Raw genomic sequence first — 56314 nt, forward strand, 5'->3', positions numbered from 1 at the left:
ACCGTGCGGCGCTGGCATCCCTCCGAGCCACCTGGCGCGAGGACGGCCGCACCGTCGAGAAGGTCGACGACGGCATCACCACCATCCTCGACGACGGCATCCGGGTGACCCTCCGCCTCGGCTACTACGACGACGAGCCCGAACTGCTCGCCGAGGGCACATGCATGCGCTACCGGCACAACTACGGCGATGCATACGACTACTCGTACGACGACAACGGAGACGGGACGATCGACGCATACGAGCGGCCGAACGACGAGTACTAGCGGCCGAACTTCTCATGAGCGTCGGCGTCGGGCCGCACCCTGCGTGCGCCGCGAGGGTGCGGCCCGCCTCAGGAACTGTTCACTTGCGCCAGGAAGGTGTCAGCGATGCGCGACGAGCGTCGGCCAGGTGATGAAGATGAGCCGACATGGGGTTCCTTCCAACATGGGGAAAAGGTCTTTGCCTCGGCCGGGTTCACCGGGCTGGGGCTGGTGCCTGCTGCTCTTGCGGCTCAGCGAGTTCGCGGAGGGGACCAAGCGGGCGGCAGAGGAGGTCACTTCGTGCCTGACGACGTTCCTGGCCGCCCTGTTCGTCCTTGAGTTCACTTCACTCTGGGGCTGCACGCCACCAACTCCTGGCTTCCGGCGGCAGCGGCAACCGTGCTCGGGGTCGTGGCGAACCTGATCGTCGCCTAGGTCTTTTTGCCCTTCTTGATCCTCCGCTCACGCCAGATCCCGCCCAGTCCGGCGATGAGGATGATGGCGACCAGGATGATTGCGCCCGTGGGCCAGAACGGTGTCGGCTTGTCCGCGGCAAAGTGCAGGAACTCCACAGCCCCACCTCTTCCGCGAGTCACAGGACTGGCATCGCCGCCGATCCCTTCTGCCACCCACTACCCCGTTCCGGTCGCGGCAGTGCGCCTGTCAGGTGGCTTCCCGGCCGCCCTCGACGCGTGGTGGCGCGCGCCCGGCCCCGCCGCAACCCGCGCTCTGCCTGCGGCAGAACATTGGCCGGACCGGGCTCGACGATCACTACAGTCCGGGCTCATGACGACGATTTCGACGCGTACGGTCGCGTACCCGGCCGACGGTTTGACGATGATCGGGCACCTCGCGCTCCCGGCCGGTGCCGGCCGGCGGCCCGCGGTGCTGGTCGGACCGGAGGGCATGGGGCTCAGCGACGTGGAGCGGCGCCGGGCCGATGCTCTCGCCGAACTGGGATATGTGGCGCTGGCGTTCGATCTGCACGGCGGGCGTTATCTGGGTGAGCCCGAGGAGATGCTGGCCCGTTGCATGCCGCTGCTCGCCGACCCCGACCGGATGCGGGACATCGGCCACGCGGCGCTCGACGTGTTGCGTGCCGATCCCCGGGCCGACCCCGACCGGATCGCCGCCGTCGGCTACGGCACCGGAGGCGCCATCGCGCTGGAACTCGGCCGCGACGGCGTCGACCTGCGCGCGATCGGGACGGTCAACGCGACCACCACGGGCCGGCCGGGCGAGGCGGCACGCATTCGCTGCCCGGTGTGGGCCGGGGTCGGGTCGGAGGATCCGATCATGGCGCCCGCGCAACGGAACGCGTTCACCGCCGAGATGCAGGCCGCGGGCGTCGACTGGCGCCTCACGATCTACGGCGGCGCCCTGCACGCCTTCCACCACCCGCCGGTCGACCATCCCGCGGTGCCCGGCGTCGGCTACCACCCACGGCACGCGCAGCGAGCCTGGCGCGACGTCGTCGACCTGCTCGCCGAGTGCCTGCCCGTGACGGAGGAGTGAGGGTCCACGGGGGAGGGATCCGGCTCGCTGCTCCTCGACCTCGACCTCAACCTCGACCTCGACCTCGACCCCGACCGCTTGACGTATGCCCATATCGGCATATGATTTTGTCCATGGCAAGAGCAGCGACGACGTCGGACGTCTTCAACGCGATCGCCGAGCCTCAGCGCCGGGACATCCTGGTGCTGCTGCGGGCGGGCGAGCGGTCGGTGACCGAGGTGGCCGAGGGGTTGGGGATGACCCAGCCGGGGGCGTCCAAACACCTACGGGTACTCCGGGAGGTCGGGCTGGTGCGCGACCGCAAGGCAGGCAAGCAGCGCCTGTACGGGCTCGACGCCGGCGGGCTGCGGCCCGTCCACGAGTGGACCGGCGGTTTCGAACAGTTCTGGAACGAGAGCTTCGACCGACTGGACACCTACGTACAGGACCTGAAGCAGACGAGGAAAGCGGAGTAGCTGATGAGCACGGCAGAACGAGGGGCGCCGGCGCAGTCGCCACAAGGGGCGCCGCCGCAGTTGTCACAAGGAAAGCCGGCGCATCCGTCACAAAGAACTACGGCGCAGTCGTCGCCAGCCGACCGGGAGCTCGTCATCTCCCGCATCATCGACGCCCCACGGGAGCTGGTGTACGAGACGTTCACCGACGTCCGGCACCTGTCGCGATGGTGGGGGCCGGCAGGGTTCACCACCACCACGCGGGCGTTCGAGTTCCGCGTCGGCGGAGTGTGGGACTTCGTGATGCACGCGCCGGACGGGACGGACTACCAGGAGTGGATCACCTGGACCGAGCTCACCCCGCCGGAACGGATCGCGATGCTCCACGGTGAGACCCGCGACGACCCGAACGCCTTCGAGTCGGTCCTGACGTTCGAGACGCTCGAGACGTTCGAGCCCGACGGCACGGCGACCCGGATCGGGATGCACACGGTGTTTCCCACCAAGGAGCAGCGCGACGAGGCGGTCGAGAAGTACCACGCGATCGAGGCCGGCCGGCAGACCCTGGGCAACCTGGCCGCCTACGTCACCGAGATCGCCCGGAAGGGAGCGGAGGGCTGATGGTCGGCAAGGTGTTCTTCAGCGTGTCGATGTCGCTGGACGGGTTCATCGCGCCCGAGTCCTCCGAGGAGTTGATGGGGCAGCAGTGGATGGAGCTGCAACGGTGGGTCTTCCCGCAGCGGTTCTTCCGGGAGAACCTGAAGCTGGGCGGGGGCGGTGAGGAGGGGCGCGACAACGACATCGTGCGTGAGACGTTCGAGCGCACCGGCGCGAGCGTGATGGGCAAGCGCATGTTCGACGCCGGCGAGCGGATGTGGCCGGAGGAGGCGCCGTTCCACACGCCGGTCTTCGTCGTGACGCACGAGAAGCGTGACCCCTGGGAGCGGCCGGGCGGTACCACGTTCCACTTCGTCGACGACGGCATCGAATCCGCCCTCGCCCAGGCCCGCGAGGCCGCCGGCGACCGGGACGTCCGCGTCGCGGGTGGCGGCGCGACGATCCTGGAGTACGTGAACGCCGGCCTGATCGACGAGTTCTCGATCGCCCTCTCCCCCGTGCTGTTCGGCTCCGGAATCCGCCTGTTCGAGGGCGTGGACGCGGGCCGCGTCGCCCTGGAACAGGTCCACGCGGAGCCCTCTTCGCGGGTGACGCATGTGACTTACGCGGTCAGGGAGCGGTGACTGTTCCGAACTCGGGTCTTTCCCCGGGCAGTTAGCCGCCCGCGGATAGCCCCCGGTCCGGCCCGGTCCGGCCCGGCCATCGTCGAGCCAGGCCACCTCTCGTGGGCGCAGTCACTCCGTCGGGGGCACGTACGCATTCGTCGCAGGCGGCTCCGCGGCAGGAGTTGCCTCGTCCATCTCGGCTACATCCATGTCGACCGCGCAGCCTTCCGGGATCTTCTCGCCGGAAGTCGCGCAGGCCGAGGGGTCGACATCGGGGGCAACCCTGTGCGCCTGGCGCCGGCTCTTCCCCTGTTCGCCCGAGGTCGAGGTACCCGTAGGCGAGTTGCCGTCCGAGGAAGACGAGCAGGCCACTGAGCCCATCACGGTGCACAGGATGAAAACTGCCGAAGCTGCGGCAGTACGAGTACGCATGCGAGTTCCCCCAACGCGGACGCGGAGTGTCCGGCCCCCCGGTCGATCGGCCATGTCACCTTACGTCGTACAGCCGGCGGCGATGGTGCACTTCGCGGCGGAGCAGCACGTGGACCTCGTCCGAGGTGTCGCCCATGGCCCGGACGAGCGGGAGGGAGGGAGCCTCACGCCTTGTGGGGGGCCGGGACTTCGACCGGGAGCGTCGTGTCGGTCGTGGGCTGTGGGGTCTTCGCTCTCGCTCCGTGGGCGGCTTCCGCGCGGCGGGCCAGCGGGACGGCGCCCGCTGCCGCCACCGCGTAGATCAGGCCGATGATGAGCCAGCCCGTGGCGTTGAGCGTCGAGAGGGCCAGGGTGACCAGGACGGGGCCGCAGGAGCGGATGAGGTGGGTTCCGACGCTCCAGGCACCCTGGTACTCGCCGAGGCGTGCGGCGTCGGCGAGGTCGTACGACAGGCCCCAGGAGCCCGCCGATTGCAGGAGTTCGGTGAGGGTGAGCAGCACGACGGCGGTGAACAGGGCCGTCAGGCAGAGCAGCGGGCCGAGGGTTTCGGCGAGGGCGAAAAGGGCTGCGGCGGTCAGCAGAAAGTAGCCGCCGCGGCGCAGGACGCGAGCCGCCGACGACACGGTGGTGACGGTGCGGCCGACGCGCATCTGGAAGCCGATGGCCACCAGGACGTTGGTGAACAGCAGGGCGGAGGTGGCCCAGGCGGGCGCCCGGGTGTGGTGGGTGACCCAGAGCGGCATGCCGATCTCCAGCAGCTCCATGTGCATGATCAGGACGCCGTTGAGGAGGGAGAGGGTCAGGTAGGGCCGGTCGCGCAGGACCCCCGACCGCTTGGCCCCCTTCGGGCTGGTCCCCTTCGGACCGGTCCTCTTCGGGTTCATCCTCTTCGCGCGTGCCGTGCCGTCGGGCCCGGGCCCGGCGGTGGTGGTGGCGGTGGTGGTGGCGGCGGTGGTGGTTTCCGGCAGCCGGGTGGCGACCAGCGCGACGGTCAGGACGCTGACCGCTCCCACGCCGATCAGGGCACGGAAGGCCACAGGGGTGTCCAGCGCGAGGGCGACCCCGAGGGCGGGCGTGCTCAGGGTGGCGCCGACGTTGCGCACGACGCGGTTGAACGCAAGCGTCCGCACACGGTTCTCCGGCGTGGTGATGGCGCCGAGGTACGCCTGCCGTACGGGCGCCACGGCGCTTTCCGCGAAGCCCGCCAGGCACGCCACCGCCAAGAACACCGGGTAGGAGTCGACGAGTTGGTATCCGGCGAGGATCAGGCCGCGCAGCACGCTGAGGCCGATGAGCAGGCGTCGGTGTCCGACGCGGTCTCCCAGCCGGCCAGCCGGAACGGCCACGACCAGTCCGGCGAGCGCGGCCAGGGACAGGCCGCTGCCGACCTGCACCGCGCCCAGGTGGGCAACCTTGGTGAAGAACAGGACGCCGCCGGCGAGCATGATGCCGGGCACCAGCGAGTCGAAGAAGGTCAGGGTGGCATAGACCCGCAAAGGGCCGCGCGGAGGCAGGATCATGCCGCTCACTGAAACCGTCGCACCCGGGCGGGTGACAGAGATTTAGGGTGGAGCTAAATCCATACGGTTCGACATCCAGAGGGGGCGGGCGGCGGCGTGATCGAGATCGAACTCGGAGTGGAGGACCTGGCGCGCGTGCGCTTCGCCATCTCCCCGCTGCAGGAGACGTGTCACAGCCTGTGGGCGCTGCGCGACCCCGGTGATTTCCCGCTGCACACGCGGTGGATGCGCCTGGTGCGCGCGCAGTTGGCGGGGCTGGACGGCGCACTGCTGCTCGCCCTGGTGAGCGATCGCCGCTGGCTGCCGGACTTCATCACCCCGCGCCCCCTGTCGCGAGTGCCGGAGATGAGCGAGGAGTTGGCCACCGTCCGGGCCACCGCGCCGGCCGTCGTACGCGAGGACATCGCGACCGCCTACCAGGACCAGCGCATGCCAGCGGTGCTGCGCGGCGACCCCGTCGTCCTGCGAGACCGGATCGCCGACGCTCTGGAGGCGTACTGGTACGTGGCGTTGGAACCGCACTGGCGCCGGATGCGGGCGGTGTAGGAGGCCGACATCCTCCACCGGGCCCAACAGCTCACGGACGGCGGCGCGGAGGCCCTCTTCGCCGATCTGCACCCCAACGTGCGCTGGGAGGCCGGGATCCTGCGGCTGCATCCCATGGGGGCCCACAGCCGGGTGCCGGCCGGTGGCGGGCTGACCCTGTGCCCGACGCTGTTCGGACGCAAGGCGACGGCGCCCATCGGCGAAGTGCCGCGCGTGGACTACCCCGCGCGCGGGGTCGCGACCCTGTGGGAAACCGTCGCGCCGCCGCCCGCCGACGCACTCGCCGCACTGGTCGGACGCCCGAAAGCCGCCCTGCTCGCGGCCCTGGACACCCCGGCGACGACCGGCACCCTCGCCCGGACACTCTGCGTCACCCCCAGCGCGGTCTCCCAGCACCTGGCCGTCCTCGCCGCGTGCGGCCTCGTCAGCCGGGCACGGGCCGGCCGCAGTGTCCTCTACGCCCGCAGCGAGCTGGGCGACCGACTCGGGGGCGCGGGTGACTCAGGTGGTTCGGAGGGGGCGTAGCAGCGGGCCCCGTGGCCGTCGTGGTCAGCCGGCCGCTGGCCGGTGCCGCCTCAAAGGCTCCGAAGCAGTGATCGCACCAGTCATGCGGTGATCTTCACGGTGTCGGCCCGGGCCACGAAGTTCACATCGCCTCTCCGCCTGCCGTGAGACGGCGACGCCACCAGAGGTAGGCACGCCACTGCCGACGAGCGGCGAAGGGATCAGGCAGGGTGCGGTCGAGGTACATGACGTCCAGGGAGGCGATCCGGTGCTTCAGCTCGGCGCGGGAGCGGAAGGGCAGCTTCGGCAGCACTTCTTCGAGCACGTCACGGGCATGACGAACATCGTCGAAGGAGCAGCCGCGGCATGAGCAGCGGGCGTCCTGGGGATACAAGGGCCGCCGCCCCGGCGGCTGCAGGAACGCTTGATATCGCCGCAGTGCACGGGCCGTGGCACCAGGGAAGAGGTAGTAGTCACCCGAGAGGCGCTCCGCTCGGTGTATCGCCAGGCTGGTACGGGCGGAAAGCCCGTGGATCCGAGTCGGCGGCGGATCCTCCCGGACACGAGGACCATGGTGCTGGGCGCGCAAGTCGCCGGGCCGTCTACGCGGCATCGGCCTTTCGGATTGCAGTCATGGCTGCCATCGTGCCAGCTCAACGCCCACGCGGCCAGGGATTAATGGGACACCCGCCGAGGCGGGCCCCTTCTTCACGAAGCCGGTCTCGTCCACGACCAGGACAGCACCGTCGGTGCCGAGGTGTTCGGCGGCGTAGGCGCGCAGATCGTCGCGGACGGCAGCGGCGTCCCAGCGGGCGTACCGCAGCAGGCGCCGCATCGGGCCGGGCAGATCGTGACGTCGGACTGGAGTCCTAACCCTGAGCGACCTCAGCGGTGTGTGCGGAGGTGTAGCGCTCTCCCCTCACCTGGTCGCTCAGCGGGTCCAGCGCGGCCAGTGCCTCGGCGTCCAGGGCGAGTTCCAGCGCGGCCGCGTTCTGCTCCAGCCGGGCCGGGCTGCGGGTGCCCGGAATGGTGGCCACCGCCACCCCGAGCCGCTCGGCCTGGGCGTACACCCAGGCCAGCGCCACCTGGGCCGGGGTGGCGCCCAGCCGGTCGGCCACCTCGCGCACGGTCTGCGCGATCTTCTCGTTGGCCTCGCCCGCCTCGCCGGCGAAGCGGGGGTTGGTGCGCCGGAAGTCCTTCTCGCCCAGCGTGGAGCGGTCCAGGGTGCCGGTCAGGAACCCCCGCCCCAGCGGCGAGTACGGCACGAGTCCGACCCCCAGCTCGGCCATCACCGGGGTGACCGCCTCGACGTCGCGGGTCCACAGCGAGAACTCGCTCTGCACCGCGGTGATCGGGTGCACCGCGTGCGCGCGGCGCAGCAGTTCGCCGTCGACCTCGGACAGGCCCAGATGGCGGACCTTGCCCGCCTCGACCAGCTCGGCCATCGCCCCGACGGTCTCCTCGATCTCGACGTCCTGGGGCGGACGGTGGGCGTAGTACAGGTCGATCACCTCGACGCCAAGGCGCAGCAGCGAGGCATCGCAGGAGCGGAGCACGAAGTCCCGGGCACCGCGGATGCGGCGTGCCCGGTCGCCGGCACTGCGGTCGATGCCGAACTTGGTGGCCAGCTGCACCTGGTCCCGGCGGCCGTGGACGGCCCGGCCCACCAGCACCTCGTTGTGCCCGGTGCCGTAGGCGTCGGCGGTGTCCAGGAACGTGATGCCCAGCTCCAGGGCCCGGTCGATGGTGGCCAGGCCGCCGTCCCAGTCGGCGGCGCCGTAGCTCTTGCTCATCCCCATGCACCCCAGGCCCATCGCGCTGACGGTGAGACCGGGTGAGCCGAGCGTGGTTCGAGTGATCATGCGCGGACACTCCTCCTGCCCGGCGGACCGGGCGGACCTCAAGGGCTGACGAATCCCTCGGACGCTAGGACTTGGAGCGCGCTCGAAGTCAAGCCGGAGGGCCGGGCCCCGTCGGCGGGTCGGGCGCGGCGGGAGCGGCGGGAGTTGCCGGAGCGGCGGGAGCGGCGGGAGTTGCCGGAGCGGTAGGAGCGGCGGCAGGGGCGGGAGCGGCAGAGTGATCGCGGCTGTGGTGCGCTCAGCTGACCGCCGGGAGTTGGCGCGCGAAGCGGCGGACCGCGTCGGTGAAGGCAGTTGGGTCATCGAAGTTCGCGAGATGGCGTGCCCGCGGGACCAATTCGACGCGGGCGTGCGGATGCGCGCGGGCGAAGTCCGCCTCCCCGGCGCGGAAAACGGCGTCCTTTTCGCCGTTCAGGATGAGGACCGGCACCTTCACCTGGCGCATCACATCCGCGTCGTAGCGTCCGAGTATCTCGTGCCAGGCTGCCGGCGAGGTATGGAAGGCGTAGCCGGAACGGATGGTCGCCTCCACCACTTCCGGCGGGTAGAGCCGTCGCAGCAACCGGTCGTTCCACCGGGTCAGCCGGTCCGCCGGCATACGGGGAACCAGCCCGGCGAGCCACCGGTAGGGCATCGCCCGGAACCCGCGCGTGGAAGCACTGGCGCCCGCCAGGACCATCCCCCGCAGTTGTTCCGGATAGCGCCGCGCGAACTCCAGTGAGACGTATCCACCGAGCGAGTGCCCGACGACCAGGGCCGGTCCGCGGTCGAGCGAGTCCACCGCGGAAGCGATGATCTCCGTCGCGGCACTCAGGCTCCATGGCTGGGCCGAACGCTCCCCATGGCCGGGCAGGTCTATGGCCGCTACCGGGAACTCCTCCCGGAGTGCGGCGAGTTGCATGCTCCACTGTCCCGCGCTGAAGCGCGTCCCGTGAACGAAGACTATGGGCACCGCGTCCGCTGCTGCTGTCATCAGGCCCCCCGGGTGACACCGTCCTCAACGCGACTCTACCGGCGGGCCTTTCGGCGCGATCAAGCGAGATACCGGAAGACGCTCACCGGAAGCCGCTCAAGCGCACTCCGTGCGGCAACAGACGAGGCAAGGAGCGTCCGGTTTCGGCGCCCCGGTCCGGGTGTTGGAGGTCGTCGGAGAACGCCCCACGCCTCGTCCCGCATGTCATCTTGTGCCATTTCACGCACGCTCTGTCGTTGTAAGGACTACCGTCCGTTGATGTCCGCACCCGAAATGGCTCCACGAGCCCCTCCCCCGCCTCGTTGAGAACCCCTCCGCCTCGTTCCGCACCTCCTCACTCTTCAGGAGCCCGACGTGAGTGGCCACCCTCCCTTCCCCGCGCCCAGGCCCCGCCCGGCCGAGGCCATGACGGCGCCTGAGGTCGACGCGGCACTGTCCACCCTGGCCCGGTGTTCAACCGCCCTCCTCGAGGAATCACAAGCGGAGCAGCAGCGCATGGAGGAGTTGAACGAGCTCAGCGAAGCCGGGATCGAGCAGCGCGCCGGCGACCGGAGAAAGTGGTACGACGCCGAGTGCGTGCTGCTCTCCGTACGCCTGAGGTTGGCCATCCGGTGTGCGAACGCGCACCGTGACGCGGCGCATCAATTCGTCTGCTGGTGGGTGGACGCGGCCATGGCGGCGTGGAAGTCCGCGGTCCACGGGACGCCCGTGCAGTACGCACGCCTGGGCGCGGCCGCGCCGGACACCTTGATGCTCCCTGACGACATGGCGCTACTGCCCGACGTGGACGAGCACACGCGCAAGATGGTGGAGCTGGGAGCCTTCCTCGGCACACCCCCGCCGGGGGCAGCCCCCGACAGCGACGACGGGTTCGCCGCCATGACCACCGACCTGGCAGCCCGGTCCGGCCTGTCGATTCGGCGGAACGAAATGGGCGGCATCGATGTGGTGAACGACGTCGACCCGGAGGCTCGGCGCCGCCGCCTCTGGGGGGACTACTGGCTCGATTTCGGCATCCCGGCGCTTCCCGCCCCCGACGAACTCGACGTACTCCTCGGCAACATCCCCGGTGAATCCGCGAGTCGCCTCCTCAACGCATCCCGGGCCGTCGTCAGTGCCGCCATGACCAAGCTGCGCATTTCGGAGTTGGAGGACACGGAGGCGCCGTGGACAGCGGCAGAGGTGGACGAGTACGAGCAACTGTCCGCCCAGCCAACTGGCCTGCACCGCCGCCCACTCCGAGGTACCCGGCGACGATCCGCCCACCGCCGTCGACATCCGCTTCCACGAGAACCTCGGCCGCTCCCCCGCCCCGTGGACGGTACGGTGCGACGCCGGCGGCAACGCCCACCCGCTCACGGAGGACGCACCGAGGTGACGTACCCGGGGGGCGCATCGGACCGCGAGAGGGGCGGCGTCCGTTGCGGACGCCGCCCCTTGCGTGACTGACCGGGAGTTACTTGACGTTGACGCCGGCCCAGGCGGCGGCCACGCGCTTGTACTCGGTGGAGTTCGCGCCGTACAGGCCCTTCGCGGCGCTCAGCGTGCCCTTACGGGCCGCCTTGTAGTTCGTGGTCGACGTGAAGTACGTCGACAGAGCCTTGTACCAGATCTTCTCGGCCTTGGCGCGTCCGATGCCCAGGACCTTGGTGCCGTCGGCGGTGGGCGAGTTGTAGTCGACGCCGTTGATCCGCTTCTTGCCGCTGCCCTCGGAGAGCAGGTAGAAGAAGTGGTTGGCGATGCCCGAGGAGTAGTGGACGTCGACGTTGCCGGCGTTGGCGCTCCACTTGTCCAGGGAGGCGCCGTCCTTGCTCGGCTTGTCCATGTAGCGCAGCGGGGTGCCGTCGCCGTTGATGTCGATCTTCTCGCCGATGAGGTAGTCGCCGACGTCCTTGGAGTTCTTGGCCTTGAACTCCACGGCGGTGGCGAAGATGTCCGAGGTGGCCTCGTTGAGGCCGCCGGACTCACCGCTGTACTCCATGTTGCCGGTGGCCGAGGTGACGCCGTGCGACATCTCGTGGGCGGCCACGTCGATCGAGGTGAGGGGCTTCTTGTTGCCCTCGCCGTCGCCGTACGTCATGCAGAAGCAGCTGTCGTCCCAGAAGGCGTTGACGTAGTTGTTGCTGAAGTGGACGCGCGAGGTCGCGCCCTTGCCGTCGCCGTTGATGCCCTTGCGGCCGTGGACGGACTTGTAGTAGTCCCAGGTGACCTGGGCGCCGTAGGCGGCGTCGACGGCGGCGGTCTGCGTACTGGTCGGCTTGCCGTTGCCCCAGACGTCGTTGGCGTCCTTGTACAGCTTGCCGGTGCCGCTCTCCGCGTGCTTCAGGTCGTAGGTGCGGTGGCTGCCCCGCGCCTTGTCGGTCAGCTCGTACCCGCTCGACACCTTCTTGGAGCCGACGGTGACCTTGCCGCTGTACTGGCTGTTGCCCGTGCCGTTCTCGATGGCCTGGTACTGGTACAGCTTCTTGCCGGTCGCGGCGTCCGTGATGACGTGGAGCTTGCTGGGCGTGCCGTCCTTCTGCACACCGGTCACGACGGTCTCGTAGGCGAGGACGGGCTTGCCGGTGGCGGCCCAGATCACCTTGCGCGGCGACTGCGCGTCGGCCTTGGCGGTCTTCGCCTTCGCGGCGGTGGACTCGGCCGACTTGGCGACGGAGGACGCGCCGAGCTTGGCGTCGGTGGAGGCGACCTTCACCGTGGCCTCGGTCGCCTTGGTGACGCCCTTCAGCGCGCCGCTCCTGGCGGTGTGCACGACGAGGTCGCCGCCGAGGACGGGCAGGCCGTCGTAGGTGCGCTCGTAGCGGGTGTGGGTGGTGCCGTCGACGTCCTTGACGACGTCACGGACGACGAGCTTCTCCTTGGCACCGAGACCGATCCGTTCGGCGGTCGCCGATCTCTCGGCGCCCGCGTCCCGGAGGAGATCCGCACGGGCCGACGCCGAGAGGGCGACGGGAGAGCCGGACGGCCCGTTGTCCTGGTCCGGCTGGGCGGAGGCGCCGGTGGTCAGTCCGGCGGTGAGCAGCGCTCCGGCGGCGACGGCGGTGGCGATCGCGAGCGTCGAACGCTTGCTGAATATGTCAGAGGTCACGCGGGCTCCATCTGTGGGGGCCCGGGAGGCCTGGAGGGCCCCCCGGAGCAGAGAAAGACGCGATGCGGGCGTGCAGCGTGGTGCCGCACGTGCAGCGTGTTGCGGGGAAGAGTGTCATTCCAACCAGGTACATGTCAGCATTTTGGTCAGATGTTGGCCGGATAAGATCCGTTGAACGATGGTCGACATACGCAATGCGAACAGGTCATGGACGGGGGCGTCTCCACCAACGGCCGTATCAGGCCAAGGAGTTGATCGGTCGGGGTGACGCTGCGCCTCGGTGGGACGGAGCGAGGTGCGCCCCGCCCTCAGGCCGGAAGGTGGGCGGCGACCTACGGGGCCGGGCCGCTACGGGGCCAGGCCCGCGAGCGCGGTCACCAGTGGTGCGGGGTCCAGCGGGCCGAGGTGCGATGCGGTCGGGAAGTCGTGGACGCGGAAGGGGTTTCGGGGCGTGCGCGCGTCCGCCTCCGCGATCATCCGGTCCTGGAGCCGCGTGGCGATCGTGCGGTCCTTGCCGAAGCGGAGGTACGTGCGCGGCAGGCGCCCCCAGGTGTGCGTGCGGCCCACGGCCCGCCCCGCGTACGCCGTGGTCGACTCGTCCGTCTGCATGCCGCCGAGGCGTTGCCGGAACACGTCCTCCGGATAGTCGGCGCACATCATCTTCCACAGCGCCGCGAGGTCGTCAGGGTCGCCCGTACGCGGATTGAGCCGCAGCACGCCGAGCCGCTCCGGGTCGCCGACGACCTGGCCGAGCGGGATGAGCGCGTCGGCGTTCTCCGGGGCCGCCGTGCACGCGTCGGGGGACGGCAGTACGGGGCTGGGGCAGAACGCCGCCATGTAGCAGATGTGGTGGAGGAGTTCCGGTACCGCGTCGGCCACCCGGGTGACCGTGGCGCCGCCCAGGCTGTGGCCGACGAGGACGACGGGACCGTGCGCCGCGGCCCGCCGCACGATGCGCGTGACGTGCCGTTCGTAGTCGTCGAGGCTCAGCGCCGCGACGGGCGAGGGCTCGGTGGCCAGGGCCGCCAGGTCCTGCCGCTGATACGACTCCGGCACGAAGGCCCGTGCGCCGTGCAGGGGGAGGTCCACGGCGACGACGCGGTGCCCGAGCAGGGTCAACTCCTGGGCGATCGGCATCCAGTACGCCCCCGCGCTGTGTGTGCCGTGCACGAGTACGTACGTACACACTCCGCGCGGGGAGCGGGACCGGGACGGCGCGGACGCCGCTGCCGGGGTGGCGGCGAGGGCCGCGCCCGCCGCCGCCGTTCCGAGGCCCAGGAGGACGCCCCTGCGTGACGCGGCACCCTTACGTGACGCTGTCTTTCTGTCCGAGTTCTCGTCCGACGTCGTGTCGTCGCGCCGGGCCTGGTCTTCGCTGCGTTCTTCGCTCTGTGTCATGACAAGGACGGTAGAAACACCGGCCGCCGCGCGGAATGGGGCGGGACACCCGGTCGATGGTGTGCCCGGCACCCCTACGGGAAGGGGGGCCGAACCCCGCAGGGGGCCCCGCACGAGGGCGCGACGTACGACACCCCTCCCGTCCGCACGGCGAAACGTTGCTGCCTCGCCCGGTGCGCGTCCTACCCGGTGCGCGTCCTACACCGGGTGCGCGGTCACGGTGCGCGGGTCACCGCTGCCCGTGAAGATCTCCACCATCATGAGCAGTTGCTCGACGATCGGCTCGGGCACCGCAGCGGCGGCGCCGGAACCGGAGAAGTAGCACCAGACCGCCTTGCCGTACAGGCCCGGCGCCGTCCAGCCCCACACGTCGCCGGCCGCCTCCACGATGCGCAGCCCGACACCCCTGGCCGAGAGGCGCGGTGTCGCCGTGCCGGGGTCGAAGACGGCGCAGGCGAGGTCGCGGCCGTCGCGGATCAGGCTCACCATGCCGACGCTCGGGGCGGGCCCGGCGCATATCTCCTGTTGGCCGTGGGTCAGGGCGTTGCCGACCAGTTCGTCGACGGTCGCGCGGACGCGCGGGAGCTGGTCGAGCAGCTCCCACTTCTCCAGCGTCGACGTGACGAAGTCCAGTGAGCCTTCACGGGACTTGATGTCGTCCACCAGTAAGCAGCAGGCGGAGTAGGCCAGAACGTCGTACTCAAGAGCCGGCGCGCCGGCCCAACCCACGGTTTCCGTCATCTGAACTCCCACACCTGTGCCGGAACTTGGAGGAATGGGCCCCCACGCCCCATGGTGATGTGGCGCACTTACATCTGCAAGCACATCCGCAAGTACAATCGTAAGTACGCCTGCACGTGCAGATGTACTTGCATCCGGAATGGCCTTCCCCCGCCAGGTGCGGGCTCGGGGCGAGGTCAGGGAGCCCTCATGCCACCTGAGAATGACCACGACACGGAATATGACAACGGCATTCCTGCTGTGAACATTCTCGGAGCCGGCTGGCGGAAAAGCGGCCGCAGCAATCCCAACGGCGAGTGCGTGGAACTCGCCGAACTGGCCGGTGAACAGGTCGCGATGCGCAACTCCCGCTTCCCGGCGGGACCGGCACTCATCTATACCCGGGCGGAAATCGCGGCCTTCATCCAGGGCGCCAAGGACGGCGATTTCGACGACCTGCAGCCGCCCGCGAGCTGATCGGATCGCTGTACAGGCGGACCGGGCCGATGCCACACTGACGCGACGAACGAGCGGGTGACCAGGGGAGGGCGGACGGCGCGATGTCCTCTGCGGCAGAAGGCGTTACGCCGAGCGGCGAGTCCCTGGCGAACCGGCGGGGCGGCCCGACCGTGCTGCGCATCGTGCTCGGCACCCAGCTGCGCAAACTGCGCGAGAGCCGCGGCATCAGCAGGGAGGCCGCGGGCGAGGCCATCCGCGCCTCGCACGCGAAGATCAGCCGCCTGGAACTGGGCCGGGTGGCGCAGAAGGAACGGGACGTCGCCGACCTCCTGACGCTGTACGGCGTCACCGATCCCGAGGAGCGCGCCGGCTACATAGGCCTCGCGAAACGCGCCGGAACGCCCGGCTGGTGGCAGCAGTACAACGATGTGATGCCCAGCTGGCTGGAGACCATCCTCGGCCTGGAGGAAGCCGCGTCCGTCATACGCAGCTACCAGGTGCAGTTCGTCCCGGGCCTGCTGCAGACCGCCGAGTACGCGACCGCGGTGGCGAGCCTCGGCGAGGCGTCGGGCTCCCTGCGCGAGATCACCCGCAAGGTGGAACTGCGCCTGCGCCGCCAGGAGTTGATCACCCGCCCCGGGGGCCCGAAGCTGTGGTTCGTGGTGGACGAGGCGGCGCTGCTGCGCCCGATGGGTGGCCGCGCGGCGATGCGGGCGCAGATACAGCACCTCATCGACATGTCCCAGGTGCCCGACATCACCCTTCAGGTGGCCCCCCTGGAGGCGGGCGCCGCCACCGCCGTCGGCGGCCCGGTGACCATACTGCGCTTCCTGGAGCCCGACCTGCCCGACATCGTCTACCTCGAACAGCTCACCAGCGCCCTGTACCTGGACAAGCGCTCGGACGTCGAGCACTACATGCTGGTGATGGACCGGGTCTGCACCGCCGCACCGAACGCGGAGGACAGCCTCGCCATCCTGGAGCGGCTGCGCGACTCGTACTAGCACTTGCGCGGCTCGTACCAGCGGTTGCGCGGCTCGTACTGCCCCGGTACCGAGCCCTCCGGACAAGGAACCGCATGAGCACAACGGCCCCCTCCCCCGCCGCCCCGCCCCACCTCGACGCCGGCACGCTGGCCCGGCTCGTCCCGATGTCCGCCGCCGTGGACGCCCTGGAGGCGGTCCTGGCCGCCGGGCTCGACCCCGCGGCGGAGGCGCCCCGCTCCGTCGTCGACGTGCCCGGGGGCCAGTTGCTTCTGATGCCGTCGGCCACGGCGTCGTACACCGGCGTGAAGGTCGCCACGGTCACGCCGGGCAACGCGGAGCGCGGCCTGCCCCGCGTGCAGGGCCTCTACCTGCTCCTGGACGGCGTGACGCACGCACCACTGGCCCTCCTGGACGGGATCGCGCTGACCTCCCTGCGCACCCCCGCGGTGTCCGGAGTGGCGATCCGTCACCTGGCGGTGCCCGACGCCGAACGGCTGGTCGTCTTCGGGACGGGGCCGCAGGCGTGGGGACACGTCGAGGCGGTACGGGCGGTGCGTCCCGCCCTGCGCCACGTCGACGTGGTCGCGCGGAACGCCCGGCGGGTCGCGGCCTTCGCCGAACGCTGCCGCGCCGCCGGACTCTCGGCCGCCGCGGCCGACGCGGACGCGGTGGCGCGGGCCGACGTGATCTGCTGCTGCACCACATCCCGCGAACCGCTGTTCGACGGTTCCCTGCCGCCCGACCACGCGACGATCGCCGCGGTCGGCTCGCACGAGCCGGACGCCCGCGAGGTGGACGCCCAATTCGTGGGCCGCGCCACGGTCGTGGCGGAGTCCCGCGCGGTGGCGGAACAGGAGTGCGGCGACCTGCTCCTGGCGTCCGCCGAAGGCCCCTTCACGATGGACGCACTGCACACCCTGGACGCCTTGGTACGCGGCGAGGCAAGCCCACCGGAGGGACGGCCCCGCCTGTTCAAGTCGGCCGGAATGGCCTGGGAGGACCTGGCGGTGGCGGCTGCGGGGTACGAGCGGTGGGTGGCCGGCGGGTCGTGAGCACCGTCGGCCGCCGCGGGTCCCGTCCCCGCGGTGCCTCGCTCAAGCCACCACGGTCACCGCGTGCCGTACCACCGCGTCGAAGAGGTAGCCCTGTGTGTTGGGGACCGTCGTCTTTGGCTGGGTTCGGGACGTGGAGTCCGTGGCGCGGGAGAGGAGTTCCGCGGGGCCCGGCTTGGTGGGGGTCCATGGGGTCGACCAGCGGGTCCAGGCTCCGCGGTGTGCGGGGTCGTGGAGGCGGGCCCGTCGCCAGGAGGCGCCGCCGTCCGTGCTGACCTCGACGCGGGTGATGCCGCCGTGGGCGGACCAGGCGCGGCCGGTGAGGTGGTGCCGGGTGCGCGCGGACAGGGTCGCGTTCCAGGGGAGTTCGAAGGCCGACTTGAGGGTCTGGCGGGTGAGCGGGGCGCTGCCCTCGGGCGGGTAGGCGTCGCCGTACAGCCGGTAGAAGTCCGTGTTCCAGGGCGAGTAGAGCGGCGTGGTCGACACCTCGATGTCGCCTAGCCACTTGATCGAGGAGATGCCGACCCAGGACGGGGCGAGGAGGCGGACCGGGTGTCCGTGGTCGGGAGGCAGAGGTGCGCCGTTCATCTCATACGCGAGGATGACGTCGTCGAGGGCCTTGGAGAGCGGCATGGGGCGGCGTACGCGGCCGTAGTTCGTGCCGTCGGGCGTGACGTACTCGTCGTCGAGGCCGCGCGGCATCACGTCGACCGCCTTGTGGGAGAGGCCGGCCGCGCGCAGGACGTCGGCGAGGCGGACGCCGCGCCACCGGGCCGTGCCGATCGCGCCCGTCGTCCAGGGGGTGCCCGAAGCCGGCTGGTTCTGCTGGGTCTTGAAGAAGTTGCGCGCGTTGCCCGCGCACTCGACGAACGCCGTGCGGGTCACCGAGGGCAGGCGCTTCAGCTCCGCGAGCCCGAACTGCCGTTCCCCGCGCGTCAGTCCGTCGCCCCAGACGTGCAGCCGCCAGGTCGCGGCGTCCAGGCGCGGGGTCGTCGTGTGGTTGCGGACGAAGAAGTGCGAGACAGGGGTGAGGTATCCGGTGCCGGCGAGCGCCTCGAAGCGGGTCTCGGCGTTGGTGCCGTGCACGATGAACCGCTCCGGGGGCAGCGGTTTGACGATGCCCTCCCCCGCCGACACGGTCGTCCGCGACGGCTCCGTCGGCCCCGCCGGCCTCGCGCTCCCCGCCGCCGCGCTCGCCGTCGCGGCCGGCAGGGACACCGGCACCGCCGTGACGAGGCCCGCGGCGGTCAGGAGCCGCAGCATGTCGCGACGCCCGACCCCCTCGGCGCGGGCCTCCCCGGCCAGCCACTGGTTCCGTCTGCGCCGGTCGTAGGCCGTCTCTGCTTCCGGGATCCTGGTCATGGCCACACGCTAGGAGGCGGCACGGCGGCCCGCGGCGGAACGCCCGCATTCTTCACACGGACGCAAACTTCCGGACATGAGCGGATCGCGGCGCCTTCGGGCCGTCAGGGCGCCTTTGGGCCTCAGGGCGCCTTCGGGCCGTCAGGGCGTCGTCGTCGACACCACGTAGACCATCGGATGCCGGGGGTTCGAGCGGTCCACGACCACGTCCTGCGTGGGCGTGGGGTTCTTCCGCGCGTGGGTGAGGCCCGACCAGGGGCCGGGGCCCGTGAACTCCCAGCCGACGACGTTGCGGTCGCGTGCGCTGATGGTGATGTCGTGCGGCTTGAGCTTGTCCTCGGTGGTGCCGATCTGCTTGAGGAACCGCTTCAGGCCCGCGTTGCTGGTGAGGAACTGCACGTAGAGACGGCTGGTGCGCCAGTTGTTCGTCTCGTAGTAGGCGACCTCTTCGGAGTACGGCTGCACCGGCACGTCGTACAGCCGGCGCTGCACCTTGGAGGGCCAGCCGGCGGTGAGGCCGGTCGCGGAGTACTTGTCCTCCTTGTCGCGGCCGCTGTTGCGGCTCTGGTCCGCGGAGATCACCAGATAGCCGGCGGGGACGCCGATGAGCAGCACGATGATGATCGCCGTCAGCCAACGGCGGCGGATCATGTGGCTGTGGTCCTCCGTCGTGCCGGCCCTGCCGCCGTCGCGGTCCGACGGTTCGTGGGCGCCGGGGCGGTCCGGGGGCGAGGGCTGGCGGGGCACGGTCATCTACTGGGTTCCCTGGGACGTGCGGTCATTGGTGCGGCGCGCCTCTGCGTAGCGCTCGTAACGTTCGTAGCGCTCCACGCGGCGCCGGTTGGCGCGGCGGAAGCGGCGGGCGACCAGACGGGCCAGGTCGGCGGCGCCCACCATGCCGGCCTCGGGGCCGAGCTGGGCGCGGGCGATGCGGGCCTCGGGGCGGTAGCCGCGGCCGGTGAGGTGGCGGCGGAAGGCGTCGCGGGCCGGGCCGATCAGGAGGTCGTCGGCGGCGCTGACGCCGCCGCCGATGACGAAGCAGGAGGGGTCGAGGGCGGCGGCGAGGTTGGCGATGCCGACGCCGAGCCACTGGCCGATGTCCTGGAGGAGCTCGACGCACATCGCGTCGCCCTCGCGGGCGAGCTCGGTGATCAGCGGTCCCGTGATGTCGGGGACGTTGCCCTTGACGCGGTCGATGATGCCGTACGCGACCGGGGAGTCGGCGGCGGCGAGCTCGCGGGCCTCGCGGACCAGGGCGTTGCCGGAGCTGTACTGCTCCCAGCAGCCGCGGTTGCCGCAGGGGCAGCGGTGGCCGCCGGGGACGACCTGCATGTGGCCGAACTCGCCGGCGACGCCGAACTTGCCGCGCTTGACCGCGCCGTCCTCCAGGATCGCGCCGCCGATGCCGGTGCCGAGGGTGATCATGACGAGGTGGTCCTCGCCCCGGCCCGCGCCGAAGCGCCACTCCGCCCAGGCGGCGGTGTTGGCGTCGTTGTCGACCATGACGGGCACGGCGAGGCGGCCCGAGATGCGGTCTCGCAGGGGCTCGTTGCGCCAGGACAGGTGGGGGGCGAAGAGCACGCGGTTGCGGTCCGCGTCGACCCAGCCCGCGGCGCCGATGCCGACGGCATGCACGTCGTGCCGGTCGGACAGGTCGAGGACGAGCTCGATGATGGTGTCCTCGACGACGCGCGGGCTCTTGGACTTGTCCGGGGTCTCCGTGCGGAGGGTCTCCAGGATGTTGCCGTCCGGGTCGACGACACCCGCCATCACCTTGGTGCCGCCGATGTCGATGCCGACGGTGTTGACGCGGGGCGCCGTCAGATGGGATCGGCGTTCGCGGGTGCCCACGGTCCGCAGGACGGTGGCTCGTGCGGAGCCGCGGTGCGCGAGGTCGCGGTAGGTGCTCATTGCGGCGATTCTGCCTCACGCTCGCGGGGGCGCGCACAACGGGACCCCGGGGCCGGGGTCGTCTCCCGGTGGCCCGGGACGGGGTGGCCGCGCAGTTCCCCGCGCCCCTGAAGCCACCCGATGCCGAGCCCCGACCGGGCGGCGCCCCGTAAGGGGCGCGGGGAACTGCGCGAGCAACCCGCGACAAGTCGCGGACGCGACTGCCTGGGCACCACCCGGGTGCGGCTGCGGGTTGTACGTGGCTGGCCGCGCAGTTCCCCGCGCCCCTTAAAGGGCACCCCTGAGCGGGGCTTCACGCCGGGTGACCCCAGGGGCGCGGGGAACTGCGCGCTCAGCCACGTACAAGCCGCAGACGCGTCTGCCGGGACACCACGCAAACGCGACTGCGGACCGTACGGGGTGCGGTACCCCCACCCCGCTAACGGGGCCCGCGGCCTTCCAGCTCATGGCGGAGGTCGTCCAGTTCCGTGCCGCCTGCCATTTGGCGGGTCAGTTCGTCCAGGGTGATCTCGTCGCGTGCGTACGAGCCGGACATCACGCCTCGCTTCAGGAGGACGAAGCGGTTGCCGACCAGGTACGCGTGGTGCGGGTTGTGGGTGATCAGGACCACACCCAGGCCCTGGTCCCGCGCAGCGGCCACGTACTTCAGGACCACGCCCGACTGCTTCACGCCGAGCGCGGCGGTCGGCTCGTCGAGGACCAGGACCTTCGCGCCGAAGTGGACCGCGCGAGCGATCGCCACGCACTGGCGCTCGCCGCCCGACAACGTGCCGATCGGCTGGTCCACGTCGCGCAGGTCGATGCCCATGCGCAGCAGCTCCGCGCGGGTCGTCCTGCGCATGAGGTCGACGTCCATGCGGCGGAACGGGCCCGTGCCCTTCGTCGGCTCGGAGCCGAGGAAGAAGTTCCGCCAGACCGGCATCAGGGGGACCACGGCGAGGTCCTGGTAGACCGTGGCGATGCCCAGGTCCAGGGCCTCGCGCGGCGAGCCGAGCCGCGTCTCGTTCCCCTCGATGCGGAAGCCGCCCGCGTCATGCCGGTGCAGACCGGCGATGATCTTGATGAGGGTCGACTTGCCCGCGCCGTTGTCGCCGAGCACGCAGGAGATCTCCCCCGCGTGCACCTCCAGGGAGACGCCTTCAAGGGCGCGGATGTTGCCGTAGTACTTGCTGACGTCGTCGAGCTCGACGAGCGGCGTGCGCTCCTCGCTCTCCGGCGCCGCCTGCGGCTTCGTCATGTCCGTGGTCACTTCGTCGCCTCCGCGCGCTTGCGGACCCAGTGGTTGAGCAGCGTCGCAAGGAGCAGCATCACGCCGAGGAAGAACTTGAACCAGTCGGAGTTCCACTCGGCGAAGACGATGCCCTTGCTGACCATGCCGAAGATCAGCGCGCCGACGGCCGCGCCGACCGCGGAGCCGTAGCCGCCGGTGATGAGGCAGCCGCCGATGACGGCGGCGACGATGTAGATGAGCTCGTTGCCGACGCCCTCGCCGGACTGCACGGTGTCGTAGCTGAAGAGCAGGTGCTGGCCGGAGATCCAGGCGCCGAACGCGACGCCCATGTAGAGGCCGATCTTCGTCGCGGCGACCGGGACGCCGACCGCGCGGGCCGCGTCCTCGCCGCCGCCCACCGCGAAGATCCAGTTGCCGACCCGGGTGCGCAGCAGCACCCAGGTGGCGACCACGATCAGGGCGAGCCACCAGAGGATGGTGATCTTGAAGTCGACGTCGCCGATGGTGATGGTGGAGGCGAAGACGTCCTTGGCGGACTCGAAGCCCTCCATGTCGGCGATCGACTTCGTGGAGACCGTGCCGCTGATCAGCTTGGTGAAGCCGAGGTTCATGCCGGTCAGCATCAGGAACGTGCCGAGCGTGATGATGAAGCTCGGCGGGTCCGTACGGGTCAGCATGACGCCGTTGAAGACGCCGACGGCGAGCGTGACGAGGAGCGAGACGCCGACGCCCACCCAGACGTTCGCCGTCATCTGGTAGCTGAACATCGACGACACGAGCGCGGACGTCGTCACGAGCACGCCCGCCGACAGGTCGAACTCGCCGCCGATCATGAGCAGGGCGACCGGCACCGCCATGATGCCGAGCGTCGACGCCGCGTACAGGACCGTGGCGAGGCTGGTGGCCTGCAGGAAGCTGTCGGCGACGATCGCGAAGAAGATGAAGACGGCGATGGCGCCGACGACCGAGCCGAGCTCGGGGCGGCCCATCAGTTTCTTCAGCGGCGAGGTCTTGACCAGGCGCTCGTCCGCCTTGGCGTCGGGGGCCGGCGCGGGTGCTGTGGCGGTCATCGAGTCCCTCGCTTCGCGTAGTCCTCCAGCTCGGAAGCCTGGTCCTTGGTGATGATCTGCGGTCCCGTGAGGACGGGGCGGCCGCCGCCGAGGACGTCGGCGTTGTACTTGTACAGCCAGAGCAGGTCGACGGCCTCGTACCCCTGGAGGTAGGGCTGCTGGTCGACGGCGAACCCGAGGGAGCCGGACTTCAGCCCGGCGGCGACCTTCTCGTTGAGGTCGAAGGTGTCGACCTCGGCCTTGCTGCCCGCGCTGTCCGCGGCCTTCACGGCGGTGTCCGCGAAGGGCGCGCCGAGCGTGACGACCGCGTCGACCGACTTGTCGGACTGCAGCTTGGCCTCGATGGAGGACTGCACGTCGGGCATGTTGGTGCCGGTCACGTACAGGTTCTGCATCGTGCCCTTGAACGTCTTCTTGGCGCCCGCGCAGCGCTGCTCGTGGCCGACGTTGCCCTGCTCGTGCAGGATGCAGAGCGCCTTCTTCTTGCCGCGCTTGTTGAGCTGGTCGCCGACGGCCTCGCCCGCGATCGTCTCGTCCTGGCCGATGTGCGTGAGGGCGCCGAACTTCTTGGACTCCGCGGATCCGGAGTTCACCGTGATCACCGGGATGCCGGCCTTCTCGGCGCGGGCCAGGGCGCCCTTCATCGCGTCCGGCTTGGCCAGCGTGACGATGATCCCGTCGACCTTCTTGTCGATGTAGGAGTCGACGAGCTGGGCCTGCTGCTGGGCCTCGTCGTCATGGGAGTACAGGAACTTGATGTTGTCCTTGACGGCGGCCTGCTTGGCGCCGCTCTGCACGATGTCCCAGAAGGTGTCGCCGTCACCCGAGTGGGTGACCATGCCGAAGGTCCAGCGCGGTGTGTCGACCGCCGCCCTGCCCCCGGCGGCAGCGGCCTTGCGGGCGTCCTCCGCGCGCTTGCCGCCGGTGCTGCTGCATCCGGTCAGTCCCGCGGTGACGCCGAGCACCGCCACCAGCACGGCGCCCACCGTACGTACCCCTGTCTTCACCCTTGCCACGACGCCGTGCCCTTCTTGCTCTGCTGCTCTGTGCGGCCGGTCCGGATCCCCGGCCCCAGCCGCCCAAGTATCGACCACGCGGATCACGCATGTGTTCATCGGGTACCGCGAGCGGTGTACTTCTCCAGCTTCGGCACGTCCTTCCCGGTGACGATCGCGGGCCCCGTGAGGACGGGCTTGCCCCCGCCGAGCACGTCGGCGTTGGTCCGGTACAGCCACAGCTCGTCGACCGAGAGGTATCCCTGCAGGTAGGGCTGCTGGTCGACGGCGAAGCCGACCTCCTTGGCCTTCAGCCGCCTGACCACCTCGGCGTTCAGGTCGAACGTGTCGACCTCGGCCTTGCTGCCCGCCTCGTCCTTCGCCTTCACCGAGTACGCGGCGATCGGCGCGCCGAGCGTGACGACGGCGTCGATGTCTTTGGTCGCCTGGAGTTTCGCGCTGATGGAGGACTGCGCGCCGGGCGCGTTGGTGCCCTCGACGTTCAGGTTCTCGACCGACCCGTCGAAGGTCTTCTCGACGCCCGCGCAGCGCTGTTCGAGGGAGACGTTGCCCTGTTCGTGGATCACGCAGAGGGCCTTCTTCTTCCCGCGCGTGTTCAGCTCATCGCCGACCGCCTCGCCGGCCACGGACTCGTCCTGGCCGATGTGGCTGAGCGCCCCGAAGCGCGGGGAGAACTCTCCGCCGGAGTTGATCGTGACGACCGGGATGCCCGCCCTCTTCGCCTTGGCGAGGACGGCCCGCATCGCCTCGGGCTTGGCCAGGGTCACCACGAGCCCGTCGACCTTCTTGTCGACGAAGGACTGGACGAGTTCGGCCTGCCCCTTGGCCTCCTTGTCGTTGGCGTACAGGAAGTCGACGTTGTCCTTGCGGGCGGCCTGCTTGGCGCCGCTGCGGACGATGTCCCAGAAGGTGTCGCCCTCGCCGGAGTGCGTGACCATCGCGATCTTGAGGCGGGGCGTGGTCACGCCCTTGCCGTCCCCGCCGCCCCCGGACCCGTCCTCGTCGTCCTTGCCGCCGGAGCTGCTGCAGCCGGCGGCGAGCGCGATCACCGCCAGACAGGCCGTGACGCCCCTCGCCGTACGGGATGTGCGCATGGTGGACCACCCCTTTGCCTTCCGGCCGCCTCGGTGCGGCTGGAGGAGTTCTAGCGGGGGGCGCCCGGGAGCGTCAATGGCTTTGTCAGAACATTCTGACGGCTGGCGCGGCGCCGGGCCGCTACGGCCGTACGAGGAGCTGGAACTCGAAGGAGTAGCGCGCGGCCCGGTAGACGTGCGAGCCGAACTCCACCGCCCGGCCCGTGTCGTCGAAGGTGGTGCGCCGCATCGTGAGCAGCGGGGCGCCGACGGGCTCGGCGAGCAGCTCGCCCTCCTCGGCGGTGGCGGCGCGGGCCCCGACGGACTGGCGCGCGCTGTGCAGGGTGTGGCCCGCGGCGCGCATCAGGCGGTAGAGACCGGTGGCCTCCAGGCGGGCGGTGTCGAGGTCGAGGAGCCCGGTCGGCAGATGGTTGCGGAGCCGGGCCACGGGTTCGCCGTGGGCGAGCCGGAGCCGCTCCACGCGGTGCACCTCGTCGCCCTCGCCGATCCCGAGCGCCGCCGCGACCTCGGCGGAGGCGGGTTCGAGGGTGTTGTGCAGGACGCGGGTCTCGGGGCGCTGGCCCGCGGCCTCCAGGTCGTCGAAGAGGCTGCTGAGCTCCAGCGGGCGCTTCACCTGGCTGTGCACGACCTGGGTGCCGACGCCCCGGCGCCGCACCAGGAGTCCCTTGTCCACGAGGGACTGGATGGCCTGGCGGACGGTGGGCCGGGAGAGGCCGAGCCGCCCGGCGAGCTCGATCTCGTTGCCGAGGAGGCTGCCCGGTGTCAGGGCGCCGCGCTCGATCGCCGCCTCCAGCTGCTGGGCGAGCTGGAAGTAGAGCGGTACGGGGCTGCTGCGGTCGACGCCGAGCCGGAGGTCCACCGTGGGGTCCCGGACCGGCTTGTCCTGAGCTGCTTTGGCGACTGGTTTGGACACGGGGCGAGCGTAGCCCCAGGAGAGGATGACGGGAAGTTCTTAAGTTCTGTTGTCCGGACAAAGGATTGACAGGAGGGTGTGGCGTCGCGAGGGTGGAGCCATGCGCATCGGACTGATCGGAACGGGCCGCATCGGCACCTTTCACTCGGCGGCCCTCGTCCGCAACGCGGCGGTGTCGTCCCTGGTGATCGCCGACGTGGACGCCGCGAGAGCGGCGGACCTCGCGGCACGGACCGGCGCGACGGCCGTGTCCTCGGTGGACGAGGTCTTCGCGGCCGGGGTGGACGCCGTGGTGATCACGGCGGCGACCGCGGCGCACGCCGCACTCATCGCGCGGGCCGCGCGGGCCGGGCTCCCGGTGTTCTGCGAGAAGCCCATCGCCCTCGACCTGCCGGGCACGCTGGCCGCCCTGGCCGAGGTCGAGGCCGCGGGGACGGTGCTGCAACTCGGCTTCCAGCGGCGCTTCGACGCGGGATACACGGCGGCGCGCGAGGCGGTGCGGGCGGGCCGGCTCGGCCGGCTGCACACCGTACGGGCGGTCACCTCGGATCCGGCGCCGCCGCCGGCCGCGTACCTCCCGCTCTCCGGCGGTCTCTACCGCGACTGCCTGGTCCACGACTTCGACATCCTGCGCTGGGTCACCGGCCGCGAGGTCACGGAGGTGTACGCGACCGGTTCCGACCTCGGCCCCGTGATGTTCCGCGAGGCCGGCGACGTCGATACGGCGGCTGCGGTCCTCACCCTCGACGACGGCACCCTCGCCACGGCGACCGCGACCCGCTGCAACGGCGCGGGGTACGACGTCCGGATGGAACTGGCCGGGGAGCTGGACCAGTTGGGGGTCGGCACGGACGAGCGCACGCCGCTCACCTCGGCGGAGCCGACGGGCCCGGCCGCACCCGTCAAGCCCTGGCCCGGCTTCCTGGAGCGCTTCGCCCCGGCGTACGAGGCGGAGCTCGCGGCCTTCGTCGACGTCGTCCGCGGCGAGCGCATCAACCCCTGCGACGGGCGCGAGGCGCTGCACGCGCTGCGGATCGCGGAGGCGTGCGAACTGTCGCGCCGCGAGCGGCGGTTGGTGCGCATGGCGGAGATCCCGGAGTCCCCGGAGGAGGAGTAGGAGGAGGAGTAGGAGCAGGAGGAGGAGCGGGCCGCTCAGGCCGTGGAGAGCACCGTGCCCTGGGCGATCGCGCAGAGCGTCTCGGCGCCCTCGGCCGCCACGGCGTACAGCTCGCAGCGCACGGTCGCCTGACGGCGGCCGGTGTGGACGACCACGGCGCGGGCGACGAGCCGGACGCCGGTCGCGGGGCGTACGTACTGGATGGAGAAGCCCGAGGTCAGCACCGCGGGGCCGAGGGTGGTGCCGGCCGCGAAGGTGATGCCGTTGTCGGCCGCGTAAGCGAGCACGCCCCCGTGCACGAACCCGTTCTGCTGCTGGAGTTCGGGCCGTACGTCGATCTCCAGCGTGGCCGCACCCTCGCCGAAGCGGGTGATGCGGGCCTGCACGAGGCGGCTGAACGGCTGGGCGTCCAGGACCTTCCGGGCCATGGCCAGGCCGATGGGGTCGTCGACGGCTTCGGTGGGCGGCTCGCCCATCTGGGGCTGGCCAATGGGCGGTTGGCCCGCGGGCGGCCCGGCCGCGGAGACCGGGTCCGCGGGGTGCTCGGTCATGACCGCCTGCGGGCGGGGCGAGGTCGAACGTCCATGTGCCCACCGTACGCGGCCGGCTCCCGCCGCAGGGCGTCATTGCGCCGAGGGATCGCGCGGCCACGGTGAACGCCCGGAGAGGAACGAGCGGGCCGCCTCCCGCGTCGCCGTCGCGTCGAAGTCCGGGGCGCGCCACAGGGCCGAGCGCGTCGTGCCCCGGTCGCGGTACGAGCGCATGATGCGCAGATGGTCGGGGCGCGCCACGAAGCCCTTCAGCCCCTTCTCGTCCCGCCAGACCGAGACCGAACCCGACCGGGGGCGGCGCGGGTCCGGGTCCACCCACAGCCAGAGCCCGACGGCGCCGGTGACCTCGCCCCAGGATCTGCGCAGGGCGACCCCGGTGAGGTTGACGCCCACGGCGGTCCAGGGCCGGTGCGGGGTGAACTCGGTGACGCTGACGACCGCCGCACCCGTGACGTCCTTCTCATGGGCGGCCTCCGCCGCGGGTCCCGGCGTCCATGGCGTGAACCAGATGGTGGACGGCATCGCGTTCCCCTCGTGAGCGCCGGAGCCCGTGGACGCATTCCAAATTAACAGCACGGACGGTCGTGCTAATATACCACGTTCCTGATGCCGCCGACCGAGGAGTACTGGACATGGGCCCCACAGAGGCCGTCGTGAGTACGACCATCAATGCCGTCTCCCGCATCTCGGGGCGGCTCGCCGGCGCCGGCGCCTACGCGCTGTTCCACATGCCGCTGGCCCGCAGCGCGATGCGGTCCACGGAGCGCGAGTTGTTCGCGTCGGCTCACCGCGGGAGCATCCGCGTCAACGGCAAGTCCGCGGTGACCTACCGATGGGGCACCGGCGAGCGCCCCGTCCTCCTGGTCCACGGCTGGCAGTCGCGCGGCTCACGCTTCAGCGACTTCGTCCCCGGCCTGCTCGCCCTGGGCCACAGCGTCATCACCTTCGACGCCCCCGGCCACGGCGACGCCACGGGCCGCAGCACCACCATCCTGGAGTACCAGACGATCCTCGCCGAACTGCACGACCAGTACGGCACGTTCGACGCCCTCGTCGCGCACTCCCTGGGCGCGCTCGGCTCCTTCCACGCGCTCACCAAGGGGGTGCGGGCGCAGCGGATCGTCGCCATCAGCGGGGTCTGCGACTTCGCGTACCTCGTCGACGCGTTCTGCTCGGAGCTGAGGCTCCGGCCTTCCCTGAAGCGCGAGTTGACGGCCCGGGTCGGCAAGAACCTCTTCCCCGGCGCACCCGCCGACCGCATGCCCTTCTCCGTCTCGCACGCCTCCGAGGCCGTCACGGCGCCGGTCCTCGTGGTGCACGACGAGGACGACGGCCGGATCGGCCTGGACCAGGGGCACGGGATCGCTGCGGCCTTCGGCGACCGGGCGCGGATGATCACCACGCGGGGCCTCGGGCACCGCAGGATCCTCGGCGACCCCGACGTGGTGCGCGCCGTCCTGGAATTCGTCGGGCACGGGAGCGCCGCCACCGCCGAATCCACCGCCGCGGACCGGACGGAGGCGCTGCCCGACGCGGTTCCCGTGACGGACTGAGCGTCGCCCTGAGTCAACCTCGGAGCACGCACGGTCGTGCCGTCACCGCCCTCCCACGCTGACCGCACGATCGTCCACTTACTCGGTACACTGGTCACCTATCGGGCACCGCGAGCACCCGGCCCAGGAGACAGGTAGGCACCACCATGGCAGCGACACACATCGACGGACGGGTCGCCCGCGGGAATCAGACCCGTCAGCTGGTCCTCAAGCGCGCCATGCAGGTCGCATCGGTCGAAGGCCTCGAAGGCCTCTCCCTCGGCCGGCTCGCGGGCGAGCTCAAGCTCAGCAAGAGCGGTGTGTTCGCGCTGTTCGGCTCCAAGGAGGACCTGCAGCTGGCCACGGTGCGTGCGGCGATCAAGGTCTACCTGGAGCACGTGGTCCAGCCGGCCCGTGAACTCCCGCCGGGGATCACCCGGCTGTGGCGCGTGTGCACCAGCTGGCTCACGTACTCGCGCGAGCGTGTCTTCCCCGGCGGCTGCTTCTTCTACTCGACGTCGGCGGAGTACGACGCCCGTCCGGGCAAGGTGCACGACACCCTGGCCGCGGCCCGTACCAACTGGTCCACGTATCTGGAGCAGACCATCTGGGAGGCGCAGCAGACGGAGGAGATCGAGGAGGGCGTCGACGTCCCCCAACTCGCCTTCGAACTGGTCGCGTTCCTGGAGATGGCCAACGCCGAGTCCGTGCTGCACGACGAGTTCAGCTGCTACGACAAGGCGGCCACCGCCATCCTGAACCGGCTGCGCGGCGTGGCCACCGACCCATCCCTGCTGCCCGAGGACATCGCGGAGCCGGCGGACGGCTAGAGCCTCGCCGGGACGGACATGGGGGGCGCCGTGCGAGGGTCCGCCCGGGGGTGACCGGCCCTCGCACGGCGCGTATGGGGGGCGGGGCCGGGGCCCCGCGATGCCCGCGCGGTCAGGCCCCGATGGCGTGCACTCCGCCGTCGACGTGCACGATCTCGCCCGTGGTGCGCGGGAACCAGTCCGAGAGCAGCGCGACCACCGCGCGGGCCGCGGGCTCGGGGTCGGACAGGTCCCAGCCGATGGGCGCGCGCGTGCGCCACACCTCGCGGAACGTCTCGAAGCCGGGGATGGACTTGGCCGCCATCGTCTTGATCGGTCCCGCCGCGACGAGGTTGCAGCGGATGCCGCGCGGCCCCAGGTCCCGCGCGACATAGCGCGAGGTGGACTCCAGCGCGGCCTTGGCCACGCCCATCCAGTCGTACGCGGGCCAGGCGGTCCGCGCGTCGAAGTCCAGGCCCACCACGGCGCCGCCCCGCTCCTCCATCAGCGGCAGGCAGGCCATGGCGAGCGCCTTGAGGGAGTACGCGGAGACCTCGACGGCGGTCGCCACGGAGTCCCAGCCGGTCTCCAGGAAGTTGCCGCCGAGCGCGTCCTGCGGGGCGAAGGCGATGGAGTGCACCACGCCGTCCAGGCGCGCGTCCCCGCCGACGCTCTCCCGGACGCGGTCCGCGAGGCTGTCGAGGTGGCCCTTGTCCCGCACGTCGAGCTCGACCAGGGGCGCGGGGCGCGGCAGCCGCTTGGCGATGCGCTCCACCAGGCTCAGCCTGCCGTACCCCGTCAGCACCACCTCGGCGCCCTGCTCCTGGGCGATCCTGGCCGCGTGGAAGGCGATCGAGGACTCCATGAGCACCCCGGTCACGAGCACGCGCTTGCCCGCGAGTATGCCGCTCATCCGGCCACCACCTCGGTCTTCCTGCCGGGCTCAAGGGCGCCGGCCGTGACGAACTCCGTTATTTCCGCGACGACTTGGGGTGCGCCGAGAATGCGCAGATGCCCGAACCGCCGCGTGGTGACCAGGCGCGCCCCGTAGAACTCGGCCATGCGCGCCCCCTGGCCGGGGTCGACCGCGCGGTCGTCCTCGTCATGGACGACGAGGAGCGGCACGTGCAGCCCCGCGGTGCCGTGGAAGACGGAGAAGCGCGTCCACATGTCCCGCTCGCCCGAGTACACCTCACGCTCGATGCGGCCCCGCAGTTCCCGGTCGGCCGGCGCGGACAGCCGGGCCGCCCGGGAGAAGCTGTCGACGAGGTATCCGAAGTCGGGGACCGGGCTGATCGCGACGATCCGGCCGGCGCGCACTCCGTGCTGGAGCGCCACGTAGGTCGCGATCACCCCGAAGGAGTGTCCGATGACCGCCTCGAAGTCGCCGTGCGCACGGTGGAGTTCGACGATGATGTCGCGGTACTCCAGCAGGGTCGTGCCGTCCCCGGTGGCCTCGCCGTGCCCCGGCGCGTCGAAGGCGACCGGGCTGTAGCCGAGTTCGACGAGCCGGGCGACGGTCTTGGCGTAGCGCGAGGCGCGCGATTCCCAGCCGTGCACCAGGAGCACCGGCCGCTCGCCGTCGCCCCACCGGTAGACGACGGCGACCTTGCCGTCGACCGCCAGTTCCGAGATCCGTGCGCTTTCGATGACCGCCCGCTCGTCGGGCCGGGCCCTGCTGCGGCCCTGAGGGCGACGGAAGAGGTCGAACATCGGCTCGCCCCGGTCGCCCGGGGCAGCATGTGCGGCTGCTGTAGCGGGATTCATCCCACGCCCTCCAGATGATCAGGAATGCCGGGATGTTAGCACGACCGTTCGCTCATATTGATTGTCGAGCGGGGAGAAGGGGCTTCGTACGAGAAAAGTGAACGGACGGTCGTGCTAACGTTCCGCCCGTCAGCTCTCCCCTGCTTGGAGGACGCCATGACGCTCCCGCACCACGTGACGCAGCGCTCCGCCGCCGCGGACGCGACGGCAGGCAGCCGCCCCGGGCCGAACCAGTCGTTCAAGGACGACCTGGACCGCCTGATCGACTCGACTCTCCTGTCCGGCTGCGCCGAGTTCGCCGACCTCACCGACCTCACCGACCAGCCAGGGAAGGGCCGAAATGACTGACGCAGGCGCCACGGAGCGCATAGGCATCGCCGTCGCGTCGGGGATGCTCAAGGGGGTCTACGGCCACGGCGTGCTGGCCGCGTTCGAGGAACGCGGACTGCGCGGCGACGTCTACGGCACCGCGTCGTCCTCCGCCCTCTCCGGCGGGCTCGCCGCGGTCGGCCGGGCCCGGCGCACCGGCGTGGACTACTGGCTCAAGGCCGCCGCGGCCGCCGCGGAGAAGGGCATGAGCGCGGTCGTCCTGGACAGCATCGGGGAGTACGGACCCGTCCTGCGCGAGGGCCTCTTCCGGGCGGACGCGCCGGAGTTCCTGCTGGCCACCGGGAAGGTCACGAATCCGGCCGCCGCGGAGGTCACCCAGGGGTCCGGCGCGAAGGCGCTGGGCAGGGACCTGCTGCGCAACGTCTTCACCGGGGACCGGAGTTGGGTCGAGGAGAACCTCGCCACCGTCGTCTTCTCCTCGCGCGCCGAGCCCGGTGGCACCGAGCCGCGGCTGACCCCGGAGAACTACGACGCCGTCTCCTACGCCTCGACGCGCATGCTGCACGCCTGGGCCGTCCCCGCGGAGATCGACGGAGAGGCGTACGTCGACGCCTCGTACACCTGCTCCTGTCCGGCGCGCGAGGTCGCCGCGAAGGGGGTGGACGTGCTCATCGCGATCGGCTGCGACCCCTTCCCCCTCTTCCGCGACCTGTACGCGTCCGAGGAGATCGTCGACGGATCCGTCATCGGGCAGGCCCGGGTCCTGGTGATCAAGCCGGCGGACGACCTCAAGAACCTCGGCGTCGACTACGCGTCGGCGACGGCGGACGGACTCGTCAAGGCCTACGAGCTCGGACTCGACGCGGGACACCGCTTCGTGGACGCCCACGGCGAGCTGCTCCCGCCGGACGCCCCGGCAACGACCGCCGCCGACAGCGGAGTTCAGGCCGGCACCGGAGTTCAGGAGGCGGGCGCGTGACACACGTGGTCACCGAGCAGTGCGTCCACTGCAAGTTCGCGGAGTGCATCACCTACTGCCCCGTCGCCTGCTTCCGGGAGGCCGGCACCTTCCTGGTGATCGACCCCGCGGAGTGCATCGACTGCGGCAACTGCGTCGAGGCCTGCCCGGCCGACGCGATCTACCCCGAGGACGAGCTGCCGCCCGAACTCGCGCCCGCGCTCGAATGGAACGCCCGGCTCGCCGCCGACCTCCCCCTGGCCACCACGCGCGTCGAGCCGCTGCCCGACGGCGAACAGTGGCGGGACCGACCCGGCAAGTGGGGCACCCTCCCCCTGGAACAGGCGCCCCGTGTCAGCTGTTCCTGATCCCGACAGCTTCGAGGAAGTCGGCTTCGCGCGTCTCCTGCACGAGCGGGCACGGCAGGCGCCCGACGTCGTCGCCCACCGGTTCGTGCACGAGGACGAGTCCGCCGACGAGCTCACCCACGCCGCGCTCGACGCCCGCGCACGTGCCGTAGCGGCGGGGATCCTGGCGGCCACCGACGGACGCCCGGAACCGGTGCTGCTCCTGTTCGCGCCGGGACCCGAGTACCTCGCCGCCCTGTTCGGCTGCTTCTACGCGGGCGTACCCGCGGTGCCCGCCTTCCCGCCGGACCCGTCCCGGCTCGCCCGCACCCTGCCCCGGCTCGCCGCCATCATCGAGGACGCCGGGGCGAGCACCGTCCTGACCACGTCGGACATCGCGCCGCTCATGGCGGACTGGCTCACCACCACCCTCGGCGGCCGGGCCCCGCGCCTGCTCGCCACCGACACGCTCGACTCGGCAGGCCCGGGGGTGGCGCCGCCCGCGCCCAGACCCGGCGTGCCCGCGCTGCTGCAGTACACCTCCGGTTCGACGGCGCTGCCGCGGGGCGTCATGCTCGACCAGGCCAGGCTGCGGGCCAACTGCGCGGAGATCGCACGCGGCTTCGGGATCCACCCCGGCAGCTCCGGCGGTCTGTGGCTGCCGCCCTACCACGACATGGGCCTGGTCGGCGGCATCCTCACCCCGCTCGCCACCGGCATCCCGGTGACCCTCATGTCACCGGTGACGTTCCTGCGCCGCCCGTTGTCGTGGCTGCGGATGGTCTCCCGGTACCGCGCGACGATCATCGGGGCGCCGAACTTCGCGTACGACCTCTGTGTGCGCCGTGCGACGGACGCGGAGGTCGACGGGCTCGACCTGTCCGGGGTCGAGCTCGCCTTCACGGGCGCGGAGCCCGTGCGGGCCGAGACGACGGAGCGGTTCGCGGCGCGCTTCGGGCCCGCCGGTTTCCGCGCCGCCGCGTTCCTGCCGTGCTACGGGCTGGCCGAGGCGACGCTGTACGTGACGGGCGGCAAGCCGCTGGGCGGATGGCAGACGGTTTCGGTGGACCGCGAGGCGCTGGAGACGCAGGGCACGGCACGGCCCGCGCGGCCGGGGCAGCCGGCGAGTTCGCTGGTGAGCTGCGGCAGACCGGGGCCCGACACCCGTCTCCTGATCGCCGATCCGGCCACCCGCGAGCCCCTCGCGGACGGGACCGTCGGCGAGATCTGGGTCGACTCGCCGAGCGTCAGCGACGGGTACTGGCGGCGCCCCGACGAGACCGCCGAGACGTTCGGCGCGCGGACCGCGGCCGGCGAAGGCCCGTATCTGCGCACCGGCGACCTCGGGTTCGTCCTGGACGACGAACTCTTCGTCGCCGGGCGGCTCAAGGATCTCGTCGTCATCAACGGCCGCAATCTCCATCCGGTCGACGTCGAGCGGGTCTGCGAGGCCGCGGTTCCCGGCATCCGGCGCAACTGCGGCGCGGTGTTCGCGGTCGAGGACGCGGCGGGCGGTGCCGAGCGGCTCGTCGTGGTGTACGAGGCGGACGTCGCCGACGAGGAACGGTACGCCGAGACCATCGACGGCATCCGCAGGGCGGTGTCGAGGGAGCTGGACGTCAGGCCGGGCGCCGTCGTCCTGGTGCGGCCACGGACCGTCCCCAAGACCTCCAGCGGAAAGGTCCAGCGCCGGCTGGCCCGCCGGCACTACCTCGCCGGCGAACTGGCGGAACTCGCAAGCACCGACGAAAGGGCCCGGCGATGATCGTCAAGGTCAGGGGCGTCCTGCTCCGCTTCACCGACTACGAGAACGAGATCGAGGTCGACGGCGCCACCGTGCGCGCCGGCCTCACCGGGCTGACCGAGCGCCACCCGCGGCTGAGCGAGGTGCTGCTCGACCGGGACGGGACCGTACGCCCGACCCACCTCATCGCCCTCAACGGCGAACGGCTCACCCAGGGCGAGCTGGACCGCGAGGCGGGCGAGGACGACCGGGTGGACATCGTCACCGCGATCTCCGGGGGCTAGCCCCATGCCCCGTACCTCGACCTACGAGACCGTGCTCGACGCGGGCCAGTTCACGCCCACGCAGCTGGGCACCACCGCCGTCGGCAGGCTCGCCTTCCAGGCCGGCGCGCGGTGGATGCGCGACCACGTGTGCAGCCACCGCGCCCTGGTGGACGAGCACCGGGTCGGCTTCGTGCTGTGGTCCTGGCAGTTGGAGTACGCGTCGCCCCTCGGCTTCCACGACGCCGACGCGGCGCTCGTGGACGTCCGGGCACGGCTGCGCGGCCCCGCCTCCTCGCAGCTGGAGGTGGAGATGACGCTCCGTGGCCCCGCCGGTGTCGCGGTGCGCACACGGGGCGCCTCGGTGCCGCTGCGGCTCGGCGGCGACCAGGCGCTCTCCGGAGCACCCGCGCCGCTGCCCGGCGCGCTCGTCGCCGCCTTCGAGGACGACGAGTTCGAGCACTCGCCGCACCGCTCCGCCGTCCGCGCGCTGCGCGCCCGGTTCGAGCGGGACGGGGAGCGGCTCGCCGCCGGCACCACGTCGCACCGGGTGCACCGCCACCACTGCGAGGTGGCCGACCAGTGGTACTGGGCCGAGACGCTCGGGTTCGCCGCGGGCGCCCGGGAGGAGCTCGTGCGCCGGTACGGCCGTTCGGCGCCCGAGCTGCGCCGCGCGCTGGCCGACGGGATCCGCAGGGTGGATGTGACCTGGCTGCGCTCGGGTCAGCTGTGGGACCTCCTGGAGATCCGCAGCACGGCGTACCGGCACGGTGACGAGCTCGCCTTCGTCCACGAGATCGGGCTCGCCGAGGACGACGGCGGGCCCTGCGCCCTTGTGGTGGAGCGCATATGACCGCCGTCGGGGCCGGGGAAGAGACACGGCGCGCCGCGGGGTCCCCTGCCGTCGCCGCGGAGCCCCCGGCCGTGGCCGGGGTCACGCCGTCCGCCTTCGAGGGCGCGGCGCGCCTGGAGTCGGCGCTCGGCTGCCCGTTCGACCCCGGGAGCGGCATGTCGCTGGCCGGGGGCTTGCGCGCGGACGAACACGAGAGGGAACCCATCGCCGCCTACGAGGCGGCCTGGGCGGCCGGACTCCACCGGCATCTGGTGCCCGTCTCCGAGGGCGGCGCCCTCGCCTCGTTCGAGGCGTTCGCGGCGGTGGCGCGCGTGGTGTCGCGCCGCGATCTCGCGGTCTCCGTGGGGTTCGGCTCGACGCTGCTCGCCGCGACACCGGTCTGGGTCTGGGGCAGCGAGGAGCAGCGGCGCCGCGTCGCCGACCTGGTGCTCGGGCGGGCCTGGGGAACGGCGGGCATCAGCGAGGAGGCGGCGGGCAGCGACCTGCTCGCCACCGCGACCCGCGCCGTCCCCGCCGCCGGGGGGCACGTGCTTGACGGCAGGAAGTGGCTGGTGGGCAACGGCAGCAGGTCCGCCTTCGCCACCGTGCTCGCCGCCTGCGACCCGTCGTACGGCCTGTTCCTGCTCGACTTCGAGGCCATCGGCGGCCACGGCGTGCGGCGGCTGCCGAAGGTCCGCACGCACGGGCTTCGCGGGCACGATCTGAGCGGCTTCGAACTGGCCGGGTGCCGGGTCGGCGCCGACGCCGTGCTCGGGCGGCCGGGGCGCGGCATCGAGATGGTCTCGGGGATGCTGCAGTTCACCCGGACCCTGGTCGGCGCGAGCAGCCTCGGCGCGGCCGACACGGCCCTGCGCGTGGCGCTGCGGCACGCCCGCGACCGTGTCCTGTACGGGCAGCCCGCGCTCGCCCTGCCTCCGGTGCGCTCGCTGCTCGCCCGGGCCTTCACCGATCTGCTCGTCGCCGAGTGCACGGAGCTGGCGGCCGCCCGCGGGCTGGATGTGGCGCGCCGCCGGATGGCGCTGTGGTCCGCGGTGGCGAAGTACGCGGTGCCGCGGCTGTGCGTGGACGCCGTGCACGCCTGCGGCGAGGTGCTCTCCGCCCGGGCCCATCTGCGCGAGAGCGTCGCGGGCGGCGCGTTCCAGAAGCTGCTGCGCGACGTGTCCGTCACGCCGGTGTTCGAGGGTACCGAACTCGTCCAACTCGACACGGTGCGATCCCAGTTGGCGGCCGCCGCACGACGCCCGCGTGGGCCTGCGCAGGTGCCACTGCCGCTGCTCTTCGGGTTCGGCGATCCCGCGCCGTCCCCGGCCCCGCGCGAGCTGCGACCCTCGCTGACCTTCGGCGGCGCCGACGAGATCGTCGACTCCCTCGACGAGACGGTCCAGGACCTGGCCGACGACGCCGAACTCGCGCCCCTGGCCCGCATGTTGCTGACGATCCGTGACGAGAACCGGTCGGCGTTCCGAGCCCTCGGCACCGGGCGCACGACCGAGGCGTACGAGGCGGCCCGCACGCACTGCCTGGTGCACACGGCCGCCTGCGTCCTGCACACCTGGCGCCTGCGCGGCGAGCAGTTCGGCGGGCTCGCCGCGGAGCGGCACTGGGTCTCCCTCGCTCTGCGCCGTGTGCTCGCCCGGCTCGGCCGTCCGGTCGCGCCCGACCCCGAGGCCGAGGATCTACTGGTGCGCCATCTCGTCCAACTGGACGACGGGGACCGGGCGTTCTCGCTCGTACCGCTGCGGATCGCACCGCAGTACCGCGACTGAACCGCGGCTGACCCAACGACTGCACCGCGACGGCACCGCGGCCGACCCGTGACCGGCCGTCGGCCGGCGTCAGAACGAATCCTGGGAGTACGCCATCACCACGATCGACCATACGCACGAACACGCCGAGTCCGCGGGGGCCTGGCTCCCGGCGCTGATCGGGGAGTTGCTCGGCATCGACGACGAACTGGCCGTCGACCGGCCGCTCGGCGAACTCGGCATCGACTCGCTCACCGCGGCCCAGCTCTCCGTGGAGGTCGAGGAGCGCACCGGCGCCGTCATCGCCCTCGAACGGTTCCTCGGCGACGAGACCCTCGACGACCTGGTGCGCGCACTGGGCGGCGACGCGGGCCACGACGCTTCCGGCGGGGCGGCGTGACGCGCCGGGCCCACGCGGTGGACGTGATGAACCGCGGGGACCGCACGCACGCCACGCTCGACGACGAGGTGGAGCGGATCAGGCTGGAGGCCCGGCACCGGTTCGGCGGCTTCGTCCTGGACCGCGTCAATCCGGGCTCGTACTTCCTCAACCACCGGCGTGAGCCGCTCGACCGGCGCCTCTTCGAGGAGGCGGGCGACCTCGGTCTGCTGCGCTTCTCGCTGCCGGTCGGGGCGGGCGGCGACGGCAGGGACAAGCTCGCCTGGGGTGTGGTGGTCGAGGAGGTGGCCCGGCTCTCGCGCGATCCCGGGTTCGCCGTGCTGCTCGACATCACCGTCGAGATCACCGAGTTGATCCTCTCCAGCGGCAGACCGGAACTGATTGAGGCCTATGTCCCCGACCTGCTGGCCGGGCGGCGCTTCGGAGTGCAGGGCGCCTACGAGAACCGGGATCCGTACGACTACCGGTCCACCGCGCGCCTCGACGGCGACACCTGGGTGCTGAACGGCGCCAAGCGGTTCCTCGCCGGGGCCCGGTTCGCCGATCTGTTCATCCTGTTCCTGCGCGACGAGGCGTCCAACGACATGCTCGCCTTCGCCGTCGAGAAGGACGACCCGGGGGTGAGCGCCCTGCACATGGACACCATGGGCCTGCACACGATGGGTCTCGGCCAGGTCGTCCTGCACGAAGTGCGGCTGCCAGCGTGGCGCCTGGTGTGGCGGGCCGACGCGCTCAGCGAACTCAACACGTACGCCCGCATCCGCCGCACCATGAGCGCCTGCGGCGTGCTCGGCGCCCTGGACGGGGTCGTCGACGCGTGCGTGGAGTCGCTCGCCTCGCGCAGGCGCGGCGGCCGTCCCGTGCTCGACCACAGCAACGTGGAGCGGACGGTCGGCGAGATGCGCATGCTGCTGCAGAGCGCACGCGCGACCGTCCACCGCGCCCTCGACGGCACCCGCTCGCCCGGACGCGACCCGCACTTCGACGAGTTCGCGACCGTCGCCAAGCACCGGACCGCGGAGTGCGCGCTGCGGGTGGGCCGGCTCGTGATGGGGCTGCAGGGCGGCGAGGCGTACATGTCCGCGTTCCCCTGGGAGCGGTTCATGCGCGATGTCCTCGGTCTGGTCTCCGGGCAGGGCTCCCAGGAGACGTTGCTCATCCAGCTCGGGCAGCGCGCGATCGTCGACCTGGAGGGCAGGCGGGCTCGCGAGGACGCCGCCGAGCGTTCCGTCGCCCGGTGCGCGGACGCCTGGTGGGCGCTGCATGCCGTCGAACAGCGGCACGCTGTCGGCACGCCGGGAATCGGCACGTCGAGAGTCGGCACGCCGGGAGTCGTCGCATCGGGAAAGGGAGCGCCCGCCGACGTGGTGCGCGAGGTGGTCGCCGCCGCGGGTCTCGGCGAGGACATCGCGCCCGACCGGCTCGACGCGCTGACCGCGCTGCTCGACCGCGCCCACACCCTCCTGGCCGCCGTACGCTCCGGGCAGCGGCCCGACGCGCTGCCGCCGGGCCCCGCGGGCCTGTTCGAGGGCCGGCTCGCCGAGGTGGCGGAGCGGGCCTGGGCCCTGGTGGCGTGCACGGTCGCGTACGAGACGGGGCTCCTGAACCGCCTCATACGGCCCGCGACGACCGATGAGGCGGCGACCGACGGCCTCCCCGAAGACCTGACCGAGGACCTGACCGAGGACCTGACCGAGGGGCTCCTGCGGGTCCTCGCCGACGGCTCGTTGACGCGCAGGGACGACACGGGGCGCCATGTCGTCGACCCCGGTCTGCGGCGGGTCCTCGTCGGCGGGCCGCGCGCCGCGGCGTTCGCGGCACGGCTGCGGCGCACGGCCGTCGCGAGCGCCCGGCTGCGCGCAGGGACCGTGGACCCGGTACGCACGATGGCACCGGGCTGCGGCGGCGAGGCGCCGGTAGTCGTCGACGCGCTCGTCGACACGTTGCTCGGACGGCTCGAAGGGCTGCCCTGGACGCTGGACGGGCCCGGCGCGCGCGTGGGCTGCGCGGCCGGCGACGGGGGCCGCACCGCCGCGCACCTCGCCCGGCACATCCCGCCCGTGCCGGTGCTCGCGCTGGAGCCGGAACAGGTGGAGGTGGAACTCGACTCGCCGGCCCGGGACGGCGCCTTCGCGCGGGTCGACGTGCGGGCCGGGGACCGTGCGCGCTTCGCGGCGGACGACGGGCTCGCCCTGGCCTGGCTGCCCGCGGGCGGCCGCACGGCCGAAGGACTGTGCCGGGAGGTGGCCGACGCCGCGCGGGCGCTCGTGCCGGGCGGCTGGCTCGTCGTGCCGTGCCCGCTTCCGCCCCGGCGCCGGTTGGGGGCCTCGGCGGCGCGGCTCGAACTCGCCGTGATGGGCGGCGCGTTGGCGCCCGGGATCGACGTCGAGGAAGCGCTGCGGGCCGCCGGATTCGGTCAGGTCCGCACGGAGTGGGAGGACGTGACGCTCGGTCTACGCCTCGTGGTGGGACGCCGACCGTAGGCATACGTGAGGTGGGGCGGGACGAACCCCGCCCCACCTCACCCCGCCCCGTCTCTTCCCGTCTCAGTCCCGCCCGAAGAGCGTGCGGGCGAAGTACTGGGTGTCGAAGTACTCCCGCATGCTCGTGATCCGGCCGTCCTCCACCGTGAACTGGGCGGTGATGTCCAGGGCGTACGGCGCGCCGTCCCGGGTCGTGGCCCGGGTGACGCACTCGACCGACACCTCGCCGCCCTCGGCGATGACGTGACGGACGTCGACCGTGTACTCCGCCGTCGGATCGAAGCGCTCCCCCATCGGCAGCAGGAACTTCTCGGCAATCTCCGCGAGGCCCTTCCAGGTGCCCGCCACCGGGTGGTCGCCCGGTATGCGGAAGACGGCGTCGGCGGCGATGAGTCGGGGCAGGGCCTCGGCGTCACGCTCGCGCAGGGCCGTGAGGTAGCCGCGTACGACGTCCTTGGCGCGGGCGGCGGAATCGGGGTGGTGCATGGCTGCTCCCGTGGGTCGGTGGGTCATGCGTCGAGCAATTGGGGGGTCAGGGCCCGCTGGAACGGCTTGAAGAGCACGGACTGCGGGGCGTAGCGCAGATAGACGTCGCGCACGGCCCGCAGGGCGGGGTTCTCCAGCTGCTCGAAGGCGGCGAACTTGCGGGAGACCTCCACCATTTCCCTGGTGCGCTCGCGCCGCAGCCGCTCGTACGCGCGCAGGGCCGCGACCGGGACCTCGTCCTTGCGTGCGGCCAGGCACTGCGCGAGGACCACGGCGTCCTCGATGGCGGTGCTGCCGCCCTGGCCGAGGCTGGGCAGCATGGGGTGGGCGGCGTCCCCGAGGAGCGTCACGGGTCCGTCCCCCCAGTTCTCCAGGAACGGCCGGTCCTGCGCCGGTACGGCGACGATGTCCTCGGCCGGCGTGGTCCTGATCGCCTCGCGCACCTCGTCCGCCCAGCCCGCGTAGGCGCGGGTGATCCGGTCCTTGTCGCCGTCCCAGGTGCGGGCGGCCTCGGCCGGCATGTTCACGGTGCCCCACCAGTAGGCGCGGCCCTTGCCCACGTCGTGGATGCCGAACCTGCGGCCGAGCCCCCAGTAGTGGGCGTTGAACCCCTTGGTGATCCTCGGGTGGGAGAACGGCGTCACGGACAGCCAGCACAGGAACCCGCCGTAGGTCGGCGCCTGCGCGCTGCCGACGACCTGGGCGCGGATCGCGGAGTTGATGCCGTCGGCGCCGATCAGGATGTCGCCGGTGGCCTCCCTGCCGTCCTCGAAGGTGACGCGTACGCCCTCGCCGGTGGTGGTGTAGCCGGTGGCCACCGCGCCCGTCCGTACGGGCAGGCCGCCGAGCGCGTCGAGCAGGGCCTCCTGGAGGTCGCCCCGGTACATGGCGACGCTCGGGGCGCCGAGCCGGTCGCCCGCCGTCTCGACCGGCAGCGAGCGGAGCGTGCGGCCCTTGTCGGTCATGATCCCGGTGTGCAGGATCGTCTGCCCGCGCTTCTCCAGGCCGAGGTCGATGTCCAGGGCGCGCAGAGCGGCCACCGCGTTGCTCATCACGGAGATGCCGAAGCCCGCGGGGCGCAGGGTGGGCGCGCGCTCGTAAACCTCCACCTCCATGCCCACGCGGCGCAGGGTCAGGGCGGTCGCGAGGCCGCCGATGCCGGCGCCGATCACGATGGCTCGGGGGGCGGTGCGTTCAGACACGTGGGTGTCCCTTCTCGGCGGTGCTCTCGGTGCTCTGACTGCTGTCGGTGGTGCTCGGTCCGGCCGGTCCGCTCGGTCCGGCCGGTTTGCTCGGTCCGGCGATCGCGGCCGCCACGTCGGCCACGTGCGGCTCCTCCATGATCGAAAGGTGGTCGCCGGGTACGTGGACGACCTTCACGTGGCCGGTGGTCAGGGAGCGCCACCCGTTCACGGGGTCGGTGTGCTGTGTGCCGCCCGCGCCGTGCATCGCCCGCAGCACCTGCGGCAGCGGCTCAGTGGCTCGTACGAGGGTGATGTCGTCGGCGCCGGGGGTGGGCCGGTAGTCCTGGGTGGCGCGCCAGTTGGCCTCGTACACCCCGAACAGCCTTCCGACGAGCGAACCGTCGCTGTCCGCGGGCAGGATGCCCTCGTCCGCGGCCGTCCTCGCGATGAAGCCGAACTTCTCCTTGAGCGTGCTGAGTTCGGCGGGGATGGCCTCCAGTGGTGAGTCGCCGCCGCGGCCGAGCAGGAGCAGCTCCCAGAAGAACCAGCCGAGCAGCGCCTCGTCGGTGTACCCCTGCCGTTCCTCGACGGGACCGAGGGCCACGGTGTCCAGGAGGATCGTCTCCGCCACCTCGTGCCCCGCGGCCCGCAGTTGGCGCGCCATCTCGAAGGCCACGAAGCCGCCGAAGGACCAGCCGCCGACGGTGTACGGGCCCTCGGGACGCACCCTGCGCATCGCCTCGATATAGCTCGCGGCGATGGCGGGAACGGAGCGCAGCGGCTCGGTGCCCGGGTCGCCGCCGGACGCCTGGAAGGCGAAGAGCGGCCTGCCGTCGGGCAGATGGCGGGCCAGCGGCAGGTAGCAGAGGACGTTGCCGCCCATGGGATGGACGAGGAACAGCGGGGCCCCGTCGCCTTCGCCGCGGATCGGCACCAGAGGGTCGAAGGAGAGCCGGGCTCCCCCGGCCCGCAGGAGCTCCGCGAGCGCCGCCAGGGTCGGCGCCGTGACGAACCGCGAGATGGGGAGGGAGACGCCGTACCGCTGCTCGATGAGGACCACGAGCCGCATGGTGGTGAGCGAGGTGGCGCCCAGCGCGAAGATGTCGTCGTGGAGCCCGACGCCGTCGACGCCGAGCAGCCCCTCGATCAGCTCCACCAGGGTCCGTTCGTACCCGTCCCTGGGCGCGGGCCCGTCCGCCGCGCCGGTCCGGCCGAGGGGCAGGCTCCGCAGCGCCCTGTCGTCCCTCTTGCCGCTCGGTGTCAGCGGCAGCGCGGGCAGCCATGCGAAGTGCCGGGGCACCATGAACTCCGGCAGGAGCGCGCGCAACGAGCCCCTCAGCGCGGCCAGGTCGGTGGCGGCGGGGTCGCCGACCAGGAAGGCCACGAGTTCGGTGGCCCCGTCCGCGTCGGGGCGGGCGACCACGGCCGCCTCCTTGACGCCGACGCCCGGGGGTGTTGACGCGAGCCGTACGAGGGCGAGTTCGGCCTCGGCAGGTTCGACGCGGTAGCCGCGGACCTTCACCTGCGCGTCGGCCCGGCCCGCGTACACGAGGGCGCCGCCGGGCAGCACGAACCCCAGGTCACCGGTGCGGTAGGCGCTGACGTCGCCGCCGGGGCGCGCGAGACGTACGAAACGTTCCTCGGTCAGCGACAGTTCGCCGAGATACCCGTCGGCGAGCGCGGCGCCGGTGAGGTACAGCTCGCCCTTCACCCCGGTCGCCACGGGGCGGCCGGAGGGGTCGAGCACCAGCACGCCGGTGCCGGGGAGCGGTGTGCCGATCGGGACGATGGCCGGGAAGGCCGCCGGGTCGCCGGCCAGGGTGTGGGCGGACACCACGTGGGACTCGGTCGGCCCGTACTGGTTCTCCAGGATGGCCCCCGGCAGCGCGGCGAGGAGCGTCCGGATCTCGTCGGTGACCCGCAACTGTTCCCCGGCGGAGCAGATCACGCGCAGCCCGCGCGGCACGAGACCGAGTGCGGCGGAGGCCTCGGCGAGCCGCTGCAGGACGACGTAGGGCAGGAAGATCCGCGCCACGCCCTCGCGGTCGAGCCGCCTGAGCAGCGCCGGCATGTCCCGCCGTTCGTCCTCCGGCACCAGGCACAGGGTGCCGCCCGAGCAGAGCGTGGAGTAGATCTCCTGGAAGGAGACGTCGAAGCTGAGCGGCGCGTACTGCGCGGTGGGCTCGCCCGCGGCCGCACTGGCCGCCCGGACCTGCCAGCCGATCAGGTTGGCGAGCGAACGGTGCGGCATCACCACGCCCTTGGGGCGTCCGGTGGAGCCGGAGGTGAACAGGATGTACGCGGGGCTGTCCGGGTCGAGGGGGTCGGTGGGAGGCGCCGGGCGGGAGCTTTTCGGGGCGTTGGGCGTCTCAGGCCGCTCTGTCTCAGGCCGCTCTGGCGTCCCAGGCGCCTCGGGCACCTCGGGCGCCTCGCCGACCTCGCCCGTCTCGCCCGTCTCGCCCGTCTCGCCCGTCTCGGGCATCTCGGGCGTATCCAGCGTCTCCGATATCTCCGGCGTCCCCGGCATCTCCGGCATCTCCGGCGTCCCCGGCGTCCCCGGCGCCCCAGGGGCCTCAGGTGTCCCAGGAGCCTCGGGTGTCCCAGGAGCCTCTGGAGTCGAGGGAGCCTCTGGAGTCGAGGGCGTCTCCGTGTCGAACAGTGACTCCGCCGTCAGCAGCAGCGCGGGGTCGCCGAGCGGACCGGCGTCCGCCCCGCGGGCGATGATCCGCAGCGGCCGCGCCCGCGCCACCATGGCGGCGATCCTGGCCGCCGGGTAGCCCGTGTCCAGCGGAACGCACGCCGCACCGGCCATGGCGGTGCCGAGGATGGCGGCGATCGTCTCCGGCGAGCGGTCCATGGCGATGGCGATACGGTCACCGGGGCGGGCGCCGATGGCGACGAGCCGTCGCGCCACGCGTTCGGCGTGACCCCTCAACTCGCGGTAGGTCCAGGTGGTTTCACCGTCGGACAGGGCCGGCGCGCCGGGGGTGCGGTCGGCCTGCCGCCTGAAGAGACACACCACGTCCTCGTCGTAGGCGTCGTCGCCTGTCGCACCGGCGCCCCTCGCGTCGTCACTCGCCCCGCCGGCACCTCTGCCCTCCAGCTCCGTGGCGTGTTCCTCGACGAGGAAACCGAAGTCGGGCCGCTCGTCCGGCTCCGTGACGATCCGGCGCAGCACCTCGGCGCAGGTGTCGCCGAAGAGCTCGGCCTGGGCCGGGGTGATGCCGCGCCCCTCCCCGTCGACGCGCAGGGTCACCGTGCCGTCGACCGGGTGCGTGAAGGCGTTGACGAGGAGTTGGAAGTCGGTCTCCTCCCAGGCCGTGAACTCCTTGAGGTGCAGGCCGGGCAGGCCGAGGACGTCGGACAGGACGTGGAAGTGCACGTAATTGAACGCCGTGTGCAGCACCGGGGCGCCGTGGTCCTCCTGGATGGCGCTGAGCGGGTAGCGCTGGTGGGGGTGCCCGGCGCGCTCCTGCCGGAGCAGCTCCCGTACGACGTCGAGCCAACTACCCCCGGATTCCTGTTCGGTGCTGGCGAAAACGGAGTCGCCGACCCTGATGGGCACGGTGTTGAGGAAGAGCCCCGCCATCCGCTCCGCGCCCGCGCGCTCCGGTCTGTTGTGGGTGATCAGACCGGTGGTGAAGTCGTCCGCACCGGAGAACAGCCGCAGCGTCAGGGCGTACGCGGCGAACAGCAGGGATTTGAACGGCAGGGCCTGCTCCCCGGCCAGGGCGCGGGCGCGGTGCACGACGTCGTCGGGAAGGACGACGAGCCGCACCACCGGCTCCTGCTCGCGCGGGGGTTCGGCGGGCCCGAAGCCGTCGAGCCGCAGCGCCTCGGCCCCCGCCGTCACGGCCTTCCAGTGTTCGCGTGCCGCGCTGTCGGCCAGCGCGTCGTGCTCGCCCCGCACGTGATGGGCGGCGGCGGGCGGAGCGTCGTCGGTGACGGGGCCGATGTTCGCGCCCAGCGTGTGCAGGTAGTCCTGGAGGAGTTCCCTGATGAGGTTCGCGACGCTGCCGCCATCGAGCAGCGCGTGGTGGAAGCTCAGGACCAGGTCGACGCCGTCCTCGCGGACATGGGCCCGGAACAGGTGGAGCGGTGCCTCCCCGAACTCGTAGCGGTGAAAGCGGCGTTGCTCGACGTGCGCGAGGACCTCGGCCTCGGCATCCCGCGTGGGGCGGCCACGCAGGTCGACCACCTCAAGGCCACCGGACGCGGCCGCGGTCGCGTCCGCGTGCACGATCTGCAGGGGCTCGGTGAAGCCGCCGAGGTCGAAGGTGGAGCGCAGCGCGGGGTGCCGGGCTACGAGTCGTTCGAAGGCGGCGCGGAAGCGCGGCTCGTCCCAGGCCGTCGCCAACTGATAGCGGAAGACGTCGTGGTAGACGGCGGACCGCTCGCTCTGCCGGCTGTGGTAGACGAGTCCCAGCTGGAGGCGGCTGAGGGGGAAGGCGTCGACGGCGTCCCCGAGGCGGGCCCGGTCCACGCGGGGGACGAGCGCGAAGGGCGGCAGCTCGGCTGCGGGTTCCGCGGGTCCCGTGGTGGCATGGGCGGCGAGGGCCGCGATCGTGGGGTGGCGCACGAGGTCGTTGAGCGCGAAGTGGACGCCCTGCCGCTCGGCGTCGGCGCGCAGGCGCAGCATCATCAGCGAGTCGCCGCCGAGCGCGTGGTAGTCGTCGTGGATGCCGACCCGTGCCACGCCGAGCACGTCCGCCCAGACGCCGGCGAGGACGCGTTCGACCTCGGTACGGGGCGCGGCACCTGGTTCGCGGCGGCCCGCGTCTGGCTCCGGCAGTGCGCGCCGGTCCAGCTTGCCGTTGGGGGTCAGGGGGATCGCGTCGATCCGCAGGAGGTGCGCGGGGAGCATGAAGTCGGGCAGTTCCAGGGCGAGTTGGCGCCTGAGCTCCGCCGTGTCGAGGTCGTGGTCGCCCGTGTAGTAGCCGACGAGATGCGTGCCGCGCCGCTCCGACGCGCGGTCCACGACGGCGGCGTCCCGTACGCCGGGTATCCGGGCCAGGGCGTCCCGCACCTCGCCGGGCTCGACGCGGTTGCCGCGGATCTTCACCTGGCCGTCGATGCGGCCGAAGTACTCCAGGGTGCCGTCGGCGAGCCAGCGGGCGAGGTCCCCGGTGCGGTAGAGCCTGCCGCCCTCGACGAACGGCGCGGGGACGAACACGTCCCGGGTCAGGTCGGGCCGGCCGAGGTAGCCGCGGGCGAGCCCGACGCCCGCGATGCACAGTTCGCCGGGTACGCCGATGGGCTGGGGCGCGCCGCCCGCGTCGACGACGTACAACTCGGTGTTGTCGATGGGGCGTCCGATGGGGACCCGGGTGACGGGCCGCTCCGGGTCGGCCGGGCATGTGTGGGCGCTGACGTCGACGGTCGCCTCGGTCGGCCCGTACAGATTGCTCAGCGTCGGGGCCGCCGCGAGACCGGCGAAGACGCGGTTGAACCGGTCGACGCGGCCCGGGGGCAGCGCCTCTCCGCTGCAGACCACGTGGCGCAGCGAGCCCGCCAGGGCGCGGTGGTGGGGCGACTCCTCGATGAGGTCGAGGAAGGGGCCCAGCATGGAGGGCACGAAGTGCACGACGCTGACGCGGTGCCGGGCGATGGTCCGCAGGAGCCGGCGCGGATCCTTCTCCGCGCCGGGCGGCGGCAGCGCCACGCGGGCGCCCTCGATCGCCCACCAGAACAGCTCCCACACCGAGACGTCGAAGGAGATGGGGGTCTTCTGCAGGAGCACGTCGTCCGGGCCGATCGGCAGGGCGCGCTGCATCCAGGCGAGGCGGTTGACCACCGACCGGTGCTCGACCATCACGCCCTTGGGGCGGCCCGTCGACCCCGAGGTGTAGATGACGTAGGCCAGATCGCGGGGGCCCGACACGGGTTCGAGCCGGTCCGCGGGGCCCCGCGTCAGGTCGTCGACGGGGCACACGGGCGTCCCCGCGGGCACCGGCAGGCCGGCGGGGGCGCCGGCGTCGGTGACGACGACCTTGGCGGCGCTGTCCCGCAGGATGTGTCCGATGCGCGCCGCGGGGTGTCCTGGATCGACGGGGACGTACGCGCCTCCGGACTTGAGGACGCCGAGGAGGGTGGCGAGCATCCGCGGGCCGCGTTCCATCAGCACGGCGACCCGGTCGTCGCGGCCCACGCCGCGTGCGCGCAGCGACCGGCCCACCTGGTTGGCGAGGGCGTCGAGTTCGGCGTAGTCGATGTTTTCCTGGCCGTCGGCGGCGAGCACGGCCGTACGGTCTGGGTGGCGGGCGGCCCGCTCCTCGAAGAGGGCGTGCAGGGTCGTGTGGTCGGCGAACGGGACGGACGGGCCCCGGGCGAAGCGCTGGAGGTCCTCCTGCTCGCGGGAGCCGAGCATGTGGAGCTCGTCCGCGGCCAGTTCGGGCTTGTCGAGGCCGTGCGCGATCAGCGCCGTCAGATGCTCGACCAGCGAGGTGACGGTCAGGTCGGCGTCGAACACGTCGGTGGCGTACCGGACTTCGACCCGCAGGTCCGAGCTGCCCCGGGCGCCGACGACGGCGACCGCGAGCGCCTCCTGGTCGTGCGGCGGAGCCGTGAACGACACTCCCCCGCGTCGCACGCCGTCCAGCGGCAGCGGGTGGCGCAGCGTCATGTAGGAGAGGGTGACGTCGAAGAGCCTGCGCTCCTTGGAGCCGTCCGCGGGCAGTTCCCGCAGCAGGTCCCCGATCGGCAGCCGCTGGTGCTGCTGGAGCGCGTCCACCGACCCCTGGACGCTTGCGGCGACGCCCGCGAGCGGCTTCCCCTCGGGTATCTCGATGCGCAGCGGCAGGGTGTTGGCGTACTGCGCGACGGCCGTCAGCTCGGCCCGGGTGCGCCGGTTGAGCAGGGGTACGCCGATCACGGCCTGCGTGGACCGGTGCACGCGGGCGAGCCAGGTGCCGAGCGCGGCCGCGAGGTAGGCGAAGGGCGTGCTGCCGCTCTCCTTGATGCTCTCCACCACGGCGCCGGGCAGCGTGAAGGAGTGCAGTCCGAAGGAGGAGCCGCCCGGCGGGACGCGCCGGGCGAAGAAGTCCGGTTCCATCAGGGCCAGTTCGGCGCCGTGATGGGCCCGGTCGTCCGCGTACTCCTGGCCGGTGAAGTAGTCGTCGCGGCCGGTGACGGCGGCGAGCACGGACGGGGCGGGGCCGCGGTCCCGTGGCAGCTGCCCCCGACTCCGGCGCGCGTAGTCCTCAAGGAGCTCGGTGTGCAGGACCTCCGCGCCGCGGCCGTCGAGCAGCAGGTGGTGCCCCTTCAGGAAGAGCTGGACCGCGTCGTCCCCTTCGCGCAGCAGCGCCGCCCGGAACAGGCGCCGGCCGCGCAGCTCGAACGGGGTGGCCATGGCCCGTTCGCGCCAGGCGCGGCAGGCCGCTTCGGGGTCGGGTTCCGCGGAGAGGTCGACGAGGTCCACGGCGGGTTCGCCGTCGTCGGTCAGGGCGTCGGCGAGCCACTGGCTCGGCACGCCGCCGGCGTCGTCGAACCGCAGCCGGAAGGTGTCGTGCCGCTCCAGGACGCGGGTGAAGCACGCGCGCAGGAGCTCACCGTCGACGGCCCCGGTGAACCGTTCGTGGACGGCACCGTTGAACTGCGGGCTGCCGGGCGCCCGGTACTCCGCGAACCAGATGTCGCGCTGGTACGGGGACAGTTGAACTCTGTCGGTACTGATGAGCTTGTCCTGTTCTCCAGTTGATGCCGTGCGGGGCTCCCCTCAAGAGGCCAGGGCGGCCGCCCGCTTGGCACGGGAGGCCCGGATGCCCGCACGCCGGTCGGTGAAGGAGGTGGCCTGGGCGTCCAGCCTCGCCAGGAAGGCGGCGAGCTCCTCGCGGGCCGCCTCGCCCGCAGGGCCGAGCCCGTCGCGCTCGAAGACGCGCAGTTTGCGCAGGATGGGCATGACCACGTTGTCGTGGTGCAGCCGCAGGTCGTAGATGCCCGCGATGGCGATCTCCGCGGACTTGCGCCCGAAGTCCTTGATCGTGGAGCCGGGCATCTCGAATCCGGTCACGACGTCCCTGACCACCTCCATGGCGGTGTCGGGCGCCAGCTCGAACGTGGCCTCGACGAGGTTGCGGTAGAAGACCATGTGGAGGTTCTCGTCCGCGGCGATCCGGGCGAGCAGGGCGTCGCAGACCGGATCGGTGCTCACCAGTCCTGTGTTGCGGTGCGAGATGCGGGTGGCGAGCTCCTGGAAGGCGGCGTACGCGATCGCGTGCACGGCGCTGAAGTCGTCGGGGCGTTCGTAGCCCACCTCCATGTGCGCCATCCGGGCCCGCTCCAGGGCGCGCGGGTCGACGGCCCGGGTGACCAGGAGGTAGTCGCGCAGCGCGGTGCCGTGTCTGGCCTCCTCGGCCGTCCAGCGGTTGACCCAGGTGCCCCAGGCCCCGTCCCTGCCGAACTCGGCCACCGCGAAGTGGTAGCCGGGCAGGTTGTCCTCGGTCAACAGGTTCACGACGAGCGAGGTGCGGGCGACCTCCGGGAGGGTGGCCTCCCGGGGCTCCCACGCCGCGCCCCCGAGCGGACCCTCGAAGTCCCGGCCCTCGCTCCAGGGGATGTACTCGTGCGGGAACCACTCCTTGGCGACCCCGTGGTGGCGGTGCAGGTTCTCCTCCACCACCGGCTGCAGTTCGGCGAGGAGCGAGTGCTCCACGCGCGCGGCGGCTCGGTCGGACCGGTCGATGGGTGGCATGGCTCTCTCTTCACGTCGTGGTCGATCTGGGCTGCGGGGATCCGGGGCGGGATCGGGGGCGGGGTACGGGGTTACGGGGTGCAGGGCGGGCCGGCTACGGAGTTACGGGTACGGGGCGGGTGGCCGGCCCGCGAGGACCGGCCACCCGTACGCCTACTGCGCGCGCGCACGGATCCAGGGGGTCGCCACCGCTGCCGCGACGGAGCCGACGGCGCAGGCGAGGAACACCTGCAGGTACCCGGTGTCGTCGAGGACGTCGTGGCCTTCGAGGATCACCGCGAGCGCCGCGATGCCGAGCGCGCCGCCGATCTGACGTGTCGTCATCAGCAGGCCGGTGCCGGACGCGAAGCGCCGCGGTTCGAGCGAGGCGGTGGCGGCGTTGGAGATGGCGGTCAGCGCGGCACCGATGCCGAGGCCGCCCAGGATCCCGATGGGCAGCCAGACGACCGCGTACTGCCGCTCGGTGCCGAGCAGCAGGTACATCGCGGCGCAGGAGGCGCCGAAGAGCAGGGAGCCGCCGGCCACCGCGGCCCACTGCGAGCGCGCGCCGACCCTGCGGCCCACCACGATCGCGCCGATCGCGGCGCTGAAGGCGCCGGGCGTGACGGCGAGGCCCGCCTTCAGCTCGGAGTAGCCCCAGACGGCGTTGAGGAAGAGCAGCGAGCTGAGCAGGTAGGAGTACATCGCCGCACCGAAGAGCAGCGAGGAGACGTTGGTGGCGGCGAAGGTGCGGTTGCGCCACAGATCCAACTCGATGGCGGGCTCGGCCCGGCGCGCGGAGAGCAGCAGCGCGACAACCACGAGCACGAGGCCGCCGACGATCAGCGCGAGGACCCTGCCGCTGCCCCAGCCCCACTCCGCGCCCTGCGTGACACCGAAGACGACACCGCCGATGCCGAGGGCCAGGGCGAGCGTGCCGACCGGGTCGGGCAGCCTGCGCCCGCTCGGCGTGTCACCGGCGAGGCGGGCGGAGATCGCCACGATGGCGAGGCCGATCGGCAGGTTGATCAGGAAGACGCTGCGCCATCCCCACACGTCCACGAGGAGTCCGCCGAGGCTCGGCCCGACGGCCGCGGCCATGGAGCCGACCGCGCCCCAGACGCCGACGGCGACCTGCCGGCGGGCTGCCGGGGTGTGCTGCAGGACCAGGCCGAGCGCCGAGGGGATCATGCCGGCGGCGCCGACGCCCTGCAGCGCCCGGGCCCCGACGAGCATCGGCACGCCGCCCGCGAACCCGCTGAGCACCGAGGCGAGGGTGAACAGGATCGTGGACCAGAGGAACAGCTGCTTGCGCCCGATGACGTCGGCGACGCGGCCCGCGACCGCGAGCAGCGCGGCGAACACGACGGTGTACGAGGTGACGACCCAGGTCAGCTGGGACAGGGAGGCGTCGGTGAAGTCCCTGCGCAGGTCGGAGAAGGCGATGTTGACGACCGTGGTGTCGAGCACCGCGAGGAAGGTGGCACCGGAGGCGACGAACAGCGCGAGCTTCGCGGACGCCGACGCGCCGGCCGCGGCCTCGTGCTTCTGCTCGTCGCCGACACCTGCGACGTCCCGCTGCCCTGCCCCGGGCGAGGGAGGTGAACTGGTGGTCATGGGTGGTTCCCTTCGTGGTCGGATCCGCAGCCGCATCGGGTGCCAGGTAAAACTAAACGACCGTGCGTTCATTTAAAAGGGCGTACCGGCACGGACAGCGGGCTACCGGGTTACCGGGTTACCGGGTTACCGGGCGATGAACTCCAGGGCGGTGTCGACGATCGCCGGCTCGGCGAGGATCTTCCGGTGGCCGAGCCCGCTGGTGACCACCAGCTCCGCCCGGTCCCCGTGCGCCGCCTTCAGCGCGCGGGCCTGCGCCACCGATACCATGTCGTCGTCCGTGTCATGGATGATCAGCATCGGCACGTCGATCTCCTCCGGCCGGCACGTGGCGTCGAACTCCTCCCAGGGGGCGGTCACTTCGGCGAACAGCCGGTGCTCGATGCGGTCGCGCAGGTCCTCGCGCAGGCCCTCGCCGAGCCCCAGGATCCGGGCGAACTCGTCGGGGAAGTGCCCGAAGTCCTTCACCGCGGCGACCGTGACCAGGCGCCCGGCCTTCACCTCGCCGCGCAGCGCGAGCAGCGCGCCGGTGGCGCCGAGGGAGTGCGCGACGACCGAGTGGAACGCGCCGTACGTCCGCTGGAGCCGGCCGATGATCTCGCGGTATTCGAGGATCGTCGTGGCACGGCCGCCCGAACTCCCGTGCCCGGGGGCGTCGAAGGAGACCGGAGTGAGGCCGAGCGCCTCCAGGTACGGCACGAACGCGGCGTACCGCGAGGCCCTCGACTGCCAGCCGTGCACCAGCAGGACGGGGCGCTCGCCGGTGCCCCAGCGGTACACCCGCACCCGCTTGCCGTTGACCGTCAACTCCTCGGTGGTGGCGCGCTCGTGGACGGCGCGTTCGGCGGGCAGGACCTTGCCGCGCCGCACCGGAATGCGGAAGAGCGCGAAGGCCATGCGGCCCGCGAGGGCGGGGGCCGGCCGCGCCACCGCGTTCAGCAGGGAGCCGACGAACAGCTCGGCGCGGCTCATGCGACCCCCTCCCCCGGGCGCGTCGAAGCGGCGGGTGCGGTCCGGCGCGTCGAGGCGGCGGGTGCGGCGGTCAGCCGCAGGGCCTCGTGCGCCAACTCGGCTGCGGCGCCCGTGTATCCGGCCGGATCCAGGAGCTCGTCGAGCCTCCCGCGATCGAAGCGCGCGGCGACCTCCGGCTCCCCGGCCAGCACCTCGGGCAGTGTGCGACCGGAGGCGGCGCACTCGTGTGCGGCCCGGCTCATGACGTCCTTGGCGGCCGCCTTGCCGAGGACGGGCGCGAGCACGGCCGCGAGCCGCTCGGAGACGATCAGCCCACCGGTGATGCCGAGGTTCTCCCGCATCCGCCCGGGCCGCACCTCAAGACCCGCCACCAGCTCGCGGCAGGTGTGCGCGGCGCCGCCGGCCAGGCGCAGACACTCGCGCAGCGGCTGCCACTCCGCGTGCCAGGCACCGGCCGAGCGCTCGTCCTCCGACAGCATCACGTGCGTCAGCACACCGGCGTACGCGGGGACTTGCAGGGCGGCCGAGCGGATCAGGGTGGCGAGCGCGGGGTTGCGCTTCTGCGGCATCGCCGACGAGACGCCCCGGCCCGCCGCGGCGGGCTCCGCGACCTCGGCGACCTCGGTGCGGGCCAGGGACTGCACGTCCACCGCGATCTTCCCGAGGACCCCGGTGGCCAGGGCGAGTTCACCGGCCAGCGCCGCGACCGGCAGGCGGTTGCTGTGCCAGGGCAGGGCCGGGGCGCTCAGGCCGGTCTCCGCGGCGAACCGTTCGGTCAGACGCCGCGCGCACCCCTCGCTCCCCCGCCCGCCGTGCCGCAGCCTCTCGTACTCCACGTACCCCGCCAAGGTGCCCGCGGCGCCGCCCAGTTGTACGACGAGTCCGCCCTCGCGCAGCGCCCGCAGTCGGTCCTTCGCCTCGCACACCGCGGTCAGCCAGCCCGCCGTCTTGAGCCCGAACGTCGTCGGCACCGCGTGCAGCGCGAGGGTGCGCCCGGCCATCAGCGCGCCCATGTGCTCCTCGGTCAGCGCGCGCAGCGAACCCGCGATGTGCTCCAGGTCCGCCACCAGGACGGCGAGGGTGCGGTCCGCGACCAGCATCAGGGCGGTGTCGAAGATGTCCTGGCTGGTGGAGCCGCGGTGCACGTGGTCGGCGGCCGCCGGGTCCTTGTCGGCCACCACCCGGGTGAACGCCTGCACCAGGGCGACCACCGGGTTGGCGGCGCCCCTGCCGAGCCGGGCGAGTTCGCGCAGGTCGAGGAGGTCGGCGCGGGCCAGCTCGGTGATGGTGGCGGCCGCCCGCGCGGGGACGGTGCCCAGCGCGGCCTGGGCCCGGGCGAGGGCCGCCTCGGCGTCGAGCATGGCCTGCAGCCAGGCACCGTCGGACGTCGCGGCCTCGGCGGGCGTGCCCGCGCGGACGGGGCTGAGCAGCCCGGCGTCGATGGTGGGTGGGGTGCCGGTCACCGGGTCAGCTCTCCGATCATCTCGTCGTGCCGGTCGGCGCCCGGGGCCAGGCCGAGTACGGCGAGGGCGACGGCGTCGGAGTCCTGCAGCGTCACGGAGTTCACGCCGGGCCGGATGCCCGCCGCGGTCGCCCAGTGCACGGACTCGGTGGGCACGCCGAAGACGAAGCGCCGCGGGTGCGGGCTGCCGTCCGCGTCGATCAGGTGGAACGGCGCGTCGGTGACGGCGACTCCGCCCGTCTCGTACGCGGATCCGTCGGGGTCCGTCACCTCGTGCGGGCGGCACTGACCGTCCTGTAGGAGCTGCAGCAGCAGCGGGTCGGCGGTCGTGCGCAGGTCGATCTCCGGCAGGCGTGCCTCGATCAGGGTGGTCGCCCGGGTCAGCGAGCCGGGCACGGCGGCCGACTCGACGGTGAACGCCCGCGTGGACTCGTCTGCGGCCGCCCGTGTGTCGGGGCCCAGCACGCGGAGCACACCGGCCTCGATCAGGGCGATGGCCTCCTCGATGCGCCGGGCGGGCGGGCCGATGGAGAGGAAGGCGTTCAGCGGCGTGTACCACGCGTCCAGGTCCTCGCGGTGCGAACGGCCCGTCAGGCCGCCGTGGTCGATGATCATGCGGAGTTCGTTGCGCAGGTCCCGCAGGACGTCGAGCGCGGCCTTGAGCGGCCCCGCCACGTTCCCCGCGCGCGCCGCCCGAAGGTCCTCGCGCAGATGGCCGACGAGCCACTGGGTGAACTCCTCGGGCGTGCCGAACTCCCGCCCCGTGTAAGGCCGTTCGATACGATCCCAGTCCCAGCGGTCCGCCGCCGGAATGCCGTACGCGTCCAGGATCTCCCGCTCCTGGACGCTGCCCGATGCGGCCGCCAGATACCGGTCGCGCAGCCGTCCGGCGTCGACGGGGCGGCCATCGCCGGCGAGCAGGGCGGTGTAGTAGACGGTCTCGACCTCCTTGGCGACCAGCGGCCACAGCACCGCGCGGAAGCCGATGCCACCCTCCAGCCGGGACCGCTCGCACAGGTCCCCGATCACCTCGGGGGTGAGGACGGCGGGCTCGTGGCGGCCGTGCGCGCCCTTCTGGTTCTCGCCGCGCGAGTGGAAGGGCAGACCCCGCCGGGAGCCCGCGACCAGGCGCGGCTCGCGGCCCGAAGGGCGGTAGACGAGCCCGGCCCCGGGCCCCTCGCCGCGGCGCTCGAACCTGCCGCCCCTGCCGAGCGTCAGGAGCGCCATGTAGTCGAAGAAGTTCAGGCCGAGCCCGAGCAGCGCGACCGTCTCGCCGGGCCGTACGGGTGAGAGGTCCACGTCGGCGGGGTTGGCGGGCGCCACGTAACCGAGGCCGTGCGCCCGTGCGAAGCCGCCGAGTTCACGCTGGCGGGGTGAGCGGCGCACCGGCAGATGTCCCTGGGCGAGGACGACGGCGTCGAGCCCCTCGATCAGCGTGCCGTCGTCGAGCAGGACGCTCTGGGCGGCGCCGTCCG

At 72.2% G+C, this 56314-nt stretch carries 51 protein-coding genes and 1 pseudogene (2 of these 52 running past the window's edge); 23 read left to right on the forward strand and 29 right to left on the reverse strand.

Translation table 11 applies throughout. From position 1 onward, the window contains the following. Positions 1 to 266, forward strand: the 3' portion of a protein-coding gene (locus ACFYO9_RS11105) for a hypothetical protein (protein ID WP_358773694.1). Its footprint begins 16 nt before the window's first position; the window shows 266 of its 282 coding nt (coding positions 17-282); its start codon lies off the left edge, out of view; its stop codon occupies positions 264 to 266. A gap of 410 nt (positions 267 to 676) precedes the next feature. Here ACFYO9_RS11105 and ACFYO9_RS11110 read toward each other — a convergent pair whose 3' ends face one another. Then, positions 677 to 817, reverse strand: a complete 141-nt coding sequence (locus ACFYO9_RS11110) for a hypothetical protein (protein ID WP_358773692.1) — start codon at positions 815 to 817, stop codon at positions 677 to 679. A gap of 214 nt (positions 818 to 1031) precedes the next feature. On the opposite strand from ACFYO9_RS11110, the gene ACFYO9_RS11115 reads away from it, so the two are divergent. The 4 genes from ACFYO9_RS11115 to ACFYO9_RS11130 all read left to right on the forward strand — a co-directional run bounded on the left by ACFYO9_RS11115 (position 1032) and on the right by ACFYO9_RS11130 (position 3435). Next, on the forward strand, positions 1032 to 1760 hold the full coding sequence (locus tag ACFYO9_RS11115) for a dienelactone hydrolase family protein (protein ID WP_358773690.1): 729 nt from the start codon (positions 1032 to 1034) through the stop codon (positions 1758 to 1760). 113 nt (positions 1761 to 1873) lie between these two features. Beyond that, the gene (locus ACFYO9_RS11120; protein WP_358773688.1) at positions 1874 to 2215 is read left to right on the forward strand and encodes a metalloregulator ArsR/SmtB family transcription factor; all 342 of its coding nucleotides are present in this window, start codon (positions 1874 to 1876) and stop codon (positions 2213 to 2215) included. A 3-nt stretch (positions 2216 to 2218) separates the two neighbouring features. Next, on the forward strand, positions 2219 to 2815 hold the full coding sequence (locus ACFYO9_RS11125) for an SRPBCC family protein (RefSeq protein ID WP_358773686.1): 597 nt from the start codon (positions 2219 to 2221) through the stop codon (positions 2813 to 2815). Then, on the forward strand, positions 2815 to 3435 hold the full coding sequence (locus ACFYO9_RS11130) for a dihydrofolate reductase family protein (protein WP_358773684.1): 621 nt from the start codon (positions 2815 to 2817) through the stop codon (positions 3433 to 3435). The genes ACFYO9_RS11125 and ACFYO9_RS11130 overlap by 1 nt, the downstream gene beginning before the upstream one ends. Positions 3436 to 4013: 578 nt before the next feature. Here ACFYO9_RS11130 and ACFYO9_RS11135 read toward each other — a convergent pair. Further along, the gene (locus tag ACFYO9_RS11135; protein ID WP_358773682.1) at positions 4014 to 5369 is read right to left on the reverse strand and encodes an MFS transporter; all 1356 of its coding nucleotides are present in this window, start codon (positions 5367 to 5369) and stop codon (positions 4014 to 4016) included. A 96-nt stretch (positions 5370 to 5465) separates the two neighbouring features. Here ACFYO9_RS11135 and ACFYO9_RS11140 point away from each other — a divergent pair, with 96 nt between their 5' ends. Next, positions 5466 to 5915 (forward strand): hypothetical protein, encoded by a 450-nt coding sequence (locus ACFYO9_RS11140; protein ID WP_358773680.1) that lies wholly within the window; start codon positions 5466 to 5468, stop codon positions 5913 to 5915. A gap of 114 nt (positions 5916 to 6029) precedes the next feature. Next, positions 6030 to 6440, forward strand: coding sequence for an ArsR family transcriptional regulator (locus ACFYO9_RS11145; protein ID WP_358773678.1), 411 nt, complete (start codon positions 6030 to 6032; stop codon positions 6438 to 6440). 121 nt (positions 6441 to 6561) lie between these two features. Here the strand turns inward: ACFYO9_RS11145 and ACFYO9_RS11150 are convergent, their stop codons facing one another. The 4 genes and pseudogenes from ACFYO9_RS11150 to ACFYO9_RS11165 form a co-directional block, all read right to left on the reverse strand. Further along, on the reverse strand, positions 6562 to 6744 hold the full coding sequence (locus ACFYO9_RS11150; RefSeq protein ID WP_358773677.1) for a hypothetical protein: 183 nt from the start codon (positions 6742 to 6744) through the stop codon (positions 6562 to 6564). Positions 6745 to 7101: 357 nt separating this feature from the next. Beyond that, positions 7102 to 7245 (reverse strand): annotated as a pseudogene (locus ACFYO9_RS11155) (transposase); the annotation flags it as partial. Positions 7246 to 7288: 43 nt separating this feature from the next. Continuing rightward, the gene (locus ACFYO9_RS11160) at positions 7289 to 8281 is read right to left on the reverse strand and encodes an aldo/keto reductase (RefSeq protein ID WP_358773675.1); all 993 of its coding nucleotides are present in this window, start codon (positions 8279 to 8281) and stop codon (positions 7289 to 7291) included. A 235-nt stretch (positions 8282 to 8516) separates the two neighbouring features. Continuing rightward, a complete protein-coding gene (locus ACFYO9_RS11165; RefSeq protein ID WP_358773673.1) occupies positions 8517 to 9251 on the reverse strand; it encodes an alpha/beta hydrolase in 735 nt (244 codons plus the stop codon). Positions 9252 to 9605: 354 nt separating this feature from the next. Between ACFYO9_RS11165 and ACFYO9_RS11170 the strand changes: the two genes are divergently transcribed. Then, positions 9606 to 10700, forward strand: a complete 1095-nt coding sequence (locus ACFYO9_RS11170; RefSeq protein ID WP_358773671.1) for a hypothetical protein — start codon at positions 9606 to 9608, stop codon at positions 10698 to 10700. Positions 10701 to 10707: 7 nt separating this feature from the next. Here ACFYO9_RS11170 and ACFYO9_RS11175 read toward each other — a convergent pair whose 3' ends face one another. The 3 genes from ACFYO9_RS11175 to ACFYO9_RS11185 form a co-directional block, all read right to left on the reverse strand. Then, positions 10708 to 12339: a M4 family metallopeptidase gene (locus ACFYO9_RS11175; RefSeq protein WP_358773669.1), complete on the reverse strand. Its 1632-nt coding sequence runs from the start codon at positions 12337 to 12339 to the stop codon at positions 10708 to 10710. Between the two features lie 348 nt (positions 12340 to 12687). Next, entirely contained in the window at positions 12688 to 13737 is a 1050-nt protein-coding gene (locus ACFYO9_RS11180) for an alpha/beta hydrolase (protein ID WP_388666142.1), read from the reverse strand. 198 nt (positions 13738 to 13935) lie between these two features. Then, entirely contained in the window at positions 13936 to 14478 is a 543-nt protein-coding gene (locus ACFYO9_RS11185; RefSeq protein ID WP_355805939.1) for an ATP-binding protein, read from the reverse strand. 189 nt (positions 14479 to 14667) lie between these two features. Here ACFYO9_RS11185 and ACFYO9_RS11190 point away from each other — a divergent pair, with 189 nt between their 5' ends. The 3 genes from ACFYO9_RS11190 (at position 14668) to ACFYO9_RS11200 (ending at position 16954) form a co-directional block, all read left to right on the forward strand. After that, on the forward strand, positions 14668 to 14934 hold the full coding sequence (locus tag ACFYO9_RS11190; RefSeq protein ID WP_355805936.1) for a DUF397 domain-containing protein: 267 nt from the start codon (positions 14668 to 14670) through the stop codon (positions 14932 to 14934). An 83-nt stretch (positions 14935 to 15017) separates the two neighbouring features. After that, entirely contained in the window at positions 15018 to 15920 is a 903-nt protein-coding gene (locus ACFYO9_RS11195) for a helix-turn-helix transcriptional regulator (RefSeq protein WP_358773668.1), read from the forward strand. A 74-nt stretch (positions 15921 to 15994) separates the two neighbouring features. Then, positions 15995 to 16954, forward strand: a complete 960-nt coding sequence (locus ACFYO9_RS11200; protein ID WP_358773667.1) for an ornithine cyclodeaminase family protein — start codon at positions 15995 to 15997, stop codon at positions 16952 to 16954. Between the two features lie 42 nt (positions 16955 to 16996). Here the strand turns inward: ACFYO9_RS11200 and ACFYO9_RS11205 are convergent, their stop codons facing one another. The 8 genes from ACFYO9_RS11205 to ACFYO9_RS11240 all read right to left on the reverse strand — a co-directional run bounded on the left by ACFYO9_RS11205 (position 16997) and on the right by ACFYO9_RS11240 (position 25551). Further along, positions 16997 to 18316: a sulfite oxidase gene (locus ACFYO9_RS11205; RefSeq protein ID WP_358773665.1), complete on the reverse strand. Its 1320-nt coding sequence runs from the start codon at positions 18314 to 18316 to the stop codon at positions 16997 to 16999. 141 nt (positions 18317 to 18457) lie between these two features. After that, positions 18458 to 19069, reverse strand: a complete 612-nt coding sequence (locus ACFYO9_RS11210) for a sugar kinase (RefSeq protein ID WP_355805921.1) — start codon at positions 19067 to 19069, stop codon at positions 18458 to 18460. After that, on the reverse strand, positions 19070 to 20227 hold the full coding sequence (locus ACFYO9_RS11215) for an ROK family glucokinase (RefSeq protein WP_355805918.1): 1158 nt from the start codon (positions 20225 to 20227) through the stop codon (positions 19070 to 19072). It abuts the gene before it with no gap. A 418-nt stretch (positions 20228 to 20645) separates the two neighbouring features. After that, positions 20646 to 21464 (reverse strand): ATP-binding cassette domain-containing protein, encoded by an 819-nt coding sequence (locus tag ACFYO9_RS11220; RefSeq protein WP_358773663.1) that lies wholly within the window; start codon positions 21462 to 21464, stop codon positions 20646 to 20648. A gap of 8 nt (positions 21465 to 21472) precedes the next feature. Beyond that, positions 21473 to 22528 carry an ABC transporter permease gene (locus tag ACFYO9_RS11225; protein ID WP_358773661.1) on the reverse strand — a complete coding sequence of 352 codons (1056 nt, stop codon included), beginning with the start codon at positions 22526 to 22528 and terminating at the stop codon, positions 21473 to 21475. Then, positions 22525 to 23544, reverse strand: coding sequence for a sugar ABC transporter substrate-binding protein (locus ACFYO9_RS11230; RefSeq protein ID WP_358773659.1), 1020 nt, complete (start codon positions 23542 to 23544; stop codon positions 22525 to 22527). Before ACFYO9_RS11230 ends, ACFYO9_RS11225 begins: the two co-directional genes overlap by 4 nt. A gap of 95 nt (positions 23545 to 23639) precedes the next feature. Next, positions 23640 to 24638, reverse strand: a complete 999-nt coding sequence (locus ACFYO9_RS11235) for a sugar ABC transporter substrate-binding protein (protein ID WP_358773657.1) — start codon at positions 24636 to 24638, stop codon at positions 23640 to 23642. Positions 24639 to 24759: 121 nt separating this feature from the next. Further along, positions 24760 to 25551 carry a GntR family transcriptional regulator gene (locus ACFYO9_RS11240; protein WP_355805907.1) on the reverse strand — a complete coding sequence of 264 codons (792 nt, stop codon included), beginning with the start codon at positions 25549 to 25551 and terminating at the stop codon, positions 24760 to 24762. Between the two features lie 100 nt (positions 25552 to 25651). On the opposite strand from ACFYO9_RS11240, the gene ACFYO9_RS11245 reads away from it, so the two are divergent. Next, the gene (locus tag ACFYO9_RS11245) at positions 25652 to 26668 is read left to right on the forward strand and encodes a Gfo/Idh/MocA family oxidoreductase (RefSeq protein WP_358773655.1); all 1017 of its coding nucleotides are present in this window, start codon (positions 25652 to 25654) and stop codon (positions 26666 to 26668) included. Positions 26669 to 26703: 35 nt separating this feature from the next. Here ACFYO9_RS11245 and ACFYO9_RS11250 read toward each other — a convergent pair whose 3' ends face one another. Together ACFYO9_RS11250 and ACFYO9_RS11255 are read right to left on the reverse strand one after the other, a co-directional pair. Continuing rightward, positions 26704 to 27144, reverse strand: a complete 441-nt coding sequence (locus ACFYO9_RS11250) for a PaaI family thioesterase (RefSeq protein WP_358773831.1) — start codon at positions 27142 to 27144, stop codon at positions 26704 to 26706. 147 nt (positions 27145 to 27291) lie between these two features. Next, positions 27292 to 27741, reverse strand: coding sequence for a hypothetical protein (locus tag ACFYO9_RS11255; protein WP_358773653.1), 450 nt, complete (start codon positions 27739 to 27741; stop codon positions 27292 to 27294). Positions 27742 to 27851: 110 nt separating this feature from the next. On the opposite strand from ACFYO9_RS11255, the gene ACFYO9_RS11260 reads away from it, so the two are divergent. Both ACFYO9_RS11260 and ACFYO9_RS11265 read left to right on the forward strand, forming a co-directional pair. Beyond that, the gene (locus ACFYO9_RS11260) at positions 27852 to 28772 is read left to right on the forward strand and encodes an alpha/beta hydrolase (protein WP_358773652.1); all 921 of its coding nucleotides are present in this window, start codon (positions 27852 to 27854) and stop codon (positions 28770 to 28772) included. Positions 28773 to 28918: 146 nt separating this feature from the next. Further along, positions 28919 to 29581 (forward strand): TetR/AcrR family transcriptional regulator, encoded by a 663-nt coding sequence (locus tag ACFYO9_RS11265; protein ID WP_358773650.1) that lies wholly within the window; start codon positions 28919 to 28921, stop codon positions 29579 to 29581. Positions 29582 to 29693: 112 nt separating this feature from the next. Here the strand turns inward: ACFYO9_RS11265 and fabI are convergent, their stop codons facing one another. Both fabI and ACFYO9_RS11275 read right to left on the reverse strand, forming a co-directional pair. After that, positions 29694 to 30473 (reverse strand): enoyl-ACP reductase FabI, encoded by a 780-nt coding sequence (fabI, locus tag ACFYO9_RS11270; RefSeq protein ID WP_358711913.1) that lies wholly within the window; start codon positions 30471 to 30473, stop codon positions 29694 to 29696. Next, positions 30470 to 31327, reverse strand: a complete 858-nt coding sequence (locus ACFYO9_RS11275) for an alpha/beta hydrolase (protein WP_358773648.1) — start codon at positions 31325 to 31327, stop codon at positions 30470 to 30472. Before ACFYO9_RS11275 ends, fabI begins: the two co-directional genes overlap by 4 nt. Before the next feature lie 156 nt (positions 31328 to 31483). On the opposite strand from ACFYO9_RS11275, the gene ACFYO9_RS11280 reads away from it, so the two are divergent. From ACFYO9_RS11280 to ACFYO9_RS11320, 9 genes are all read left to right on the forward strand, one after another. Continuing rightward, positions 31484 to 31675, forward strand: a complete 192-nt coding sequence (locus tag ACFYO9_RS11280; RefSeq protein WP_358773647.1) for a hypothetical protein — start codon at positions 31484 to 31486, stop codon at positions 31673 to 31675. Next, complete coding sequence (locus ACFYO9_RS11285) at positions 31668 to 32636, forward strand: hypothetical protein (RefSeq protein ID WP_358773645.1); 969 nt, start codon at positions 31668 to 31670, stop codon at positions 32634 to 32636. The genes ACFYO9_RS11280 and ACFYO9_RS11285 overlap by 8 nt, the downstream gene beginning before the upstream one ends. Beyond that, positions 32633 to 32983: a 4Fe-4S dicluster domain-containing protein gene (locus tag ACFYO9_RS11290; protein WP_355805882.1), complete on the forward strand. Its 351-nt coding sequence runs from the start codon at positions 32633 to 32635 to the stop codon at positions 32981 to 32983. The genes ACFYO9_RS11285 and ACFYO9_RS11290 overlap by 4 nt, the downstream gene beginning before the upstream one ends. After that, on the forward strand, positions 32967 to 34727 hold the full coding sequence (locus tag ACFYO9_RS11295) for a fatty acyl-AMP ligase (RefSeq protein ID WP_358773643.1): 1761 nt from the start codon (positions 32967 to 32969) through the stop codon (positions 34725 to 34727). The genes ACFYO9_RS11290 and ACFYO9_RS11295 overlap by 17 nt, the downstream gene beginning before the upstream one ends. Then, entirely contained in the window at positions 34724 to 34990 is a 267-nt protein-coding gene (locus tag ACFYO9_RS11300; RefSeq protein ID WP_355805877.1) for a MoaD/ThiS family protein, read from the forward strand. Before ACFYO9_RS11295 ends, ACFYO9_RS11300 begins: the two co-directional genes overlap by 4 nt. 4 nt (positions 34991 to 34994) lie before the next feature. After that, a complete protein-coding gene (locus tag ACFYO9_RS11305) occupies positions 34995 to 35822 on the forward strand; it encodes an acyl-CoA thioesterase (protein WP_358773641.1) in 828 nt (275 codons plus the stop codon). After that, positions 35819 to 37588: an acyl-CoA dehydrogenase family protein gene (locus ACFYO9_RS11310; RefSeq protein WP_358773639.1), complete on the forward strand. Its 1770-nt coding sequence runs from the start codon at positions 35819 to 35821 to the stop codon at positions 37586 to 37588. The genes ACFYO9_RS11305 and ACFYO9_RS11310 overlap by 4 nt, the downstream gene beginning before the upstream one ends. A gap of 154 nt (positions 37589 to 37742) precedes the next feature. After that, positions 37743 to 37967 carry an acyl carrier protein gene (locus ACFYO9_RS11315; RefSeq protein WP_388666206.1) on the forward strand — a complete coding sequence of 75 codons (225 nt, stop codon included), beginning with the start codon at positions 37743 to 37745 and terminating at the stop codon, positions 37965 to 37967. A 26-nt stretch (positions 37968 to 37993) separates the two neighbouring features. After that, positions 37994 to 40450: an acyl-CoA dehydrogenase family protein gene (locus ACFYO9_RS11320; RefSeq protein ID WP_358773637.1), complete on the forward strand. Its 2457-nt coding sequence runs from the start codon at positions 37994 to 37996 to the stop codon at positions 40448 to 40450. Positions 40451 to 40513: 63 nt separating this feature from the next. On the opposite strand, the gene ACFYO9_RS11325 is transcribed toward ACFYO9_RS11320, so the two are convergent. The 8 genes from ACFYO9_RS11325 to ACFYO9_RS11360 all read right to left on the reverse strand — a co-directional run. Further along, a complete protein-coding gene (locus ACFYO9_RS11325) occupies positions 40514 to 40936 on the reverse strand; it encodes a nuclear transport factor 2 family protein (RefSeq protein ID WP_355805865.1) in 423 nt (140 codons plus the stop codon). 23 nt (positions 40937 to 40959) lie between these two features. Then, the gene (locus tag ACFYO9_RS11330) at positions 40960 to 42138 is read right to left on the reverse strand and encodes an FAD-dependent monooxygenase (RefSeq protein WP_358773635.1); all 1179 of its coding nucleotides are present in this window, start codon (positions 42136 to 42138) and stop codon (positions 40960 to 40962) included. Continuing rightward, on the reverse strand, positions 42131 to 49792 hold the full coding sequence (locus ACFYO9_RS11335) for an amino acid adenylation domain-containing protein (protein ID WP_388666209.1): 7662 nt from the start codon (positions 49790 to 49792) through the stop codon (positions 42131 to 42133). Before ACFYO9_RS11335 ends, ACFYO9_RS11330 begins: the two co-directional genes overlap by 8 nt. Positions 49793 to 49834: 42 nt before the next feature. Then, positions 49835 to 50809 (reverse strand): acyl-ACP desaturase, encoded by a 975-nt coding sequence (locus ACFYO9_RS11340; protein WP_358773633.1) that lies wholly within the window; start codon positions 50807 to 50809, stop codon positions 49835 to 49837. A gap of 153 nt (positions 50810 to 50962) precedes the next feature. Beyond that, the gene (locus ACFYO9_RS11345; RefSeq protein WP_358773632.1) at positions 50963 to 52405 is read right to left on the reverse strand and encodes a DHA2 family efflux MFS transporter permease subunit; all 1443 of its coding nucleotides are present in this window, start codon (positions 52403 to 52405) and stop codon (positions 50963 to 50965) included. A 126-nt stretch (positions 52406 to 52531) separates the two neighbouring features. Further along, positions 52532 to 53377 (reverse strand): alpha/beta hydrolase, encoded by an 846-nt coding sequence (locus ACFYO9_RS11350; RefSeq protein WP_358773630.1) that lies wholly within the window; start codon positions 53375 to 53377, stop codon positions 52532 to 52534. Beyond that, positions 53374 to 54840 (reverse strand): lyase family protein, encoded by a 1467-nt coding sequence (locus ACFYO9_RS11355; protein WP_358773628.1) that lies wholly within the window; start codon positions 54838 to 54840, stop codon positions 53374 to 53376. The genes ACFYO9_RS11350 and ACFYO9_RS11355 overlap by 4 nt, the downstream gene beginning before the upstream one ends. Next, positions 54837 to 56314, reverse strand: the 3' portion of a protein-coding gene (locus tag ACFYO9_RS11360) for an FAD/NAD(P)-binding protein (protein WP_358773627.1). The gene runs 520 nt beyond the window's last position; only the last 1478 of its 1998 coding nucleotides appear in the window; its start codon lies beyond the right edge, outside the window; its stop codon occupies positions 54837 to 54839. The genes ACFYO9_RS11355 and ACFYO9_RS11360 overlap by 4 nt, the downstream gene beginning before the upstream one ends.

It is taken from the genome of Streptomyces sp. NPDC005863 (assembly GCF_042871345.1).
GTDB lineage: Bacteria > Actinomycetota > Actinomycetes > Streptomycetales > Streptomycetaceae > Streptomyces.

Coding starts and splice junctions, on each gene's coding strand:
- ACFYO9_RS11115 (WP_358773690.1), top strand. CDS start 1,032: ATGACGACGATTTCGACGCGTACGGTCGCGTACCCGGCCGACGGTTTG.
- ACFYO9_RS11120 (WP_358773688.1), top strand. CDS start 1,874: ATGGCAAGAGCAGCGACGACGTCGGACGTCTTCAACGCGATCGCCGAG.
- ACFYO9_RS11125 (WP_358773686.1), top strand. CDS start 2,219: ATGAGCACGGCAGAACGAGGGGCGCCGGCGCAGTCGCCACAAGGGGCG.
- ACFYO9_RS11130 (WP_358773684.1), top strand. CDS start 2,815: ATGGTCGGCAAGGTGTTCTTCAGCGTGTCGATGTCGCTGGACGGGTTC.
- ACFYO9_RS11135 (WP_358773682.1), bottom strand. CDS start 5,369: ATGATCCTGCCTCCGCGCGGCCCTTTGCGGGTCTATGCCACCCTGACC.
- ACFYO9_RS11145 (WP_358773678.1), top strand. CDS start 6,030: ATGGGGGCCCACAGCCGGGTGCCGGCCGGTGGCGGGCTGACCCTGTGC.
- ACFYO9_RS11160 (WP_358773675.1), bottom strand. CDS start 8,281: ATGATCACTCGAACCACGCTCGGCTCACCCGGTCTCACCGTCAGCGCG.
- ACFYO9_RS11165 (WP_358773673.1), bottom strand. CDS start 9,251: ATGACAGCAGCAGCGGACGCGGTGCCCATAGTCTTCGTTCACGGGACG.
- ACFYO9_RS11180 (WP_388666142.1), bottom strand. CDS start 13,737: ATGACACAGAGCGAAGAACGCAGCGAAGACCAGGCCCGGCGCGACGAC.
- ACFYO9_RS11185 (WP_355805939.1), bottom strand. CDS start 14,478: ATGACGGAAACCGTGGGTTGGGCCGGCGCGCCGGCTCTTGAGTACGAC.
- ACFYO9_RS11190 (WP_355805936.1), top strand. CDS start 14,668: ATGCCACCTGAGAATGACCACGACACGGAATATGACAACGGCATTCCT.
- ACFYO9_RS11195 (WP_358773668.1), top strand. CDS start 15,018: ATGTCCTCTGCGGCAGAAGGCGTTACGCCGAGCGGCGAGTCCCTGGCG.
- ACFYO9_RS11200 (WP_358773667.1), top strand. CDS start 15,995: ATGAGCACAACGGCCCCCTCCCCCGCCGCCCCGCCCCACCTCGACGCC.
- ACFYO9_RS11205 (WP_358773665.1), bottom strand. CDS start 18,316: ATGACCAGGATCCCGGAAGCAGAGACGGCCTACGACCGGCGCAGACGG.
- ACFYO9_RS11210 (WP_355805921.1), bottom strand. CDS start 19,069: ATGACCGTGCCCCGCCAGCCCTCGCCCCCGGACCGCCCCGGCGCCCAC.
- ACFYO9_RS11215 (WP_355805918.1), bottom strand. CDS start 20,227: ATGAGCACCTACCGCGACCTCGCGCACCGCGGCTCCGCACGAGCCACC.
- ACFYO9_RS11220 (WP_358773663.1), bottom strand. CDS start 21,464: ATGACGAAGCCGCAGGCGGCGCCGGAGAGCGAGGAGCGCACGCCGCTC.
- ACFYO9_RS11225 (WP_358773661.1), bottom strand. CDS start 22,528: ATGACCGCCACAGCACCCGCGCCGGCCCCCGACGCCAAGGCGGACGAG.
- ACFYO9_RS11235 (WP_358773657.1), bottom strand. CDS start 24,638: ATGCGCACATCCCGTACGGCGAGGGGCGTCACGGCCTGTCTGGCGGTG.
- ACFYO9_RS11245 (WP_358773655.1), top strand. CDS start 25,652: ATGCGCATCGGACTGATCGGAACGGGCCGCATCGGCACCTTTCACTCG.
- ACFYO9_RS11250 (WP_358773831.1), bottom strand. CDS start 27,144: ATGGGCGAGCCGCCCACCGAAGCCGTCGACGACCCCATCGGCCTGGCC.
- ACFYO9_RS11255 (WP_358773653.1), bottom strand. CDS start 27,741: ATGCCGTCCACCATCTGGTTCACGCCATGGACGCCGGGACCCGCGGCG.
- ACFYO9_RS11260 (WP_358773652.1), top strand. CDS start 27,852: ATGGGCCCCACAGAGGCCGTCGTGAGTACGACCATCAATGCCGTCTCC.
- ACFYO9_RS11265 (WP_358773650.1), top strand. CDS start 28,919: ATGGCAGCGACACACATCGACGGACGGGTCGCCCGCGGGAATCAGACC.
- fabI (WP_358711913.1), bottom strand. CDS start 30,473: ATGAGCGGCATACTCGCGGGCAAGCGCGTGCTCGTGACCGGGGTGCTC.
- ACFYO9_RS11275 (WP_358773648.1), bottom strand. CDS start 31,327: ATGAATCCCGCTACAGCAGCCGCACATGCTGCCCCGGGCGACCGGGGC.
- ACFYO9_RS11280 (WP_358773647.1), top strand. CDS start 31,484: ATGACGCTCCCGCACCACGTGACGCAGCGCTCCGCCGCCGCGGACGCG.
- ACFYO9_RS11285 (WP_358773645.1), top strand. CDS start 31,668: ATGACTGACGCAGGCGCCACGGAGCGCATAGGCATCGCCGTCGCGTCG.
- ACFYO9_RS11300 (WP_355805877.1), top strand. CDS start 34,724: ATGATCGTCAAGGTCAGGGGCGTCCTGCTCCGCTTCACCGACTACGAG.
- ACFYO9_RS11305 (WP_358773641.1), top strand. CDS start 34,995: ATGCCCCGTACCTCGACCTACGAGACCGTGCTCGACGCGGGCCAGTTC.
- ACFYO9_RS11310 (WP_358773639.1), top strand. CDS start 35,819: ATGACCGCCGTCGGGGCCGGGGAAGAGACACGGCGCGCCGCGGGGTCC.
- ACFYO9_RS11320 (WP_358773637.1), top strand. CDS start 37,994: ATGAACCGCGGGGACCGCACGCACGCCACGCTCGACGACGAGGTGGAG.
- ACFYO9_RS11325 (WP_355805865.1), bottom strand. CDS start 40,936: ATGCACCACCCCGATTCCGCCGCCCGCGCCAAGGACGTCGTACGCGGC.
- ACFYO9_RS11340 (WP_358773633.1), bottom strand. CDS start 50,809: ATGCCACCCATCGACCGGTCCGACCGAGCCGCCGCGCGCGTGGAGCAC.
- ACFYO9_RS11345 (WP_358773632.1), bottom strand. CDS start 52,405: ATGACCACCAGTTCACCTCCCTCGCCCGGGGCAGGGCAGCGGGACGTC.
- ACFYO9_RS11350 (WP_358773630.1), bottom strand. CDS start 53,377: ATGAGCCGCGCCGAGCTGTTCGTCGGCTCCCTGCTGAACGCGGTGGCG.